A 41,853-nucleotide genomic window follows, 5' to 3' on the forward strand; every position below is an offset into this window, starting at 1 on the left:
GGGAACCGAAGGGAACCAATGGGAACCGCATCCGAAGAAAAAACACCACCGCAGCGCTTCGTTCGTCGCGAATTGGCGAGCCGTGTGGCCGCGACTCCCTCGCATGCGCAAGTACCGCGAAGTACCGTAGAAAACCAGGTTCTTAACTGCCGCATCGGTCCTCATTCTGGGAAACTGATACCAGGTCGGCCGTGGCCGACGAGGATGGAGGAGCAAGAAGCATGGCCCTGTCCCAGGCGGTCGCCGCCCCCATCGAGGAGATCCTCGGGTCGGTGGAATTGGCCCCCCACAACGGGTTTCATCTCGAACCGCGCTGCCGGGTGTGCCGCAACGACGAAATGCGCACCAAGGTCAACGAAATGCTGGCCGCAGGAGCCAGCTACGCCATGATCCAACGGGCTTTAGACGAAGACAACGCCAGGCTCGACAAGCGAGACCGGGTCACCATCGATTCGATCCGCAACCACACCGAACGGCACTTCTCGGTACAAAATGTCGCCAAGGCGACGTACCGCGCGATCCTTGAACGGCGTGCGAAGGAAAATGGCGTCGACTTCGTCAACGGCGTGGCCACAGCGATTACGCCGATGGCCCTGTACGAGACAATCATGGTTAGGGGCTACCAGAATCTGGTCGATCCCGACACGAAGATCGATGTGAACACGGCCATGACGGCGGCTGGTCGGCTCCAAGCACTCATCGATTCTCGTGCGGGGCAACCTGATTGGGCGGACATACGGGTCCAAGTGAACCGGATTATCGCGGCGATTAAATCCACAGTGCCCGAGGCGATGTGGGGCGAGATCGTGAGCAAGCTCGACGGAACCGTCGAGGCCGTCGAGCCACTGGAGGAAGACGGGGCCGACATCTTCGACCCGGACGACGATCCCTTCGACGACGACTTGGACGAGTTAGACCGTTAGACGACGGCGTTGTTCGGTTCGTTGATGTTGTCCTGGCTAGCGCGCGTGCCCTTAGAGCTTCACCTTGTCCAGCATCGCGCTGGCCATCCGTGCGGCGTTGTCCATGCACCACAGCACGTCCTCGGGCAGCCGGTTGGCCTGCTCGGGCGTGTCGATGCCAAAGCGCAACTCGACCTCACCCCGGTAAGCAGCCTGCATCAGCGGGATCGCCGTGGCGTGGTTGGTAGCGAAGTAGATGGTGGTCAAACTGCTTTGTCTCCTTCTTTAACTAGTTGGAACCAAGATTCAATTGCGGTGGGAGTTCGCCGCCATAGTTCTCAGCCATGCCAGCCAGGCAGCCCTGGTACCAATCCACCTGATCGATCACGGGATGGTCCGGGTGAACTACTTGAACAACATCCGGAAGCTGGTAAGCAACCAACTCTTCCTGGCAGAACGATGCCGACATATTTGGATGGGACTGGGCAATGTACTTGGCATTGTGTGAAATCGACTGCCCCATAGGTGTCGGATTTGCCCCGGTCACCCAGTCGTGTCCGGCCTGCCAAGACTGGGACATCGTCACTGGGGCGTCATTGGCGGTCGTCCCCGTCGGCTTCGATACGGCCAGTACAACGACCAATACGATCAGCCCGAACAGTGCGATGGTGGCCCCTACAAAGACCAGGAACGCCCGATTCGACCTGCGCCGGGGCGGCGGGATGTTCGGGGGCGGCGGCACCTGCGGGTAGGAGGCCCGAGGGGGGATGTACCCCGGGCCGTAGTTCACGGTGTGTCGGGCGCTTCCTTTTTGGAACTCACCCCACGAGGCTGATGGGTTCCCCGCCGGTGATCCGGGTGTGTGCTGTGTCGGCAGCGGCGGGGCTTGGGGGCGACGGTACTTCGTCCAGTGCTGCCCATCCTGGTACCGCTCATCGCCGCAGCCATCTAGGTCGGGATACCGGTCAGCCGGTGGCTGGGAGGCTACGAGTAGCGCTCCGCATTCGCCGCAAAAATGCTGATTTTCGGGGCTTTGGTGACCATTCGGGCAGGTCACCGTGGTTGTCGTCATCCGTCGCGCTCCTGCTAGTGACTGTGTCCGTTCTGGTCGGCCCCAAGATGGCTTTCACCGTCCTGTCTACGTTGCGCTGGTGCGCGATCGAGCGACAGAGCACTTCGGCCTTTCGCGAGAAGCCCCAGTGCTCGATGTGGTGGCCAAAGGTTCCCCCAGCCCTACTGGCGGGTTGGGCCCGTAGAACACGCCCACGCCGCGTTACGTCAGGCCGAAAGGCCCTTGTCCGCCCAGCGCGCAGGGGTGGAGCGTCTATTAGTCGACAACGACGACTTCCTTGTTAGGGATCGGCTGAGTAGGGGCGGTCAATGATGCTTTGCCCAAACGGCCACGAGAACATGAGCACTACCAATATTGCGGCGAGTGCGGAGTCTCGCTTGTCCTCCCATCTCCCCGGCCAGCCGCTGGCCGAATGGCGGAAGCGATCCAACTCCCTGCCGATGCACCGAACGGGAGGAAAGCGCCGGTAATGGCGGTTTGCCCGCGAGGTCATGCGAACCCTGAGCATTACCGATTCTGCGGCGAGTGCGGAGTGCCGCTTGCTGCAGCGAATCCCGGGGCACCAACCGAAGTTCTCGGTGAGCCACCTCCCCATGCCACAGATGCGACGACCGAGTTGCTCGGGGGGCAATTGGCCCCCGTAAGTCCAGGCCCTCCCGCCGCCAACTTAAACGCAGTTCCAGGGAACCAGGGCGTGGTCGATCGACTGGGCGGAAGCGCCCGGGTCGTGCTGGTTGCTTTGGCAACCCTGCTCGTGATCGGCGTCGTGGCCTTGGTGGCCTTTGTCATTGGACACGATTCGTCAGGCGGTGTCGCCGCATCATTAACATCGACCGCTGCATCGCCGACCACTGCGTCGACCACCGAATCGCACGGTGCGCATACGGTTAGCAGGAACTCGGTCGCAAGCCAAATCGCCTCGAAGATGACGGACGCCGCTGGGAACAAGCCCGATTCGGTGTCTTGCCCAGATGACCTGGAGGCACGCGTCGGGGCGCAGCTGAACTGCGACATGAAGATCAAGAACCAGACCTTCAACATCAACGTGACCGTCACCAGCGTCGACGGCGACAACGTCAAGTTCGACATGCTGGAGACCGTCGACAAGAACCAGGTCGCCCGCATTATCAGCGACAAACTGACTCAGCAGGTAGGACGCCGACCGGATTCCGTGAGCTGTCCCGACAACCTGAAAGGCGACGTGGGCGCGACGCTAAGGTGCCAGCTCACCGACGGCCGCGACAAATACGGGGTCAACGTCACCGTCATCGGCGTCGACGCCGGTGACGTGCACTTCGATTTCAAGGTCGATGACCAACCCGAGCCGCCCACCGCCTACATTCCGCCTCCCGGCACCGTGCCGCCGACTCCGGCCCACACGCAGCCCGTTCTGCCCGACGCCGACGGGCAAGGCTTCCTGAACTACCCGGGCGCGCGCTGCAACTACACCAACCCGGCAGTAGCGATTGGCCGCACGTCGCAGTCGCTTGTTGTGATCTGCCAGACCGGCGTCGGGCGGCTCTACTACAAGGGATTCGGCTTGCAGAACGGCCTGTCGGTCGAGATCGATGACCCGGTGCGAAACGGCGCCAACTTCATCGCAGCGAATAACGGGGTGCAGTACTCGGTCTCGCCTAACGCACTGATCATCACGCGAGGATCTACGGTGCTGAGCACCGAGCCCATGGTGGAGTACTGGTCGGGTTAGTCCGGAGCCCGGGAAGCGATGTGGGCCTCGTAATCGAAGATTGATGAGGAACCGACCATGAGTGCTTGCGAATCTGCCGTGGATCGTCGGCCGCTGTTCCTAGGATCCGACTTATGCCATTGAGTGCGGGCCAGACCTTCGCCGGGTACAGAATAATCCGACGGCTGGGGTCCGGGGGGATGGGTGAGGTCTACCTTGCCCAGCATCCGAGGCTGCCGCGCCGTGACGCTCTCAAGCTTTTGGGCACCGACGTATCGGCTGACAGCAACGCTGTGCTGGCTACCCTGAGACTTCGGGCCGGCCATGTCCCCAACGGCAGCTACCTTGCCTATCACCGCGAGCACTTCGCTGAGCAGGTCGCCGACGAGGCATTAATGTGATGACGTCCAACATGCGCGAGCAGCTGACAACGCTAGCGGCCCTCCTGCGCCGCTTCCTCGGCCGCGAACTTCCAACACTCGGCCCCGACTGGTGGAACCAAGGCGTGCTTGCGAAGCTCTCGTATCAGCAGCGAGCGCAGGCCGACGAGCAGCAGTGGTCGACCTTGGACCACCTTGACGTCGCTGCCACGCTCCGCGTGGTCGACCAGAACTGGGATCTGTTCAGGCGCCGCGGACTGGTCAAGTGGGACGATCGGAACTGGCTGAAAGAGGCGGCCAGTATCCGCAACCGCCACTCACACGATGCCCCCGGTCGAGAGCCGAGCCCGGAGCGCGTGTACAGGGACATCGACACGCTTGCGCTTCTCGCCGAAGCCCTTGACGCAGACAGTGACGAATCCCGTGAGCTTTCGGTGGCAAGGACCCACGCGCTGGGGGCGCTCGCGCCCCCGCCCAACGAAGGCGTTCCGTCAACGGCCCGGGCGGCCGCGGCCTCTGGGCCGTCTTCCAGCCCGTTCGTGCCTGGAGCAATGATCCGCTTGAAGGCGCGACCCGAACTCACCGGCGTGATTACCCAGGCGGATGATTCCGGGTCACAGACGCGCTTGACCGTGTTCCACGGAGGCGTTACGCAGACCTACTACGAGAGCCAAGTCGAGCTGGTCGAGTCGAAGTCCGTCGAACATCTCTCGGCGGATGAGATGAAGGCCCGGCTCACAGCGGCGCACGTCTTGCACCCGTCGGTCAGCCGCCTCTATTCCTTGAACAGCGGACGCATCGACTACGAGCCATACCAGTACCGCCCGGTCATGAAGCTGATCAACGCGGACCGGCCAAGGCTCCTGATCGCCGATGACGTCGGTGTCGGCAAGACCATTGAGGCCGGGCTGATCATCAAGGAACTGCAGGCGCGCCAGAAGCTCGACTCGATCCTCGTGATCTGCCCCAAACCGCTCGTTGTCGAGAACAAGTGGCGGTCGGAACTCAAGCGGTTTGACGAGGACTTCGCCCACCTCGACAGCGCCACCCTGCGGCACTGCATCGACGAGACGCGGGCCGAAGGTCGATGGCCCTCGCGGTATCAAAAGGCGATTCTTCCCTACTCCCTGCTCGATGAGCGGCTGCTCTTGGGAGAGACCTCGGGACGCCGGCCGAGGACGGGTCTTGCTTCGCTGATTCCGCCGGTCAAGTTCGACTTGGTGATCGTCGACGAGGCGCACCATGTTCGCAACAGTGACACTTGGAGCCATCGCGTCGTCAAACACTTGCTGGATTCAGCCGAGGCCGTCGTCTTGATCTCGGCGACGCCGATACAGACCGGCAGCGAGGATCTGCGCACGCTCTTGCGTCTTCTGCGTCCAGATACGTTCGTCGACAACCAAACCTTCGACCTGATGCGTGAGCCCAACGCTCATTTGGCAAACGTTGAAAGCGCGGCTCGAATCGCCAATGACGGTTGGCAAGCGGAGTCGGCTCGAGAGTTGGACGCCGCCCTCGCTACCTCATGGGGCAGCCGTGTCATTCGCGCGGACCCTCGCGCTCAGGAACTGCGCGATCTCCTCGATCAAGATTGCATGGACGACCGCAAGCGAGTCTGCGCCCTTCGGCTCACCCAGTCTCTTAATACATTCTCCGGGCTGCTCAACCGCACGAGGCGTCGGGACATCGGATCCTTTACAACGAGGAAGCCGGAAACTTTCGAGGTCGACTTCACTCCAGAACAGCAGGCGGTCCACGACCTGCTGCTTGACCTGGCTGGACGTATCTCCATGGCCAAGAGCCACGGCAGGTCGCTCGACTTTGTCCTCTCCACTCTCCAGCGTCAGGCGGCGAGTTGCCTCAATGGCCTGGCGCCGTTCGTGGAGGACGTGCTCAGGCGGAAGCTCAGCGCCGAGGAGTGGAGCGAGGCCGACGTCGAAGTGGATGAGCTCGACACCTCCGACCTGGACGGGTTCGTTGACGAGATCCGGGAGATTGCTCGGCAGGCCGCCGACTTGGCCGAGGATCCGAAGCTGGACCGGCTGCTTGCCTACGTCGATGAGAAGCAAGAACTCGACAACAACAAGCTGCTGGTGTTCAGCACCTTCAGGCACACGCTCAGGTACCTGATGGACCACCTGACGGCCACGGGCGTCCGAGTCGGCCTCGTGCATGGAGGGGTGCCAGACGACGAGAGGCGCGACCTTCGTGCGCGCTTCGCGAAGGCCCGGACCGACCCAGAGGCCCTCGATGTGCTGCTCTCGTCCGAGGTCGGTACAGAAGGTCTCGACTACCAGTTCTGTGACGCCTTGGTGAACTACGACCTCCCGTGGAATCCCATGCGCATCGAACAACGCATCGGACGTATCGACAGGCGCGGACAGGCGAGCGAAACCGTAGCCATCAAGAATCTGGTCGTCAGTGGCACGGTCGACGCCGTCATCTTCCAGCGATGCCTTGAGCGGATCGGAGTGTTCAAGCGAGCGCTGGGTGGAAGCGAGGCCATCCTGGGAGATCTCACCCGCGACATCCGGAAGATCGCAGAGGACCTCACGCTGACTGTCGCCGAGCGCGAAGCTCGGCTCCAGCAACTCGCGGACAACAGAATCGGTCGGATACAAGAGCAGGAAGAACTCGAAGAGCGAGAGAGCGCTCTGTTCGGGCTCCCGTTGAGGAAGCTCGACGAGGAGGGCGTCGAGCAGGCGGCAAGTCCCTGGCTTGCTCCCGAGCAGCTCGCGCGTCTCGTCCAGCGCTACCTGTCCAGCCGTGGCTACGAGCGGGCCGAGGCGCTGTTCGAGCGTCCTGTCGCCCTCTTCCGCCCCGGAAAGGAGATCCGGGCTTCGTTGCGGGAGGATCTGCTGGCCGCGGCACCCGACAGTACCTCCCAATGGCGGCGCTGGCTCGAATCCGGTTCGGATCAATCGCGACGGTTCACCTTTGACGCCGCCCTGGCTTCTAGTGGCGACATCGAGCTCCTCTCGCCCGTGCACGACCTTGTGCGGGTCGCAGCCGCACACGAGGAGACGTTCGCGCCACAGAGCACTGTTAGCCTCCGGGTGCGGTCGACCTCGGTACCGGAAGGCATCTATCCGGTGGCGGTTCATTCGTGGACCTATCTAGGTGCACGTGACGACTTTGAGGTCGTGGTGACCGCGGCTACCGGCGGCTTGGCGGACGAGGTCGAGCGCACCTTGGTGGACGCCGTCGACTCGGACGTGTCTCCTGCGGAGCTGATCGCCTCGCTGGATGACGAGCACTACGCGGCCTGGTCGGACGCGCGAGGGACACACATTGACCGGACACGCGTCCACGTCGACAGCCAGCTCGCCTCGCTAACCGCCACTCACCAAGCCCGCCAGCAGTTGCTCGAGGACCAGATTCTGTCGGCGACGCATGACAACATCCGGCGCATGCGGGAATCCGAACTGCGCTCACTCGAAGAGGACTTCGAGGCGCGTCGCAGGCGCCTCGAGGACAGCATCCGGCGCAGTGACATCACAACGTCGCTGCTGTGCAGGGGAACGGTCGAGATCGTCAATGGCTGAGAGCGCCGCCTTCGAGAACTTGCGTCAGAAGCGTCTCCGGTTAATCGATTCTGCACGCGAGAACAACTTCGAGGAGGGTCTCAAGAGCCTGCTGTCTGAGCTGTACCCAGACAATGCGCACTTCATCTATGAACTTCTCCAGAACGCGGAGGACGCCCTCGCAACAACGGTTGAGTTCACCCTGGAGGCGGACCGGCTCACGGTCAGCCACGACGGGAAGCGGCCATTCTCCATCGCCGATATCGAATCGATCACCGGCATCGGCCAGTCGACCAAGAAGGACGATCCCACGCAGATCGGCAAGTTCGGCGTGGGCTTCAAAGCCGTCTTCGCCTACACGACCCGCCCCGAGGTCCGGTCAGGCGCCCATTCGTTCGCGATCGATGATCTCTTCGTTCCCACAGCGATCGACGGGACGGCTCGGCCCACGCTGACGTCGTTCACCTTCCCCTTCGACCGCGAGGACAAGCCGGTTGAAACGGCTCGCTCAGAAGTCGAGCGGGGACTCTCGGACCTCGACGAGAAGACCCTGCTGTTCCTCAACCACATCAGCACTATCACCTACGAACTGCATGACGGGACTGTCGGGATCATCGAGCGGCGTCCCGTGGACTCGCGGGTCATTGCGATCAAGCGGTCCGAAGGCGACAACTTCGTCGATTCGCACTGGCTCAGACTGACGGGGAACGCCAGCGTCGATGGACCGACTGCCAGCCCATTGACGGTGGCGGCGGCTTTCAAGGTGGAGCCCGCAGATGGTCCGCGAAGCAAGAAGGCGAAGCAGGCCGAGGGTCAGGACGCCGCACCTCGGCGATCGATCGTCCCCGTCGATGACGGCGACGTGTCGATCTACTTCCCGGCAGTCAAGGAGTCGTCCGGCCTGCGCTTCCACATCCACGCTCCCTTTGCCTCCACGGTGGCTCGCGACAGCGTGCGGGACGACCCGGGCAACGTGCGCCTGGTGGGAGACATCGCGAGGCTGATCGCCGAGGCACTACCCGGCATGTGCACGGATGGCCTCATCGACGACAGCTTCCTTGCGGCTCTCCCAAACGAAGATGACCAGATCGGTCACCCGTACGACCAAATCCGAGATGGAATCAGGGAGGCGTTCAACGACCTAGAGATCACGCCCGTCTGGGGACCAGGAGCCGGCTTCGCGGCGGCCCGGACGCTCGTGGCGAGCCCGAGCGAGTTCCGCAACTGGTTGGACCCCGCTGACCTCCCAACGCTGTTTGACTTCGCCGGCATCGCGTCCGCTGTCACCCCACGCTGGATTCGGGACCGCGACGGGCGTGCTGGCAAGTTCCTTGCCGGTCTGGACACTATTGCGTTCGGCTGGCGGGAGCTGAACCAAGCACTGAGGGCGGCTAAGAGCGCGGACGAGATCCTCGCGGACGCTGACGAGGTGTACGACGACGATGACAAGGTCACGCCGAACGCGTGGTTCGCCTGGCTGGCCGCAAGAACCGACGACTCGCTTCTTCGTCTCTACCAACTGATCGGCTTCGGTAGGCGCCACTACCAGCTCTACTGCGGACTTGAGGACGTCCCAATCGTGCGCCTTAGGAAGCGCGATGTCGTTAGCCATGTGCGCGGTTCTGCCACGTTCCTCCCGTCCGGACGCAGCGACACGGCCCAGTCGCGGGTGCCCATCTACCTCGCCTACTTCGAAGACGACGAGGACGCCACGCGGTTAGCCAACCTGAAAGCGTTCTACCGTGCAGTCGAAACGAAGCGCTGGGACGAGTCGGCACGCGCCGAGCGGCGGCTCGAGGCGTATCGAGACCGGAACCGGGCAATCCCCGATGGCGACGAGCTAACCCAACACCTGGCAGACGTTCGAGCCTTCATTCGCCACGGGGCGAAGCTGGAAAACGCCGGTGGGAACCTCGCCGAGGTGCCCATGTTTTTGGCGGACCAGTCTCAGGGCGGTCAGCGGTGGGTGACGGCACTGGAGACGTTCGTCGACCTTCCATTCAAGGACACCGGTCTTAGTGGCTTGTATCCCCGAGTGCCATTGTTCTGGGAAGGTGGCAGTCGAGACGGCCAATACGCGTACGACTCGGAGCCCTATGCGCTGGCAGGCATCTACCTGGAGGTCGAGGGAGTCGTCGACTTCGTCGGCTCGCTTGGCGCGAAGACCGGCATCGAGATCACCGAGGCGGATGTCACGAGGAACGTGGACTTCTCATCGTCTTGGCGCTGGTACAACCGTGAGACTGCCCAGGGACAGCGGTTCGACTGGAGCATCGATCGCTTGGACGACATCATCGAGATGGGCGATCACGACCTTCTCCGCGCGTTGTGGAACACGGTTGTCGTGGCACCTGCAGCCAAGGCAGTTGCTGTCTATCAAGCCAACGCCAGCGTCCAGCGACACCAGATGGTGTCCCAGCTTGCTCGCACCTTGACCTCGACGCCGTGGGTCCTCAATCGCGATGGCGATCTCAAACTTCCACGGGAGGTCTCAGTCGAGGAGTTACCCGACGACTGGCAGGTACCGCAGCAGACGTCGCTCGTCTACAAGCTCGACTTTGGGGCTGACGCCGTGCGACGGCGACAGAAGCAAGAGGGTGTCACCGACTTCCTCCGCGAGGAGGGGCTGGACGAGGATTCGCTCGACATCCTGCGGCAGGTGAAGGAGGCGGGGCTGGACATAAGAGCGATCCTCCGCGAGCACGCGGCGATGTCGCAGTTTCCCGACGGCCCGTCTGAAAATCCCGACCGTCGAGCCGGAGTGGCAGCAGTCGATGCTGCGTTGGCGCCTGAATACAGCACTTCCATCCGCGAACGTAGTGTCGTCGATGGTCAAGCTCAGGCGTCTGCTGAGTCGAGGGCTTACCTCCGAGCGCAGTACACGACTTCCGCCGGTGAGATGCACTGTCAGGCATGCCGGAAGCCGCTGCCGTTCAAGATCAAGGACGGCTCCTGGTACTTCGAAGCGGTCAAGCTCGTAAACGCGCGCAAGCAGGTCCATACAGCTAACGCCATAGCCCTATGCCCGCTCTGCGCCGCCCTCTACAAGTACGCCCGAGGAACCAAGAACGAAGCGATCCTCGACGAGCTCGACAGCACGACCATCGACGCCGGCCAAGGGACGGTCGAGATCCCCGTTGTCCTCAACGGCAAGCGCGTCAAACTTGGCTTCACCGGCAAGCACGCGATCGACATCAAGACCGCGCTCGGCGTCGCCGGGGACGAGCGTTCGGAAGCTGATTAGTTGGAAGGCACGCGACCTTTATGGCTCGCGACGGCGTGCCGCTGCTCGTCGTCACCGAGGACGAGAGCGAGGGCGCCCCCCCCTGATCCGGCTTCGCGATCTAAAGCGGAGTCGGCAAGTGCTTTCCGCGCCAGCGTCGACCACCGCCCGGCATTGTGGCGGGCGTTTACGACCAAGTCGGTCATGCCCGAACAGAACTGAACGCCGTCTCGAAATTGACCACATACGAGACGTCCACTGAGGGCGATCCCGTGCCGGTGTTTCTCGACGTCGGGATGTCTCAATTGTTCGTCTCAGAAATAAATGTCTCATAAAAAGCGTTGAAGTAGTTGTGGGACGGGGAAATTCACTGGAAATGGATCAGCGCGTTGGTGGCGCGCGTGTGGGCTACACCAGGGTAAGTACCGTCGCCCAGACCTTGGATCAGCAGAGCGCCGCACTGGAGGCGGCCGGGGTCACCAAGATGTTCTCCGACACCATGTCCGGCGCTCGCGATGATCGTCCCGGCCTGGCTGCCCTGCTGGACTACGTCCGCTCCGGCGACACCGTGGTGGTCTGGAAGCTAGACCGGCTCGGACGCAACATGATCCACATCCTGCAGACCGTCAAGGAACTGACCGACCAGGGCATCACCCTGGTGTCGACCACCGACGGCATCGACTCCTCGACCGCTGCGGGCCGGATGATGATCGGTGTTCTCGGTTCCCTGGCCGAGTACGAACGCGAGCTGATCAAGGAGCGCACTGCGCTTAAACGGGCGGCCTCGCGGGCGAACGGCGCCACATTCGGGCGGCCCCGCAAGGTCTCCGATGCCGAGCACATCACCACCGCGAAGCGGATGAAGACTGACGGCCACACCGCCAAGGACATCGCCAAATACCTTGGCGTCAGCCGGGCCACGCTCTACCGCTACCTCGCCGCCTAACGCCACAAGCGTCTGGTCCTCTCCTCCCGACCCTGCCGCCCACCGGCGTCCTCGATCCACCCCAGCAGCGGCCACCCGGCCCTGCGTGACGAGAGGAGACAACAGATGACCCATTGGAGCCAGAGTGGCATCGCGTTCACCGAGGGCCACGACGGCACCGAGATCCTCTGGGGCTATCCCCCGGCCGACAAGATCGACGAGGGAATACAGCGCCTCATCGCCCGCTTGTACGCCGAGTTGCGCCGGTACCCGACCGTGGCCGAAATCGATGAGCAAACCTACGGCCCCAATGCAGCACCGGAGGTCGTCGAGGGTATTGCCAAGGCGGCCAGGGTCTTTCGCGAGGACGTAGGGCGCGACCCAACCCCCGCTGAGGTGCAGGCCGGACTGCTGATGGCCGACACCGACGCCGCCCTGTTCACCTACCTCGAACTCGACATCCAGGTAGGAGACCGGGTGACGTGGGCCGAACGCGACGACAATGGCGAGTTCCTGCACCAGACCCTCGATGGCCGCGACGACATGATCGTGCCCGCCTACGGCACCGTCACTGCCCAACCCGAGGGCTGGCACGGCGACAACACCATCACCCGCGACGATGGCCGCACCATCGGCCTCGGCCGCAAGTGGCTCATCAAAGTGCCCGGTTAAGTACGCCGTTGAGACCCATCTACTTGACGGATGTTTGACAGTTGCTGGGCTGCATAGCCACACCGGGCGGCCGATCTCCCCCTGGTGGCCGAGCTTCTGGTCCAGTGCAGCATCTAGGGTGTCTTAGCGCTCAAGCGGAGGGGATAACACCGATGACTGACATCCACAACGCGGACGTCGAACCAGAGCCCGGCGATAGCGACCGTGGGGAAGACCCCACAATTTCAGACGGCCCGGAAGCCGATGGCCTCACCCTCACTCCTATGCCTGACGGACTAGCTGAGTCAGCGCAGGCAAAAGTGTGGCAGGTACTTAACGCCGACACGGCGGCTGAAGACCTGAAGCGGTATTACAGAACCAATGGCAACTACGCGGGGGCCACATTCCTCGATGCACCGCCCGTCGTGGCGAACGAGTTCACCGCCGCTGATCTATTCGCGGTCTCCTTGCTTCAGGTCTCGGTGCGACCTAGCGCCGCGCGTCGCTTCCTAGACCCTGGACCCCAACGCGACATGCTTCTCACCCTGCTCAACGCGATCCCACCTGATGTCGAACTGGCTGACGCGAATTGGCCGACGTACGCGGCGATGGCCCAGCTGTACACAGTGGTCAAAAGGACGCTGGGGAAGAACCCGTGGGTGAGCGCCAGCAAGCTCTGTGCTCGAAAACGGCCTCGGCTGTTCCCCGTTCGGGACAAGCGGGTGCGGATGTTGCTCGGGTTGTACGAGCACCGCGATTACACGATCGACTGGCAGGCGTTCAGCCATGTCATGAGGGATCCGGAGGTCTCGGACCGGCTCATCAAGCTGAGGAGGGACGCAGAAGGCGAGCGCGACGACAATGTTTCGCTGGATCCGAACCCGCTAAGGCACCTCGACGTCCTGCTGTGGATGGAGGCGCGCAGACGAGGGATCGGGGGCGCGGTCCGCTGAGCGCCGAGCGCATCGCCTCGGCCCAGCGGATGAAGGCCGACGGCCACACCGGTAAAGACATCGCCAGGTACCTCGGGGTGAGCCGGGCGACCTTGTATCGGCGCCTCAGCGCAGACAGTGCAGCCTGATCGATCGCCGGCTCCGGGCATCCCAGAGTCGGCCTCATACCAGCTCATACAGCGACCCGTGCTTGCCCGCCATCGTAGATTCGATCGACGTCGCCAGGCCGTTGTCGCGGATTGAGAGCCCGAACTCGATGTTTCGGTTCTCCGCGTTGTAGGAGAAGTTCGCGCTCGTGAGTAGCACGATTTCGTGGTCGATGATAATGAACTTGGTATGGCTAACGATCGGCTGGCCATCGGGAAGTTGGGCTGACCGGTACACCGTGGCTCGCGACAGCTTTGCCTTGACGCTTGCTGGGTCGCCTTTGTCGGCGTCGACGTACACGACGACGGTCACGCCGGGCTGCTCGGAGGCGGTGCGCAATGCGGTCCACATGTTCGAGCTCGGCGAGAAGTTGTAGGTCGCGCAGGTCACCGAGATGCGCGCGCCGGTGACGATCCGGTGGAACTCGCTGGTGAGGTGACCTACGGTGGCCTCGTTTCCCGGCATGGTCCACACCGGAACCAGTTCCCGGTGAACGGATTTCGCCCCGGCGATTGCGCGCAGAACCGCTGCCGACAACTCGGGCTGCTTGTGCCCAAGCCCGCCACGCTCTAACAGGGCGGCTGCCTCGCCGCGGCGGGCGGGGCTGATTTGTTCCAATGCGTGCACGGTGTGCTCGCCGACGTCCAGCACGGCCGCGAGCCCTTCAGCCTCGCCGGCGGTCAGGTACTCTCCCAGCGCGGCAAACGGCTCACAGACCATCAGGGCTCCCGAAGAACCCCGGTACTGGCATGCCGTCAGCGGTCGGCAGCGTCAGCAGGAACCGACGGTCCAGGAACCGATTCGCCTTCTCGCACGAGGTTTCCGAGGCGAAGGAGCAGCAGTGGCAGGCGGCTCCGTGTAGGAAGTCCTCCGGGTCGGCCGGAGTGCGCATCGCGCACACCGGGTCTGAGGAGCAGCGCGCCGCGCGCCGCAGCGCCGAGGCCACCAGCGCCTGGAACCGGGTCGGCTCGGCCAGGGCGACCAGCCCGCCGAGGGTGCCTTCGCTGTCGGAGGCGGTGGTGCAGATCAGGACTCCGGCTGCGCCTTCCCATTTCGGGGTGGTCGGCCACGCGTAGAGGCGTTCGGTCAGGCTGGCTGCGCCGTACCCGCAGGACATCGCCATCTCACGGATCAGGATGTGCGACAGGGTGTGCAGCAGCCAATACCGCGGCGGCTGCAGGCGGGTGTCGGGGTCGACGCTGGAGGTCGAGGCGGTCTCAGAGAGCCGGTTGCGGAAGTTGCGCTGGTGGGCTGCCCGGTGAGCCGCCCACAGCGGTGTTTGGTAGATGTCGGCTTCCCACTGATCCACATCGGAGAGGTTGAGTTGCAAGAAGATTCCCTCACCGCGATCTTCAGTCGCGGGCACCCAGGTCGGCCGGCCGTTGCGGGTCAGCTTCACCAGCCGGGTGGCGACGTCGCTGATGCGGTCTAGCGCGTCGAGGCGGGTGAATCCCAGCAGCACGTTGACTTTCTTCATCTTGTTCACCGCGATCACCCGCTCGATGCGCGGGTCAAGCTGTGAGCCGCGCGGCATTTCGGTGACCATCAGGCCGCTGTCATTGGGCTGCTGGGGAAACAGTGCGGGCTTTTGCAAGTAGCGCCATTCGGGGATGAGCAGTTCGATCGGATCCCAGCTCTTCTGCCGCTCGCTGCGCTGCTCCTCGGTCTCCGGCGGGGTCAGCGCCTCGGCGACCGCGGCGGCCAGATCGGCGTCGCTGAGGCCGGTGACGTCGAGGTTCTTAGCACCCGCCAGGGCGCGGATGAACTCGATCTGCTGACCGAACTGAGTGATTTGGGCCAGGCCGAGCTCCGCGCGGAGCCGATCGGCGAGCAGTTCGGTCTTCTCGTCGTCGGTGCGCGGCATCACGATGATCGACTGGGTGGCGCCGAACCACAGGTTCGATGCGCCCATCATGATCAGAGCCGGCCGCGCGTCGCATTTGGGGTCGAAGGCATTCAGGTGCGGATGCCGACCCCGGCACTGGTGCGGCAACTTCTCCCGACCCACCGCGCCCTGGGCTTCGGCCATGCCCCTGGTGGCACCGCAGGCCATGCAGATGATGGTGGAGCCGACGCTCTTGCCGACGTTGGCGTCGCGCATCTTCAGATCCGGTGACTCGGCCTTGGGGCACGGGCCGCCGCGGTGCACCCATAAGGTGTAAGGGAACTCGTCGAGATGACCGTGAGTACAGGTCAGCAGGTGCTGGGCGGGAACCGCGGGGCTTTCCCGTTTCCGGCGTGTCGAGCCTGTCGTTGGCCGTCCGCGGCCGGGGCAGGCGCGGTGGGTGAACTGCGCGAGGTCGGGGCGGTAGGGATGGGTGTTGGTGTAGCTGAACCGCGGAAGCGGGCCCAGGTAGTCACATCCGGTGCAGCGCAACCACTGCGGAAACACCCGCGCCGGGATACCTAGGTCGACACCTTCTTTGGAGAACGCTGCCCGCTTGGGTTGCCAGGGAAACGGCCGCAACGCGTCGACCTGCTCTCCCAGATGCATGCGCACCACCCGTAGCAGGCGCGGCTCGACGATCACCGGAATGTGTTCGCGGCGTTTCCAGATCGGGTCCCAGTCGTCCAGACCGGCGGGCATCACCGAGAACCCGGGCAGGTCCATGATCGACCCCGGCCCGTAGGTGTAGAGCAACGACGAGGGACGCGCCGAGCCGACCTTCGCCCGGTTCTTGGCGGTATCGGTTTCCACATCGCCGAGCGGGTCGAGGGTTTCGCCGGGCTCGTGCAGCATTTCGGCGTCGGGGATCGTCTCGGTCATCAGGACTCCTCAGCGGCCACGGGGAGGACCCAGTCCGGCACTGCCTCAGGCTTGCGCGCGAACAGCCGCTCGGGAATCGGGCTGACCAGGACGTTGATATCGGGTTGGACTTCCCGCATGGAGTTGGCGACGACGAACGGCGCCTGGGTGGAATCGCCCACCGCCGCCCGGGCGTTCTCCGGGCTCATGATCAGCGGCAGATACTTGTCGTCCTCACCGGTGCGCTCGTAGACCAGTGTCTTGCTCATCTGCGCGGCGCGCTGGGCGCGTTCGACCCAGCGGTCGAGCCGATTGACGAGCAGATCGCTGGCCTGTTTGACTGGCTCGTCGCGCTGCGCGGCGGCCTGGATGCGTTTCTTGAGCCGCTCGAAGACCGCCTCGACCGCACTGCGCTGGTCTTTGATCCGCCAGGCGCTGCGCTCCTGGGACAGCCCGTCGGCCAGATTGCCCTGCATGACCCGTGCGGTGCTGATCAACAAGCCGTCAATACCGCGTTCCAGGGAGGTTGGCGAGTACGGGGTGACCGAGAGTGCCTCCACCTGGGCGTAGAAGGTTTCGTGGTAGTGGCGGAACTGCTCGAAGTGCGCCAGGTCGCGTGGACGAGCCCAGTTACCCAGTGCCACAACCAGTCCCGGCCGCGTCGGGTCCCGGCCGACCCGGGAAGAGGCCTGGATGTATTCGGCGGTGTTCTTCGGCTGCCCGACGACCAGCATCAAACCCAGGCGCTGCACGTCGACACCGACCTGCAGCATCGAGGTTGCCAGCACCACGTCGAACGGCATCTCCTTGCGGGTGTCGACCTTCTTGCCTGCGTTCTTCTCCGCCAGACGCGCGGTGAACGCCTCGGTGGTGTCGTAGCCGGGGTCGAACTCCAGCCCGAGGCGGTCCAGCGTCTCGCCAATCTCTGAGGAGGCAATGCGGGCAGTCAACTCGCCTTTGTTGAGCAGTCCGAACGCTGCCCCGAGACGCGCTGAGAAGCCGGAGTCCTTGCGGGGCCGCTTGACCCGGCTCTGCACGTCGTCATCCATGTAGCGGGACATACCCGCCAGCTCCCGGGTCGCGCTGAAATAGCCCACCAGCGTCATGTACGGGTCGGCGGCCGCCCCGCAGCGGTCGAACAGCAGCTGCCCGGCTGACAGCAGCACTTCGGATACTCGGATCTCGGCGCTGGACAGCCGCACGCCTTGAGCGCTGATGCCGAGATAGCGCCGGCCCGGGGTCGACGGGGTGATCGGCAGTTCGCGGGAGAAGTAGGTGTCGGCGACGTCGAGCACCTGGGGCGGGAACATCTCCACTCGCCGCCCGTACAGTCCGCGGATCTGCTGTTCGGCGTTGCGGACCGTCGCCGTAGAGGCCACGATCAGAGGCCGCACCGCCCTGCCGTCCTCAAACTCCCAAGAAGCAAGGGTGTCCACCGCGACCTCGAACAGCCCGACGGCAGTACCCAACGCCCCGGTGATCAAATGCAACTCGTCCTGGATGATGAGGTCCGGGGGGCGGAGCCGGTCGACGGGACGCACCGTGGCCGCCGGGTGGTTGTCGGTGGCCGGGTGGGTGGTGGTGATGCTGCAGCCGGCGTAGTCGGGGTGCACGTAGCCGTGGCGGCCGCAGCGCCGACCGACATACCCGAACAGCGCGGCGGCTTCGCCCTCGCGGGCCAGCCGGGCGAACTTATCGACGGTGGCGATGACGAACACCGGTGTGAGGCGGTAGATCTCCTCATCCACCGTCAGCACCGGCAGACCCTCAGCGACCGCACCACCCTTGGCGAACGGGCAGCGCGCGAGCTCGTCCCCGCAGAACACCAACACCCGTCGCGATGCGGCATCGGCCTTCACCTGGGCGGCGGTGATCGGGGTACCGCACCACGGGCATCGCTGAATCTGCAACACCGTCAGCCGATACGCGCCGAACTCGAAGGCTTTGCGCAGCTGCTCGTCGGCTTCCTCGAAGCGCTTCGGACTGACATCGGTGCCCACCCACAGCCCGATGCGAAACGGCTCAACCCCCCAGGTCTGCTCATCGGCGCGACGAGCCAGTTCCGCAGCGCACACCAGCGCGGTGGCACGCTGAAACTGCTGGGCGGTCAGCAGCCGCAGCGTGTAGCGCATCAACACTGCGACCCCGTCGCGGCCATGCAGCGGACCGTCGGGCGACTCCACCACGCCCTGTCTGCGCCGGATCGCGAAGGTGTAGGCAGCCAGACCCAGATACGCCTCGGTCTTGCCGCCGCCGGTGGGAAAAAACAGCAACTCCACCCGCGCCTGGTGATCGTCGCTGCGCAGCGGTGAGGTCGGGTCGGTCAGCGCGCCGAGCTGCATGAAGATGAACGCCAGCTGGAACGGCCGCCAAGACGCGGCCCCCTCGCCCAGCGCGGCAATCTTGTCGCGGGCCGCTTCCACCGTTAGTGACGGGTCTGATGCCCGTTCGGCGGCGACCTGCGAGGCGATGCGCTGATCGCGCATCACCTTATTCATGAACCGGAAGCAACGTAGCGCCTCAGGGTCGGCGGTGAGGTGATCCAAGCCGGCCAGCAGCCGCTGCTGGGTTTTGCGGGCATCCCACAACACCAACTCCGCCGTCGAGCGCAGATGCTCGGGCAACTCCGCGGCGATCGTCTCCTGACCGTCAAGCCAGTCGCCGTACCCGGAAATCAACGGCTCCAACCCGTTTCGCAGCTGCTCGGGCGAAGCGGTCGCCAACCCGTCCATGGACAGCAGCGCGTCCTCCACCGAACGGGCTTGGGTCTGCGGGGTCTCGGCGATCGGCAGCCACGTGGTCCACACCGCGCTGGCCCGACGGGCACCGGGCTCCACCTGCCAGTGCACCGAGCAGGTCCGCCCGACCGCATACTCCAAACGGTTGCGGTACTGAAGGTTCAGCCGCTGGACTTCTGGGTCAGGGTCAGACCAGTCCTGTTCCAACGGGTCGTGCACCGGCAGCAAGACGGCCTCGCCCCCGGCGGACACATGCAGCTTGGTTTGGAACATCCACATGCCGATCGGGATCGGCGCCGGGGTCTCCCGGTCATTACACAACGCGATCTCAACCAGCACCCGATCCGAGACCGGATCGGTATAGCGATCCAGGCGCAGACAGATCGCCTCACGCAGCGGCACCGTCACGGTCTGACCCGCCGGCAGATCCGCCAGCGCGATGGTGCGGGTCTCCTCCACAGGCGTGCGCTGGTAATGGCTAATCGGGCGACCAGCTTTGGTGACCTGGTCGGTCTGCACCGTCTCATAGGCACCCCAGGAGGCGGTCACCGTGAACGAGTCCAGATCGGTCGGCACCTGGAAACGCAGACCCATCGACGCCGGAATGATCAACCCCTGCTTCGGAGCCCGATCCTCACCATCATCGTCCTCAGCCTCGGCCTCCGTCTCATCGGCAGCCGCCGCGGGCACACCCCGGACCCCCGCGCCCGCCTCCCCACTCGCCTGGGTGTCGACGAGATGGCCACGTTCACTGTCGGTCTCGTCGTCATGATTGGTCGCTGACGTGCCACTGGTGAGCTTGACCGGGGCGATCAACCCCACCAGGTACTGCGACCGCGGACTGAACGGGAGCACCTCCTCGGGACCGTGGATGGGACCGAGCAGCTCACGCTCCAAGATGTCAACCAGGTTTTCTCGGACAGTGAATGACGTGCCGTCGGGCTCGTACGTCAGCTGATACGACTCCTCAGGGCCTTTCGTCCGCTCGCTGGTGTCGGTCATGAGAACAGCGTCTCCTCATCATCCGACGCTGGCTTACCTTGGCGGCCTTTCCGATTCGGCTTCGCGGCAGCAGCCTCCTTAGCGGCCCGAAGTTGATTCTCCTCCAACAGCCGGTCCAGAATCTCCACCTGCGCCGCCGGGCTGACCGTCCAGCGCCCCATCTGCCGATAAGTATGAAAGCCGTGATCTAGCGGGACATCCGACCAGCCGTAGGCGTTCAGCACCGCCTCATCCAGTTCCACGTGGATCGCCCGCAGCCGCGCCACATCTGGGTCGGAGGCATCGGTAATCTCTGGGTCGTTGACAAGGTTGTAGAGCTTGGTCAGGGCCAAGTTCCGGCGCAACATCATGTCGCGGCGTTCTCGGTCAAGCGAGGCGCCGATGTCATTGAGCCAGTCGGTATTGGGACATCGCGGAAATGTCAGAAGTGCGTCACTGGGGGCGTAGCTGACCCGTGTCTCCAACGTGGACGAATATTTGATTCCCCAGGATTGGTGGATGCTCGAAGAAAGCAGTGCCAGATCGCCGTACCTGTCGGTTGCGAAGACAACAAGTTTGTGATTGAAAATCTGACCAGTCGGTACTCGCAGCGGCATTACTGCCTTGCTGACCTGCGCCATGACCAGTACGTGGTCGAAATCAGCGATCGCTTCCCGCATGGCCAATGCGTTCTCCGCGAACAACCACCAATTTTCGCGGTACGCTTGGCGACGCTTCCTATCGCGCTCAGGTTTCACGCTGGAGCGCACCCGACTCATTGGTTGCGCGTACCTGGCAGCCTGCTCGATCGTTTGCCCAAAAAAGTCGATGACCCAGCGCGAAGCCGAGCCGTCGGAACGCTGGTTCAGATCTTCGCCACTCAGATACGGAAATAGGATCTCGGCATTGCGCGGATCCTCGGCGATCCATGCCTGTGCCTCGGCGGGTTCGATCACAAATCCCATACCAAGCACAACGCACCCCTGGAAGGCAATGTTCGCATTCTCCACGAGCCGCTCGGGGTTGCCCTCGACTCGTCTGCCAGGTTCAAGAAGTGTGGTGATGCGCTTTACTGGCTCGTCATCGCTGATGCGCGGCACGTCGTCCGCTACATGCCCGAGGCTTCCCCATACTGCTGCGAACTCTAGGTTGACAGTTGACGCAGGCCACGACCGACTCTGGATGGCGCGCGTGATCGTGAACCCCGCCTCGACCATCTGGTCGAGCCCGACCTCGCGGGTATCACCTTGGGCGATGGTGTTGGTAGCAATCAGCCCCAGCGTTCCGCGGGATGACAACAGGGACTGCGCACGGAGAAAGAAGTAGGCCACCTGGTCAGCGCTTCCTTTAGTCCCTCCGGCAAGGACATTGACCAGCCAGTCGCGAATGTTCGTCCCGAACGCACCCGTGAGCTTCTTCCCTCCGAGGAATGGCGGGTTTCCAATGATCGCGTCGAAACCGCCCCGCTCGACGATCACGTCTGGAGCCTCGATGACCCAGTGGTTTGGCCGCCATCGCCTGTAGTCGGTGGGAACCTCTGGGGTAAGCCCACGGTCAATGATTGACTTGAGATGGGAAGCGTCCGGTTGGCCGAAGTTAGGATGTGCGGCTTTGACTGCGCTGCGTAGGTTCTCGTATGCGTGGTCGAGCGTGCGGCCGGGGTTCCCGCCCACTTGAAGGCCGGCAGCGACGACGCCGTAGGCGATCTGGCGGAGGTCGTTGGTGACGCGGTGGAGTTCGGCGAGTCGGCGGTGTTTGGCGGCGCTGTTGCGGGCGGGGTCGAGTTCTTTGATCTCGCTGGCCAAGTCGCGTCGCAAGTCGGCGGCTTTGGCGATGATGGGGTCGATATCGACGTCGAAGATGTCGAACATGTCCGCGGCGGGCACTCGGCTGGGGTCGATGTGCAGCTTGCGCAGCTGATCGAGGCTGGTCAGGCCGATTAAGGAGTTGCCGAGGAAGATCTTGTCGTCGACGAAGGAGAACGGCAGGTCGCGGTCGAGGGAGACCAGCCACAGTGAGAGTTTGCACATCTCGACGGCCATGTCGTTGATGTCGGCGCCGTAGAGGCAGCGAGCGACAACTTCGCGGATGGCGCGCATGTGCAGATCCCGGCGTTGAGCGTTGGCGAGGTCTTCGGCCATCCAGGCTTCGACCACCCGGTCGGCGAGATACCGGGCGGCAGAAACCAGGAATGCTCCGGAGCCGCAGGCAATGTCGGCCACCTTTAAGCTCAGGATGTCGTAGGAGGACTTGAGCTTCCACTGGGCCTCGTCAGCGGTCTGGTATGAGCCCGGTTCGTAACAGAGGGGCTGCAGGGCGTGTAGCACCACTTCCTCGGCGAGGGACTTCGGAGTGTAGTGGGTTCCGGAGTTCCGTCGGGACGGCGTCTCTTTGACCATCAGGCCGCCGTCAAGCACGACCATGGGGCGGCCGCGCAGGTCCAGGCGCACCAAGCCCAGCCAGGGCAGCACCCGCTTCAGCAGATCGTCGTCGTGGCCGAGGATCTGGGTCACCGCGCTGACGACATTCGGCGCGGGCTGGGCGCCAATGGCTTTGGCGATCGCCGCCGCGGACTGAGGCTTGGCGGCGGGCTGGTCGCGTTCCACCCAGGCGAGGATGCCGGTGGCCAGTGATTTGGGGTCGCGGTGCTTGATCGCGAGGGCTTCCAGGGTCGACAGGGGTATCTCGGGTTCCTCGCCGGCGGTGCCGCGCAGGCCGAGGTAGGTCTCGGCGGCGGTGATGGCGGTGTAGCCCAGCAGGCCTTCGTAGATGTAGCCGATCTGTTCGACGTCGATGTCGCGGAAGGAGATTCGTCGCGCCTCCCCACCTCGCAGCATCGCGAGCTGCACGGAGCGTAAGACGTGCAGCATCACCCGGTCGGAGACGGTCAGTGCGAGTGTGCGGTGTTCGGTGGTGTCGGTGAGGAACGGGAAGCGGGCCGGATCGAACAGGGAGCCGCCGTAGGCTGGCATCCGCATGCTTTCGAAGGAAGCGCCGCGGTAGAGGGCCTGGCTGGTGGCCAGCAGCCGATGCCATGTTAGGAACGTCGAATCGAGGGCTTCTTCGCTTTCCTGGGTTTCGCGGTTTTGCAGGCGGTCCAGTTCGCGGGAGATTCCGTAGGCCTGGTCGAACAGTTGCCCGGAGGGCAGCAGGCCGCGTTCCTCGGCAAAGAGCAGGAACACCACCCGCATCATGATCGTGACGGCGGCCTCATAGGTTTGGTGGGTGTCGGCGGGCAGCGGATCGGGCTGGCCGCGCCGGCGGGCTTCGGCCGCGGATTCGGAGAACGACTGGATCAGCAGTTCAACGGCGCGGCGCACCTGCGCGCCGAGGGCTTCGGTGATTTCCTCGGCGGCGGCGACGGATTCGGCGAACAGCACCGGGAGACGTTCGGCGGGGTCACCGCCGATAATGTACTGCCGGCCGATGACGGTCAGGAAGGCGTCGCGGGTACGCGGCTCCTCAACCCAGGTCAGGGCGTCGACGATCCCGGAGGCGGCCATGCTGCCCGGGCGCGCACAAACCAGTCCCCACCAGCGGCCGTCGGTGACAATGCCGATCTCGACGCTGTTGTCGCGCAGCAGAGCTTCCATCCGGTCGACCGGTGTGGCCGCCCACAGATCGTTGGGGGTGTCGCGCAGCGAGTCGACCGGATCAACCAGGTACACGAGCGCGCCAACGCCGTCGGGGCCGGTCAGCGCAGCCTGGGCGGTGACCGTGACGAGCCGGTTGGGTGACTGCGCCTGCACGCCGGGCACCTGGCCCCAGGTCAGCGACTCCGACCATCCGGCCACGTCGCGCAGGACAGTTTCGACGAACTTGTCGCGGGCCACCCGGTAGCCGTCGACGGCTGCGGCGGTCTCGCCGCCGCCAGCACGGTCGAAGGCCTCCCACGCGGCCTCGAAGTCCTTGCGCGCGTATGTCAACGCGTCCTTGCGCTCCTCGGGCAGCGCGGGCATGCCCTGCGGCCACACCCGCTTGAGCGGTGGGACGGCCAGGAACGGCCCGTCGGTGTCGACCAACTCCAGCCACTGGCGGTGCAGATCTGAGGCACTGGCCAGCGGCGGGCGACGCGGTGGGCGGGCCATCACCGCAAACCTCCCTTGGCGTCCTCGGCCGTCAACGCGAATACCACAGCCGCCGCGGTGGTGTGCGGTTTCACCTCGGCGTAGCGCTCGGAGATGGCCGCGATTTCCCGGGCTTCCTCGTCATCGAGATCCCCGAGGCGGTGCTGCATCGCCTCGATGTCGCGGCGCCACTGCAGCTGCTGGTCATCAGCCCACAGCATGGCATCGGCTTCGGCGTCCTTGGTGCGCAGCCGGGCCAGCGAGTCGCGCAGATTCGCACGAAACGCAGCGAAGATGTCATGTGCGCGTTGGGTATCGGCGCTCTGCCGCTTGTCGAGCTGTTCGAGCACCAGTTCGTGGCGGCGAGCCGCCCGGGCCTCCATCGACTCCAGCAGACGGACGCGCAGCGGGACGCCCGGTGCGTTCCACAGCTCACACAGGTCGGTGCGCAGGCGTTTGTCCGCGGGCTTGAGGCGCCCGGCGTCGAGGGCGTGGTCGAGGGCGGCTTCGGCTTTCTCCTCGGCCATTGCGCGGCGGCCCTTCAACCGGACACCCACCAGGAACACGTCCTCATGCAGCCGCAGTCCACCTCGGCCGACAAGCACCATGCGGGTGACCGCGGCGACGAACGAGTCCGGCAGGTCGGCGACGACGACCGCGCTCACCCGGTTCAGCGGGGCATCAACGCTCCACAGCGAACGACGAAGCAACCGTTGGGCTTTCTGGACGATCGGATGGCCGAGGTGCACATACACCAGATCACTGCGGCCCTCAGCGGCCCCGGGATCGAACGTGATCGGCCGCAGCACACCAGGATTCAGCCGGGTATCCAAACCCTTGAGGGCGTCCTGCCAACCGACCGTCAAGCTCGGCAGCTGGAACACCTCGGCGTCGGTGCGCTCGTCACCCACCGGTATCAGCGCCGGCTGGCGGTTGATCCGCAGCGCGGTGTCGACGACGCGACGCAGATTGGCAGGCTGCAGATGCAACTCGGCACGCGAGGAATCGAACTCCTTCTCCAGTTGGGTGAGTCGGGCGTTGAGTTCCATGCCGCCGGCCAACGCCGCGTTGATCACCTCGTTGGCGTCCACACCCTTGGCTTTGCGCTTGGCCGGGGCGCGGCCAGCGAAATGCTGCTGGATATCGGCGCCAATGACCTGATTGACCTTGCCGAGGTCGTGCTCGACCTGGGCGACCTTCTTGGCGATGCGCCCCATGAAGTCGGCGTCGGCGGCATACGTAGACGCCGAACTATCCGGCAGGAAATGGTAGACCTCAGGCTCCTGGGTCTGCCCGTAGCGGTCGATACGGCCGATGCGCTGTTCGATCCGCGATGGGTTGAATGGGATATCAAAGTTGACCAGGCGGTGGCAATAGGTTTGCAGGTCGATGCCTTCCCCGGCAGCATCGGTGGCCAGCAGCACCCGCACCGGCTCCTTGGACGGGTCCGCGGTGAACTGGGACCGGATGTACTCCCGATCCTCCGGCGGTGTCGATCCCTGGATCACGGCCAGCCGGTCGGCATAGCCCCGCTGGGCCAGAACCCGCTGCAACCAGTCCGCGGTATGGGCGTATTCGGTGAACACCACGACCCGTTCGTTTGTCCAATGCTTGCCGTCCGGTCGGCATACCGCGTCGAGGAACTTGATGAGTGCCTCCAAACGGGAGTCTGGGCGGGCCTCGTAGTCCAATCCCCAGTGCGCGAGCTTTTCGAGGTGCCCGGGCGCGGCGGCGCTGAGCGGGTCGGACTGCTTGGACTCACGGAGCCGTTCGGCTTCGTCGTGCTCCCACAGACCTTCCTCTTCGTCGGACTGACCCTCCCCGAAGATGTCGTCGTAGTCGTCGTCGGTCAGACCACGGCGGGCCTTGGAACTCAGGTAGTGACTCAGCGTCATCCCAAACGCGAACGGGCTGGACAGGAACCGCTTCTTGAACAGCATCGCCACAATGTCGCCACCGGGCTTGGTGCCGTTGAGTTTGGCGCTGCGGGTGACGATGTCATCGAGCGAGGAGAACATCTCCTGCTCGCTGTCATCGGGCGTGAAAATCATGGTCTTCACCTGGCGGTCCTTGAATCCCTTGCCGGTTAAGTCGCTCTTAAGCCGGCGCACCGCCACGTCTTTGAGCGCCTGGGAATCCAGCATCGCGCCGCGGGAGAACCGGCGCGGGTCGATCATCTCCATCAGCGCGGTGAACGACTCGGGGTAGCCGTTGTGTGGAGTCGCGCTCAAAAACAGGCGGTGCTCGCACTTGTCGGCCAGTTGGCGCACCGCCACCGTGCGCTGGGTGTCGACCGCGTAGCCCCGGCCGCTGGCCACCGTCGAAGGGCTTGCAGGCGCCACGTGGTGAGCCTCGTCAACAATCAGAACATCGAAGGCGAACCGCTTGCCGGAGTTGGGGTTCGCCGTCTGGGCGTAGACGCCGCGCAACAGCCGTTGGGCGCGGACTTTCGGCAGCCACGCCATGCTGACGATCACCCGCGGGTAGAGCAGGAACGGGTTGGCCTGCAGGCCGTGGCTGCGGCGCACGTCGGCCATGAGTTGGCTGTTGACGATGGTGAAATCGAGCCCGAACTTCTCGCGCATCTCGTCCTGCCACTTCAGCGCAAGACTGGGCGGGCAGACGATGACCGCAGTCCGCGCCCGGTGCCGGAGGAACAGCTCTTGCAGAACGAGACCAGCCTCGATGGTCTTACCCAAACCGACGTCGTCGGCTAGCAGCAGGTTGGCGCGTGGGCTGGCCAGGGCGCGACGCAGCGGCTCGAGCTGGTAGGCCTCCACGGCCGCGCCTGACCAGAACGGAGCCTGGTAGCGGTTCGGGTCGGCCGACGTGACGGCTCCCCACCGCATGGCGTCGACGAAACCCGCCAACGCAACGGGGTCGTCAAACGCCTCGGGGTTGATGTGCTCCGGAAGTCCCTGCGCCGGGGTGACGGTTTGTCCGACTTCCAACTCCCAGATGACCGCCAGCTGCTCACCAAGTCGGTCCTCATCGAGCGACTGCAGGTCTACGACATGGTTCAGTTGAGCGGTCGCTTCATCGGCAGGGCTACGCGGCAATCCTTGCGCCTGGACGTTCGCAACCGCCCATGTGGACCCTCGAACTTCGACTACTTGGCCTGGTTCTGGCGGAGAGGTCACGACAGGCACGGGGGGCTTCACTCCAACTGGTTTGGCATCTCGGCGGACACTATCGCACTCCAGGCCGACAATCGCCTGAAACGTCGCTCGCGAAACGCCGTACAAGGCCTCGCATCGTCGACAAAGTGCTTCAATTGCCTGATCCCGCGCTGAACGCTCAGTGATTGCTTTCGCGCTGCGAAAGTCCCTCCGCAACCTCGACTTCTGGCTGGTGGTGAGATGTTCAGGTGCGAGCAATGCCAACTGACCGTCCATGAGGTGTTGAAGGGCTTTGTGGGATAGTCCGTATTTCTGCTGGTAGGAGTCACATACCTTGCGCAGTATCGGGCCGGCCGGTTGGTGCGCGAGAGCGTCACGAATGCCCCTTCGGATCGCGGATCGTTGCGATGCGGTCAGTTGGCGAACCTCTGTCTCGGCAGAGGGTGCTCTCATGGAGCAACGGTATCCCTACGAGCGACCCGAGATCGCGGATCGTCCCATGCCCGTCGTCTATGTGAGGCACACTCTGCGTAACCGATCCTGGGGGTTATCGGTGAGCAGTGACGAGTGTGTCAATCCTCCGATGCCAGGCCCAAAAAAGCGGGGTAGAGGTCTCGGTGCAATCGGAGGGACTTCTCGTCAGAGATGACCCGACGTACGACCTCACAGGCGGGAGTGGCAACCGATGACCACCCGGGATCACCCAGACGAACCACCGCCGGGCGGTCCGGTTCTTCTGGTGGTTCCTGATCGGCGCGACCACAGTCAGCCTCGCAGGCAACGTCGCGCACGCGGTGCTGCCCCACATCCCACACATCGTCGTCCAGCTCGTCGCCGCGGCGGTGCCGCCCATCGCACTGCTTGGTGCCGTGCACGGCATTGCGCTTGCCGTTCGGGGTGGGGCTTCCGGCACGGTCTACTGCTGGGTGGTCGGTGCCGTTGCAGCCATCGGCGTTGGTGCGTTCGCTCTGAGTTTCCTGGCGCTGCAAGATCTGATGCAAGCCATTGGATACAGCCCTGCAACAGCATGGGTCTTCCCTGCAATCGTCGATACAACGGTGGCGGTCAGCACCTTGATGCTTGTTGCGCTCGGGGACAAGCCGGCGCGCCGCTCCCGCGCAGCGGCCATATCGGCCTGTGCAGAAAAACGCCCGATGCGAGGGTTGGCGCAGACACCGACTCAGAGTGCAAAGGCCCAGTTAAAGGGGTCTGCGCTGACGAATACACGATCACAGAGGCAGGCCTGCACCGGAACAGCTCCGGACCGCACCCACAACGCAGGACTCGGCGCAAATCGAGGCGATAGAGGGCGATGCAGAACTTGCATCGGAGCTGATTGCATCCGGAGTGACTACACAGCCCGTCGAGAAGGTGATTGCGGTACTGGCTGCAACGCGCGACGGGGCGTCGATCAACGGTGCCGCCAAAGCAGCAGGCATCAACTACCGGACTGCGCAACGCATCGTGAAGGCCGCAACTGAACGCCGGCAACCGGAGTTCGAGGCAGTCGGCTGACTGACCCGCGACCGCGAAATGATGATGCGCGATTTCGCACCCCACCACTCCAAGATGGTGGCGCCTGGACATCGGTTGAGGAACTCCAGGGTCGTCCGCCAACCCACTGCGACAACGGTTCGCGCACTACTCAGTCCCACGTGCTCGCTTTGCTGCCAACGCACTCGGGTGCACTGACTTATTAATCGCCGTTCGTACAGCGAACCCGTGATGATGATGTTGACCGCTATTTCCCCTGCTGGCGGCCAACCCCCGTGTCGCCCAACTGCTGGTCGGCGCCCCACCAGGATTCGCTTCCCGCGATCACCGCGGTCCGCCGCGGGTTGGTGGAGCGACGCCGAGTCCGGGCATGGCGGCTAGAGCGATCGGAGATGCTCGCGCACGTCGTCGAGGTCCAGAGGTGTCGATGTCATGAGTTCACGGATCCGTTCGACGTCGAGGTCGATCCCGCGTGCTGCAGCGGCCGTTACGACGTCGCCGATCAAGTCCGTCGGCTGGGTGATGTGCACGGCGAAGGTGACGATGTCATAGGCGGTGAGGTAGGGGATGCCCTGATCGGACAGCACCACCACGGCGCGGTTAGTTTGTGACGCGGTCCGTGCGCTCGACAGGTTGAGCGCCATGCGGGCGGCGTCGACGGTGAGGCCGGCCACCAGATTCGCTGTCTGGTGAACGATGTGTTCGACGGCGGCGCCCGCGTCGGGCAGGCAGATTCTCTCCACCGACGAGTGTGAGATGTCGCGTTGCTGCCAGGACACCACGTCCTCGAGAACCGGGATCAGGTAGCCGCGCACGACCCTGGCGAGCCCGCAGATTTTCTCGGCTCTGATGGGGTTGCGTTTGTGCGGCATGGCCGAGGACCCGACCTGTGCGGGTCCCGCTGGCTCGAACACTTCGGCGATCTCGCTCAGCTGACCGAGACGCACCTCGGTGGCGATCGCCTCGCAGAGCGTGGCGACTTCGGCGACCTCGCACATCCAGGATCCGATCCGGTCGCGTAGCACGATCTGGCTGGACACTTCGGAACGACGCAACCCCAGCGCCAACAACGCTCGGTGCTCCACCGCTCGCGGCACGCTCTCGTGGGTTCCGGTCGGGCCGGAGATCTTGCCGGCGGCGACCTCGTCGGCCGCTGCGTTGAACCGCGTCCGGGCGCGCGCGGCCGCGGCGGCGAACTCGGCGATACGGTGCCCCCAAGTGTCCTCAGTCGCGTGTTGCCCATGGGTGCGGCCGATCCGCGCGACGTCGAGATGGGTCAATGCGTGATCCCGCAGCACGGACACCAGGGAGTCCAGCTGCTCGCCTAGGATCGTGGAGGTTTCGGCGAGTTGCATCGCCAGCGCAGTGTCGACGACGTCGGAGCTGGTGAGTCCGCGGTGGATGCGCGAACCCAGGATGTCGGGCACATCGGCTGCCCACGCGCGCAGGAACGCCGCGACGTCGTGGCCGGTCGCGGCTTCGCATTCAAGCACCTGCTGCCAGGACGGTGGCGGGACCTCCGCGGCTAGCGCAGCGATCTCGGCGGGAAAGACGCCCTCGTCGCAATACGCCTCGATGACGGCCAACTCGACGCGATGCCACAGTTCAATCTTGTGCTGATCAGACCAGATGGCAGCCATCGCTTCGGAGGTGTAGCGCGCCAGCATTGGACATCTCCCGCGGTCGGTGTGACATACGATTCTTCCAGGCCCAGGGTGCCCCGCGACTGGTCCTCGATATGCGAGAGTATGTGCATGGCACGCACTGCGGAACGTGTTTTGACCGCCGCGTCACCGGGTTTGGGTACATCGCAGTTCGACCGGTACAGATACACCGCGGGTGAGGCCCCGGGCCCGCAACCGCTCAGCGAGCCGATGCAATGCGTCTTGGAGTTCCACCGGGCGTTCGGTCTTCCCGGTGCGGCCAGACCCCTGGCGCCCGCTGCAGTCCCCGCTGCGCTGGCCGAACTTCGCATCGCCTTGCTCGTCGAAGAGGTACAGGAGTTCGCCGACGCCGCCCGCAGCGGTGACCTCGTGGCGTTGGCCGATGCCCTCGCCGACATCGCCTACGTGACCTACGGTGCGGCGCTGACCTACGGTATCGACCTCGATGCGGTGCTGCGCGAAATCCACCGCTCCAATATGACCAAACTCGGTCCAGACGGGCGACCGGTGCTGCGCGGCGACGGTAAGGTTCTCAAACCCGCCAGCTACCGGCCGCCCGACGTGCAAGCGCTGCTGGCAGTACAACTTCCGCTGCCGTTCGATGACACATTCTGATCACCCGGTTCGACACCTCCCAGGGCGTCGGGGGGTTGATCTAGTCTGGCCGACATGGTCGACCGATCCCTGGCGTGGTCCAACCCGTCCGTACTCGCGTTCGCGGGCGGCGCCGACCCGCTGCTCAAGGCACGTGAGGTAGCCGCGCAGCTCGCCACTGTCGCGCGTGCACGCAACCTCCACGGGCCACCGGTGGACGTGCTGGCGCTCGCACGCGCGGCCGGTATCCATGTCCGAGCAGTCAACGAGGTCGCCGACGCACGCATCGTCGCCGAGTCGCTCGGCACCAAGACGCCCGAAACCCACCGGACCGGAAGGGACTTCGCTCCCTTCCCAGACGGCACCACGGGTCTGACGATTGACTACAATCCGAGCCGCCCGCGCGGGCGGCTGCGTTTCAGCATCGCCCACGAACTCGCCCACGCGTGTTTTCCCGGCGTCGGCGACCAGGTTCGCCACCGGACTGGCAGCAGGGCGGTCCCCGATCCCGACCACGGCGATAGCTGGGAACTCGAACTACTTTGCAACGTCATCGCCTCAGAGCTGCTGTTGCCCGACGACGCGGTGGCCGGGCTGCTCGACATCGCCACCGACATCGACTTCATCATGGAGACGCGCCGACGCTGGGATGTCTCTATCGAGGCGCTGTTGAGGCGCCTGACCCGCGCCACGCCCCGCGCGCTAACGATGGCCGCGCTCAGCCGGGTCAGCAGCAACGGAGAGAAGGTATCCCGACTGGACTATGCCGATCACTCCGAGGCGACACCCACCGGCAGCGCGCTACGGTCACTGACTCACGGTCAGCTGCTTCCCGGGGCCTCGTTGTTCCTCGACTGCGTCGCCGTCGGACAAACCGTGTGCGGAGAGATCCAGATCGGTGGCGAGCTGTTCGCCGCGCAAGGCGTGGGCGCCCCGCCCTACCCGGGTGGGCGCTTCTCGCGGGTGCTGGCACTGCTCGAGGAACCCGACCAACCCGACGCCCACCCCGAGATCAACTACGTCACAGGGGATCTACTCGAACTCGACGCCGGCACCCAACCCATCGTGATCGCCCACGTCGTTTCCGACGCAAGCCACGCCTGGGGACGTATCAGCGTCGCGGCTGCTCTATCGAGAGCTTTTCCGGATGCCGCTCGTGCATTCCGGGCATGGACCATCGCCGATGGCGAGAACTTGAAACTGGGCAGCGTGCACTTCCTCGACCAGGCGATGGGTGATCGGGCGGTGACCGTCGCGAGCATGGTCGCCCAGAATGGCTTCGGTGCAGGCGCCACCGTTCGGCTCCGGTATGACGCGCTAGCAGAATGCCTCAGCAAAATCGCTGACCTGGCTTCTCAACGGGGCGCCCACGTCCACGTCCCACGCATTGGTGCGGGACAAGCGGGGGGCCGCTGGGACGCCATCGCCGACCTGATCCACACTCGTCTGATCACTCGCGGTGTACCCGTGACGGTGCACACCAATCCCAACTCTCGCGCTCGGTCGGACCGGGCAGGATGAGCGACCCCGGCGGCGACGGAGACAGGGCGGCGTCCGCGGTGCCGAGGATCGTCGTCGTCAGTGGACAGGTCGGCGCAGGCAAGAGCACCCTCGCTGATCGCCTTCAACGTCGATACGGCGCCGTGCACGTACGCACGCCCGACATCATGCGTGACTACGCCATCAGCCGCGGAGTCAACCTGGCCGACGAGCGGCGCGAGATGCAGGACTTCGGTGATCAACTCGACCGCGACACCGGCGGCAGCTGGGTATCCGACTGGCTCTCGGAGAAGATCGCCGACGGCCAGATCATCGGCGAACTGATCGTCGTCGACGCCGGCCGCCGAGCCGAGCAGATCGAGCGGCTGCGCGAAGCATTCCCCGCTCGGGTGAGCCACATCCACGTGCATGCCCCTGAGGCCGAATTGTCTCTGCGATACAGCGAGCGCGACAGCGGGCTAAAGGAACTGGCCAGCTACGCCGACGTTCGAGCGAACGAGACCGAAAGTCAAGTCATCAACCTGGCCGCCGAAGCCGACGTGTCCATCGACACACAGCGATGCACCATCGGCGACGTCGAGATCCGGGCTGCGGCAGCACTGCGCCTGACGTCGCCTCACAGCGGTCAGTTCGTCGATGTGCTCGTCGGGGGGCAGTACGGAAGCGAAGGAAAGGGCAACATCGCCTACTACCTTGCTCCCGAATACGACGTCCTGATGAGAGTCGGCGGGCCCAACGCTGGCCACAAGGTCCCGACCGACCCGCCGTACACGCACCGCTTGCTGCCGTCCGGAACCCTGGCGAACCCGCAGGCACTACTGATCATCGGTCCCGGCGCGACGCTGGATCTCGACGTGCTTTCCAATGAGATCGCCGACTGCCAGGTCGAAATCGGACGGCTGTTCATCGACCCCCAGGCGATGATCATCGAGGCCGCCGACCTTCAAGCCGAGCAGACCTTGAAGGACGAGATCAGCTCGACCGGCAAAGGCGGCGGCGCTGCGGCAGCTCGCCGCATCGTGGGCCGGCGTCGCTGCGACCCGCCAGTGCGCCTCGCTCGCGACGTCGAAGAACTCAACCCGTTCACGCAGAAGCGGACCGGGGAGCTGCTCGAAGATGCTTTCCGCGCCGGCAAGAGCCTGCTCCTCGAAGGGACTCAGGGCACCGCTCTGAGCCTGTTCCACGGCGACTACCCGCATGTCACCAGCCGTGACACGACCACCGCCGCGTGCCTGGCCGAAGCTGGGATCGGGCCGCACCGGCTGCGGCGAGTCGTCATGGTGACGAGGACCTATCCGATCCGCGTCGGCAACTCATCGACCGGAGCGACGTCGGGCCCGATGTCCCAGGAGATCGACTGGGACGTGATCGCTGAGCGGTCGGGCATACCCGAAGACGAGTTGAGAAAGGCCGAACGCGGATCGGTCAGCGACAACAAGCGCCGCGTCGCCGAGTTCGACTGGCAACTTCTTAAACGCGCCGCGGAGCTGAACGGCGCGACCGACATCGCGTTGACCTTCGCGGACTACTTGCACGCCCAGAACAAGAACGCCCGCCGCTACGACCAACTCGACACCGACACGATCCACTTCATCGAAGAGGTCGAGCGGGTATCCGGTGCGGCGGTGTCGCTAATCGGGACCCGCTTCCACCCCCGCAGCGTCATCGACCGCCGCGAATGGTGATGTCACACAAGGAGACTGATGCACCGAGACGAACTCGCAGAGCGTTACCCAATGCTGTTCCATATGGCGTCGGCCGGGAGTTGGCCGACTATAAGAAACCATGGTCTATGGACCACACAACAAATCGTGGGTACGTCCGCGGGTGCGTTCGAGGACTCTGCGCTGATAGCGCGGCGACCGCACTCCATAATTGCCGACCACCCGACACTCGAGCGCGTCACGATTCGGGACCAGGCGCCGCTACGCCTGCAGTTCCTCGAAGGCTGCCTGACCGACATGTCAGTCGAGCAGTGGCTGGGCTTGCTTAACGACCGAGTGTTCTTCTGGCTGCACCCCGTCAAGTTGGACAAGCTTCTCGGAGCCCGGCGCTACCGGAAGTCCGACCAAGACGTGTTGGTGATCGACACGCAGAGCCTGTTGAGTGCGCATGAAGCTCGTGTGCGGCTGTCGCCGATCAACTCCGGTGCGACGCTCTACCCGAACGCGACGGCTCGCGGGTCGGGCACATTCACAACCATCGAGGACTACCCGTACGCGGAGCGTCGCCGGAAGCGGACGGTGCCCGAAGCCGTGACGGAGCTGGCAGTCATCGACGGCGTCCACGACATCCGCGACCACGTGATCCGGGTCGAGCGGCGCCGCGGACAGGAGATCGTCGAGAGGTACCCAGTCTAAGCGGTAGTCCGATGCGCGACGACAGGTCCGGAGTCAAAGTGGATTAGAAGGCACTCCTGCCTTGCGTTTACAGTTTCGATCGGCCTTGACGACTATGCCGTTCGTCTGGGGCAGAGGCCGGTACTCTGGCTCTTGACGCCGTCAAGACCCGAAAACGAAACCGCAGGTAACGAGCGGGACTGAATCGGAACGAACCGTAGTGAACCTGCAGGGAAACCGGCATTTTGCCTGGTCAAAGCAGGGGTTCGAATCCCCTTAGCTCCACCCTTAGCTCCACGACAGAAAAGATGACCCACTCCGATGTCTGCGCGGCGCTGGGCCTGACCGACGTCGCCGGGCAGCACTCAGGTCGCCAACCTGCGCGCACGGCCGCGGGACGTGCCACCCATCGTCGCCGCCTCACCGAACACCCGTTCGGCGTGACCCCCCGCTGTGCCGCGAGTGTGCCAAGACTCGCAACCACGCTGCACATACAGTAGACAAACCCGGCCCTTAAACCCGGTGGCGCGCTGCGGGTTATCGAGACCGGCTGAGACAGCACGACACGGTGTAGACGCCCCGATCGGACTTACACACCAGCGGTCGGCGGTTCGATACCGTCCGCGCCCACCAGCGTTTGCGCAGGTCAGTGTCCTACCGCGATCGAATTGCGCACGATGGACGAATCCCCATTGTGCCAAGAGTGTGCCAGCAAGGTTCGCAAAACACTGGAAACCCTGTCCCTGTTGACCCGAAATTCCCAAGCTTGGCTAGAGGCCGTGGGCATGCCCGTCCATGTCGCCGAAACCCGCTCGCGGATCGCGCTCGCCGCGTTTCAGGGCTTCATCGCTTCATCATCGAATATTTCACCGCCGACGACCCCGACCACGTCGATGACACGTTCACGCGATTCCTCGACGAGTTCCTACTGGCCCCATTCGAGCCCGCAGACTCGTCACGATGACTCAGCGCGGTGGCGTGGACCCCACACGGCATTCACGAACAAACCTGCTAGTACCACACCGAAAAGCGCTTCGCTGGCTATGAGAGCGCGGGCTCTCGTTGTCACCGGCACAACGTCACCGAACCCTAATGTTGTGATGGTCACCGCACTTAGATAGAAGGCGCGAACGTGCCGGCCCGGCGGCAAGTCGGCTGATCCGGTTTTTGCGCGCAATAGCGAATCGATGTCATCCGCTATCACCGGATCTACTACAACTCGGGCGGAAGTGGATTGCTGGTGATCATCGCCAGCCAAGGTCCCGATGTCAAAGCCGCAGAGTGGGTCATTAGCCGTCTGAGTCAGTGGGAAGAACACCATGCGTCCCGTTGGCCGATACTCAATTCCGCGCGGGTGTGCTTCCAATGTGACCTCTAAGCCCGCCACACTCATTGAATGTGTTGTGGTGCACGTGTACCTGACTTGAAAAGTCAAGGTCCCGCAAGCGCCGACCGACAATTCGGATACTCTCAACGAATCGGGTTGTAATTCATAGTGTTCCGCGCCGACCGCCTTGCCAGGCGGGGTGTCTCTAGCGGCGAGGTTGAGTGCTTTCGTCAAACCGGAAACCACAGCTAACTGTGTCTGGTTGAACCCAGGCTCATATGCTGATGTCGTCTGGTAGAAGTCTCCGAGATAGCCGTCGTAGACGATGGCGTAGATGATGAGAACCCCCAAGTAGAACAGCGCGATTGTCACAGGCGATCGGGCTGCCGGGAGAACTGCACGAAGCCGAGGGCGCATTAACAAGCCCTCCTCACTAGGAGAGCCACTTCTATAAGAATCATTCATCAGTCCTACTCGGAAGGGTGCGGCCTCCGTTGACTGGCGCTAAATGTACAACCGGAATGTATAGGTTGGAACCGCAGCGCGACGTGCTGGTGGACGTCTGCGGGGTATTCCCGGGCCTTTGGACGTCGCGACAATACGAGCAGGCCAGTCAGAACTCTCTGGAGACGCAGATTCGATGACCTCAATCACGTCATCCGGGTGCGGCCTCGATTTTCACCTCGGGGGCGTGGCCCTGAATCTTCAACTCCGCCGGTTGGGGTCCAATCACCACCGAACTTGTCTGGTTGATGACGGTGGTGGTGTGGTTGAAGATTTCGACGGGAATATGGATATGGATTTCTTGTGTCGGCGGCCTCTCACGTACCTTCGTCTCCTTGCGGATCTGGCGTGAGCCAAGGAGCAGAGAGAATCCGAACTTGAATGATCGAACGAACCGGGTGACGGGATATTTCGCGGTCTCGTCGTTGAACGCGGCCAGCAGGTTGCCTTCCCAGTCGGGCTTGTAGTAGGCGCGCATGTCCTCGGGAAGCAATCGGAGCGCGAGCCGAACGAACAGGACAGGCAGATCGTCGACGCGTGCCCGCAATTCGTCGCCAATCATCTTGCCCGGCAGAGCGACGAGGGCGGCGATCACCAACGCCGCCACCACGCTGACACCCACTAGCAGCATCAGATCCACCCCAGCGCGTGGGCGGTCCCGCGCACCCAACGGCGTGCAGGTACTGGCGCCAATTCCTCCTGCGCCTCGGCAACGAGGCGCCGGGCCCTGGGCACCGCGTCCCCGCGCAGGCGGTACGTGATCCGCGGCGGGCCGCCGCTTTGCGGTGAGGCATCGGGATCGTCGAGACGGTCCAACCAGCCGGCGCCAGTCAGCCGCGCGAGGACTTGATAGGTCTTCGCCGAGCTGAAGCCGGTTTCCGTGATCAGCTGGTAACCGTAAATATCCCGGTCCGGGTCATCGACGAATGCCTTCAGTATCCGCACCACTGCGCGGGTAGGACGCACGTCTTCCATACCAAGAATCTTACATAGTTCGGCCGATGGTTGCCGCAGCCGTTTCGGAGGCTCACCGTTGTCAGGGGAGGCTGTGGTGGACGTGTCAGGGAGAGGCTGTGGTGGACGGCAACGCGAGGATGATGAGCTATAGCGACTATGCCTGCGGTTACCAGGGTTACCGCAGCGTCGCGGGTGGTCGCCCGGAAACGAGTGCCCGCAAGAGCGCCAGAATGCGGCTCTGGTAGGAGAACCTACCCGGCAGGCTGGCGTCAATCCTGGGGGGCAAATGAGAGTGGCCCTAGCTGGCTCGGTAGCGCGGGCAGCGCTATTTGCTGACAGGCTGGGCGTGATGTGCCCGTGGGCACATTTTGGGCACACTTGGGCACAAACCAGGGCAATCTCAGCGAATCCCACGCAATGCTAATTGGCAGGTCACAGCCCAATTCGACGCCCCGACTGGGGGCACGCCGAGGGTTCGAGTCCCTCCGCCCGCACACGAGTCCCCACTTGCGCACAAACGGTTGTCAGCTGAACATGTCGCGGTGTTGTTCGACGTATTGCCGCACGGTTTGTGCGGGGTGGCCGGTGATGTCTTCAACGTCGTGGGTTGAGCGGTCGTACCGGTCCTCGCGGTGCAGCCTGGCCATGGTCGCGATGTGTTGTTGCACATGCGCGGGCAGCCCCACCTCGCCTAGAACCTCCAGCCACTCCTCATGGGGCGGCCTAACGCCGGTGATGGGTCTGCCCAGGGCTTGTGCGTATTGTTCGGCGAGCTCGTCGATGTCCAGCGTTGCCGGGCCGGTCAATTCATAGACCGCGCCGAGGTGGTCTTGGGGTGCGCACAGTACCGCGGTGACGACTTCGGCGACGTCGCTGGATGCGACGGGCGAAGTGCGGCCGGTTCCGTGGTCGCCGTGCCGCCCGCTCCCGGGGGCCGTTACGGTCATCACCGTGGCTGTGATCGAGTTCGACGAACGGGACCTGGAAGCACGAGTGCCCGACCTGGCCGCGGGGGGCGCCTGGACCCGGGTGCGGCTGCGCTGGCGGCAGGACCCGCTGACCGGGGCGAGCGCCCGGATCCTCACCGGGGTGAAGCTGCAGCCCCCGGACCGGCCGGACCTGACCGAGCTCACGGCCCCGCCCGCGTTCTGCCCCTTCGACAGCGACCGCCTCGAGACGGCCACGTTCTCGTTCCCGCCCGAGCTCACCGCCGAGGGCCGGATCCGCTGCGGCCGGGCGGTGGTCGTGCCGAACATCATGGCCTACGCGACCCACAGCGCGGTCGGCATCTACGACCCCGGGTCGCACTTCCTCGACCTCGACGAGCTCACGCCCGCCCTGGTCGGGGACGCCCTGGCCGCCATGGTCCGGCACGCTCACGCGGTGCGGCGCTTGGACCCGACGGCCGCGTGGAGCTCGGTCAACGCCAACTACCTGCCACCCTCGGGCGCCTCGCTGGTGCATCCGCACCTGCAGTCGGCGCACGACGCCCACGGCCTTACCGGCCAGCGCCAGCTCGCCGAGCGGTCAGCGGCCTGGCAGGAGCGGAACGGGAATTACTGGGCGGCCCTGATCGACCAGGAGGCCGGCGGCCCCAGGTGGGTCGGGCAGACCGGCCGGGTCGCCTGGCTCACGCCGTTCGCGCCGGCCGGGTTCCATGAGGTGTGGGCCGTGGTCATCGGGGCCGCCGACATCACCGACCTGACCGAGGATGACAGCCGGGCGCTGGGGCAGGGGCTGTCCCGGTGCCTGGCCGCGTACAAGGACTGGAACCTGACCTCGTTCAACTTCGGCCTGATCGGCGGCGGCCCGCTTTCACGCGAGAACGGGTACCAGGTCGTGCTCAAGCTGGTCAGCCGCTCCAACCCGGAGCCGTTCTACCGCAGCGATGCCACGTACTTCGAGCGGCTCTGGGCGGAGGCGCTGATCGACATGAGCCCCGAGGAAGTGGCCGAGGGCCTGCGGACCAGGTTCTGAGATCAGGCGCTTCCTGCGGAGGATCGGCCGCGGGCCGCGGGCCGCGATCGGATCACCCGCTATGACCGCCGTATTGGCCTGCCAGGCAAGGATCCGGCTGAGCCGCCACCGATCGTCCAAGTCCCGGGCGAGGCCGATCGCCTCGGCGAAGTACGGCCCGGGCCTACCGCTGACCCTGGGAGGCGCGCAGAATCGGAACAGCAGTGCAGGAAGGAAGTCGGCGATGAAAGCCAACGTAGGCGACTGGTTGGTGATCAAGGGCACGACAACCGAGCGCTCGGACCGGCGGGGGCTTATTACGGAGGTGCACTCGGCGGACGGCTCGCCTCCCTACGTGGTGCGGTGGCTGGCCACCGGCCATGTGGCGACGGTGGTTCCGGGCCCTGATGCCATGGTGGTGACACCAGAGGAGCAGGAAGCAGCGGACGAGCGGGCACAGGAACGGGGCGCACACCGCGGCACCAACGAGTAGGTGCTGCGGCTCGCCGTTATCGCCCCGCAGGCTTGCTGGTGGCCTGGTTGGGCCATCACGTGATGGGCTCTCGCGCGCATGCGGGCGGACAGGACTGGGTTGGATGCCGGTCGGTCTAACCTGACATCGCCATGTCCCAGAAGCCTCGCTCGTAGTGGGTCACCCAGAAGAAGGCGTCTTCAGCTTCTCGGGCCTGTTCGCCGATGGAGGCCTCGAGCTGGCGATCGACGGAACTCTGGAGGTCGCCGACGTAGGACCGGAAGCCGTCGGTGGTCCACCTGTTCACGAACTCCCGGTAGGGGTGAGCACCGGGGCGGGCGCTGTCCCAGCTTTCCAGGTAGCTGCGTTCGAGCGCCCAGATGGCGGTGATCTGGGCCGGGTAGCCGGAGTAGGTCACGGCCAGCAGGAAGTCGCAGTAGGCCCGAGTCGTCGGATGCTTGGCGGCGTCGAGGGCCAGGCCGCGTCGCGCCGCCATCTCCTCAAACCAGCCGAGTTCCCCCACGGTGGCGACCACGCCGCCCGCGAGGAGGGCGACGTCGGCGAGGGGGGCCGTGGCCGCGATGCGGGACTGGGCGCGCACCAGGGCCTGCCCGAAGAGGTGGTCCTGGGCCAGCCACCGGTCGAAGGAGTGCTCGGGCAGCGATCCGTCCCGCACGCCCGCGAGGAAGGGGTGAACAGTGGCCGCCTGCCACGCGGCGGTGTGACGGCTCATCAACGCATCGGCAGTCATGGTCTCTCGCATCGGTCGGCAGCGTCGAAGAACCGCAGTTCGAGTTCCATCGCCTGGTGATACAGGTCGGCCAGGCGGTCGTGATCACCGCCGTAGCGGTCGAGCAGGCCCTCTACACGTCGGGCCAGGGCCTGGAACTGCGGGCTGGAGTAGGTCATCACCCACTCGCGATAGGGACTGTCGGGTGTTGTCTGGGCGGCCAGCTGCTGGCCGAGGTAGGCGTACAGCCGCAGGCACGGCGTCATCGCCGCCGCGATGTGGCCCACCGGCTCCAGCGCAGCGACCGCCAACAAGAAGTTGGTATACGCCGCGGTGGCGGGGTCTGCCGCTTGGTGAAGGTCGACGTTCCAGCGGGCCGCGTAGCCCTGGTGAAGGCGAAGCTCGTCGGCGGTGGCGTCGAGTAGCTCCCTAAACGCGATCAGCCCGTCTTGGTCCGGGCTCTTGGCCAGAGCCAAGGCGTAGGCGCGGCAGAATGCGTCGAGGAAGGCGGCGTCCTGTCCCACGTAGTAGGCGAACGTAGCTGGGGCCAACTCTCCCGACGCGATGCCCTGGACGAACGGGTGCTCCAGCGCCGCCTCCGCCAAGACCCGGTTCCGGTGCCATAACGAGTCGGCAAGCGAGACCACGAACCAAGCCTAAGGCTCGGCATGGCCTGGCCACCGAGGGCGTCGACGACCCGAATCGCAGCCCCCGCTTCGACCCATCGATTGAGTCCGGATCGTCAATCCGTGGGCCGGGGCGATGACATGACGGCAGTGGTTGTGCGCTGGTATTGACACCTGGCCTCGATCATCATCCCGTTTCCGACGATCATCGCGGCGTAGCCGTCCCCGACAGCGAGGTCACCGGGCTTCGGCTAGCCACTGCGATGGCGATCGGGGCGGGGGTCTAGCCCCGCGTCGGAGATCTGACCCGTGACACGTTTACGACACGCTTTGAACGACATCAGCCGGAATCTTGGTGAATCTCGGTGAAGCTACGTTGGTCCATATGCCCAGCTCAACAACTCAAATTCATGTTCCGATGCTGAACAACGGGAAATAGCTTCGCTAACAGAAGGTTGGGGGTTCGAATCCCTTCGGGCGCGCTTCGGGCGCGCTTCGGGCGCGCTCACTACCGGCAACAATGCTGGCGTCGACGCCGGTGACGCGAAATCCGCTACTTCCTGATACTTTCAACC

General features: G+C 64.4%; 30 protein-coding genes and 4 pseudogenes. 18 read left to right on the forward strand and 16 right to left on the reverse strand.

The annotated features are described in order from the left end of the window. Positions 1–191: 191 nt before the first annotated feature. Positions 192–923 carry a hypothetical protein gene (locus ACLP4W_RS03480; protein ID WP_442384158.1) on the forward strand — a complete coding sequence of 244 codons (732 nt, stop codon included), beginning with the start codon at positions 192–194 and terminating at the stop codon, positions 921–923. 51 nt (positions 924–974) lie between these two features. Here ACLP4W_RS03480 and ACLP4W_RS03485 read toward each other — a convergent pair whose 3' ends face one another. Together ACLP4W_RS03485 and ACLP4W_RS03490 are read right to left on the reverse strand one after the other, a co-directional pair. Next, the gene (locus ACLP4W_RS03485) at positions 975–1,169 is read right to left on the reverse strand and encodes a hypothetical protein (protein ID WP_442384159.1); all 195 of its coding nucleotides are present in this window, start codon (positions 1,167–1,169) and stop codon (positions 975–977) included. 22 nt (positions 1,170–1,191) lie between these two features. Continuing rightward, the gene (locus ACLP4W_RS03490) at positions 1,192–1,488 is read right to left on the reverse strand and encodes a hypothetical protein (protein WP_442384161.1); all 297 of its coding nucleotides are present in this window, start codon (positions 1,486–1,488) and stop codon (positions 1,192–1,194) included. Positions 1,489–2,761: 1,273 nt separating this feature from the next. On the opposite strand from ACLP4W_RS03490, the pseudogene ACLP4W_RS03495 reads away from it, so the two are divergent. The 8 genes and pseudogenes from ACLP4W_RS03495 to ACLP4W_RS03530 all read left to right on the forward strand — a co-directional run. After that, positions 2,762–3,298: pseudogene (locus tag ACLP4W_RS03495) on the forward strand (DUF4333 domain-containing protein); the annotation flags it as partial. Between the two features lie 497 nt (positions 3,299–3,795). Then, positions 3,796–3,945 (forward strand): annotated as a pseudogene (locus ACLP4W_RS03500) (serine/threonine protein kinase); the annotation flags it as partial. Positions 3,946–4,061: 116 nt separating this feature from the next. Then, a complete protein-coding gene (locus ACLP4W_RS03505) occupies positions 4,062–7,586 on the forward strand; it encodes a DEAD/DEAH box helicase (RefSeq protein ID WP_442384163.1) in 3,525 nt (1,174 codons plus the stop codon). Further along, complete coding sequence (locus ACLP4W_RS03510; protein WP_442384165.1) at positions 7,579–10,809, forward strand: sacsin N-terminal ATP-binding-like domain-containing protein; 3,231 nt, start codon at positions 7,579–7,581, stop codon at positions 10,807–10,809. Before ACLP4W_RS03505 ends, ACLP4W_RS03510 begins: the two co-directional genes overlap by 8 nt. A 355-nt stretch (positions 10,810–11,164) precedes the next feature. After that, complete coding sequence (locus tag ACLP4W_RS03515) at positions 11,165–11,734, forward strand: recombinase family protein (RefSeq protein WP_442384167.1); 570 nt, start codon at positions 11,165–11,167, stop codon at positions 11,732–11,734. A gap of 105 nt (positions 11,735–11,839) precedes the next feature. Further along, the gene (locus tag ACLP4W_RS03520) at positions 11,840–12,385 is read left to right on the forward strand and encodes a hypothetical protein (RefSeq protein ID WP_442384169.1); all 546 of its coding nucleotides are present in this window, start codon (positions 11,840–11,842) and stop codon (positions 12,383–12,385) included. Between the two features lie 152 nt (positions 12,386–12,537). After that, on the forward strand, positions 12,538–13,317 hold the full coding sequence (locus tag ACLP4W_RS03525; RefSeq protein WP_442384171.1) for a DUF6308 family protein: 780 nt from the start codon (positions 12,538–12,540) through the stop codon (positions 13,315–13,317). Beyond that, on the forward strand, positions 13,272–13,445 hold the full coding sequence (locus tag ACLP4W_RS03530; RefSeq protein WP_442384173.1) for a helix-turn-helix domain-containing protein: 174 nt from the start codon (positions 13,272–13,274) through the stop codon (positions 13,443–13,445). The genes ACLP4W_RS03525 and ACLP4W_RS03530 overlap by 46 nt, the downstream gene beginning before the upstream one ends. A 34-nt stretch (positions 13,446–13,479) precedes the next feature. Here ACLP4W_RS03530 and drmC read toward each other — a convergent pair whose 3' ends face one another. The 6 genes from drmC to ACLP4W_RS03560 form a co-directional block, all read right to left on the reverse strand. Beyond that, positions 13,480–14,184: a DISARM system phospholipase D-like protein DrmC gene (gene drmC / locus ACLP4W_RS03535; protein ID WP_442384175.1), complete on the reverse strand. Its 705-nt coding sequence runs from the start codon at positions 14,182–14,184 to the stop codon at positions 13,480–13,482. Then, positions 14,174–16,231 carry a DrmB family protein gene (gene drmB / locus ACLP4W_RS03540; protein ID WP_442384177.1) on the reverse strand — a complete coding sequence of 686 codons (2,058 nt, stop codon included), beginning with the start codon at positions 16,229–16,231 and terminating at the stop codon, positions 14,174–14,176. The genes drmC and drmB overlap by 11 nt, the downstream gene beginning before the upstream one ends. Further along, positions 16,231–19,950: a DISARM system helicase DrmA gene (gene drmA, locus ACLP4W_RS03545; RefSeq protein WP_442384179.1), complete on the reverse strand. Its 3,720-nt coding sequence runs from the start codon at positions 19,948–19,950 to the stop codon at positions 16,231–16,233. Before drmA ends, drmB begins: the two co-directional genes overlap by 1 nt. Then, positions 19,947–24,017 carry a DNA methyltransferase gene (locus ACLP4W_RS03550; RefSeq protein WP_442384181.1) on the reverse strand — a complete coding sequence of 1,357 codons (4,071 nt, stop codon included), beginning with the start codon at positions 24,015–24,017 and terminating at the stop codon, positions 19,947–19,949. Before ACLP4W_RS03550 ends, drmA begins: the two co-directional genes overlap by 4 nt. Next, positions 24,017–27,157 (reverse strand): DISARM system SNF2-like helicase DrmD, encoded by a 3,141-nt coding sequence (gene drmD / locus ACLP4W_RS03555; protein ID WP_442384183.1) that lies wholly within the window; start codon positions 27,155–27,157, stop codon positions 24,017–24,019. Before drmD ends, ACLP4W_RS03550 begins: the two co-directional genes overlap by 1 nt. Positions 27,158–27,687: 530 nt before the next feature. Further along, complete coding sequence (locus ACLP4W_RS03560; RefSeq protein WP_442384211.1) at positions 27,688–28,104, reverse strand: hypothetical protein; 417 nt, start codon at positions 28,102–28,104, stop codon at positions 27,688–27,690. Here ACLP4W_RS03560 and ACLP4W_RS03565 point away from each other — a divergent pair. Beyond that, positions 28,042–28,191, forward strand: a pseudogene (locus tag ACLP4W_RS03565) (DUF2637 domain-containing protein); the annotation flags it as partial. The gene ACLP4W_RS03560 and the pseudogene ACLP4W_RS03565 overlap by 63 nt on opposite strands. Positions 28,192–28,462: 271 nt before the next feature. Further along, the gene (locus ACLP4W_RS03570) at positions 28,463–28,630 is read left to right on the forward strand and encodes a hypothetical protein (protein WP_442384213.1); all 168 of its coding nucleotides are present in this window, start codon (positions 28,463–28,465) and stop codon (positions 28,628–28,630) included. Positions 28,631–28,986: 356 nt separating this feature from the next. On the opposite strand, the gene purB is transcribed toward ACLP4W_RS03570, so the two are convergent. Then, positions 28,987–30,276: an adenylosuccinate lyase gene (gene purB, locus ACLP4W_RS03575; RefSeq protein WP_442384185.1), complete on the reverse strand. Its 1,290-nt coding sequence runs from the start codon at positions 30,274–30,276 to the stop codon at positions 28,987–28,989. 87 nt (positions 30,277–30,363) lie between these two features. Between purB and ACLP4W_RS03580 the strand changes: the two genes are divergently transcribed. The 5 genes from ACLP4W_RS03580 to ACLP4W_RS03600 all read left to right on the forward strand — a co-directional run bounded on the left by ACLP4W_RS03580 (position 30,364) and on the right by ACLP4W_RS03600 (position 35,206). Then, complete coding sequence (locus tag ACLP4W_RS03580; protein ID WP_442384187.1) at positions 30,364–30,888, forward strand: hypothetical protein; 525 nt, start codon at positions 30,364–30,366, stop codon at positions 30,886–30,888. Positions 30,889–30,942: 54 nt separating this feature from the next. Further along, a complete protein-coding gene (locus ACLP4W_RS03585) occupies positions 30,943–32,388 on the forward strand; it encodes an ImmA/IrrE family metallo-endopeptidase (protein WP_442384189.1) in 1,446 nt (481 codons plus the stop codon). Beyond that, entirely contained in the window at positions 32,385–34,052 is a 1,668-nt protein-coding gene (locus ACLP4W_RS03590; RefSeq protein ID WP_442384191.1) for an adenylosuccinate synthetase, read from the forward strand. The genes ACLP4W_RS03585 and ACLP4W_RS03590 overlap by 4 nt, the downstream gene beginning before the upstream one ends. A 51-nt stretch (positions 34,053–34,103) precedes the next feature. After that, complete coding sequence (locus tag ACLP4W_RS03595) at positions 34,104–34,727, forward strand: DUF7002 family protein (RefSeq protein ID WP_442384209.1); 624 nt, start codon at positions 34,104–34,106, stop codon at positions 34,725–34,727. Between the two features lie 287 nt (positions 34,728–35,014). Then, a complete protein-coding gene (locus ACLP4W_RS03600) occupies positions 35,015–35,206 on the forward strand; it encodes a hypothetical protein (RefSeq protein WP_442384193.1) in 192 nt (63 codons plus the stop codon). Positions 35,207–35,661: 455 nt separating this feature from the next. On the opposite strand, the gene ACLP4W_RS03605 is transcribed toward ACLP4W_RS03600, so the two are convergent. The 4 genes from ACLP4W_RS03605 to ACLP4W_RS03620 all read right to left on the reverse strand — a co-directional run bounded on the left by ACLP4W_RS03605 (position 35,662) and on the right by ACLP4W_RS03620 (position 38,441). Then, positions 35,662–36,405 (reverse strand): potassium channel family protein, encoded by a 744-nt coding sequence (locus ACLP4W_RS03605; RefSeq protein WP_442384195.1) that lies wholly within the window; start codon positions 36,403–36,405, stop codon positions 35,662–35,664. Between the two features lie 283 nt (positions 36,406–36,688). Then, positions 36,689–37,168 carry a hypothetical protein gene (locus tag ACLP4W_RS03610; protein WP_442384197.1) on the reverse strand — a complete coding sequence of 160 codons (480 nt, stop codon included), beginning with the start codon at positions 37,166–37,168 and terminating at the stop codon, positions 36,689–36,691. Then, entirely contained in the window at positions 37,168–37,512 is a 345-nt protein-coding gene (locus tag ACLP4W_RS03615; RefSeq protein ID WP_442384198.1) for a hypothetical protein, read from the reverse strand. Before ACLP4W_RS03615 ends, ACLP4W_RS03610 begins: the two co-directional genes overlap by 1 nt. 506 nt (positions 37,513–38,018) lie before the next feature. After that, positions 38,019–38,441: a hypothetical protein gene (locus ACLP4W_RS03620; protein WP_442384201.1), complete on the reverse strand. Its 423-nt coding sequence runs from the start codon at positions 38,439–38,441 to the stop codon at positions 38,019–38,021. A gap of 4 nt (positions 38,442–38,445) precedes the next feature. On the opposite strand from ACLP4W_RS03620, the gene ACLP4W_RS03625 reads away from it, so the two are divergent. After that, positions 38,446–39,471: a hypothetical protein gene (locus ACLP4W_RS03625; RefSeq protein WP_442384203.1), complete on the forward strand. Its 1,026-nt coding sequence runs from the start codon at positions 38,446–38,448 to the stop codon at positions 39,469–39,471. A gap of 36 nt (positions 39,472–39,507) precedes the next feature. Here the strand turns inward: ACLP4W_RS03625 and ACLP4W_RS03630 are convergent. Next, positions 39,508–39,624, reverse strand: a pseudogene (locus ACLP4W_RS03630) (hypothetical protein); the annotation flags it as partial. Positions 39,625–39,694: 70 nt separating this feature from the next. Here ACLP4W_RS03630 and ACLP4W_RS03635 point away from each other — a divergent pair. Next, positions 39,695–39,943 (forward strand): DUF1918 domain-containing protein, encoded by a 249-nt coding sequence (locus ACLP4W_RS03635; RefSeq protein WP_442384204.1) that lies wholly within the window; start codon positions 39,695–39,697, stop codon positions 39,941–39,943. A 115-nt stretch (positions 39,944–40,058) separates the two neighbouring features. On the opposite strand, the gene ACLP4W_RS03640 is transcribed toward ACLP4W_RS03635, so the two are convergent. Continuing rightward, the gene (locus ACLP4W_RS03640; protein ID WP_442384206.1) at positions 40,059–40,685 is read right to left on the reverse strand and encodes a TenA family transcriptional regulator; all 627 of its coding nucleotides are present in this window, start codon (positions 40,683–40,685) and stop codon (positions 40,059–40,061) included. Further along, entirely contained in the window at positions 40,670–41,299 is a 630-nt protein-coding gene (locus tag ACLP4W_RS03645; protein WP_442381201.1) for a TenA family protein, read from the reverse strand. The genes ACLP4W_RS03640 and ACLP4W_RS03645 overlap by 16 nt, the downstream gene beginning before the upstream one ends. Positions 41,300–41,853: the final 554 nt, after the last annotated feature.

Source organism: Mycobacterium sp., assembly GCF_052145595.1.
GTDB lineage: Bacteria > Actinomycetota > Actinomycetes > Mycobacteriales > Mycobacteriaceae > Mycobacterium.

Coding starts and splice junctions, on each gene's coding strand:
- ACLP4W_RS03620 (WP_442384201.1), bottom strand. CDS start 38,441: ATGACCGTAACGGCCCCCGGGAGCGGGCGGCACGGCGACCACGGAACC.
- ACLP4W_RS03595 (WP_442384209.1), top strand. CDS start 34,104: ATGCTGTTCCATATGGCGTCGGCCGGGAGTTGGCCGACTATAAGAAAC.
- drmA (WP_442384179.1), bottom strand. CDS start 19,950: ATGACCGACACCAGCGAGCGGACGAAAGGCCCTGAGGAGTCGTATCAG.
- ACLP4W_RS03515 (WP_442384167.1), top strand. CDS start 11,165: ATGGATCAGCGCGTTGGTGGCGCGCGTGTGGGCTACACCAGGGTAAGT.
- ACLP4W_RS03580 (WP_442384187.1), top strand. CDS start 30,364: ATGGCACGCACTGCGGAACGTGTTTTGACCGCCGCGTCACCGGGTTTG.
- purB (WP_442384185.1), bottom strand. CDS start 30,276: ATGCTGGCGCGCTACACCTCCGAAGCGATGGCTGCCATCTGGTCTGAT.
- ACLP4W_RS03520 (WP_442384169.1), top strand. CDS start 11,840: ATGACCCATTGGAGCCAGAGTGGCATCGCGTTCACCGAGGGCCACGAC.
- drmB (WP_442384177.1), bottom strand. CDS start 16,231: ATGACCGAGACGATCCCCGACGCCGAAATGCTGCACGAGCCCGGCGAA.
- ACLP4W_RS03615 (WP_442384198.1), bottom strand. CDS start 37,512: ATGGAAGACGTGCGTCCTACCCGCGCAGTGGTGCGGATACTGAAGGCA.
- ACLP4W_RS03600 (WP_442384193.1), top strand. CDS start 35,015: ATGACCCACTCCGATGTCTGCGCGGCGCTGGGCCTGACCGACGTCGCC.
- ACLP4W_RS03590 (WP_442384191.1), top strand. CDS start 32,385: ATGAGCGACCCCGGCGGCGACGGAGACAGGGCGGCGTCCGCGGTGCCG.
- ACLP4W_RS03635 (WP_442384204.1), top strand. CDS start 39,695: ATGAAAGCCAACGTAGGCGACTGGTTGGTGATCAAGGGCACGACAACC.
- ACLP4W_RS03505 (WP_442384163.1), top strand. CDS start 4,062: ATGACGTCCAACATGCGCGAGCAGCTGACAACGCTAGCGGCCCTCCTG.
- ACLP4W_RS03610 (WP_442384197.1), bottom strand. CDS start 37,168: ATGCTGCTAGTGGGTGTCAGCGTGGTGGCGGCGTTGGTGATCGCCGCC.
- ACLP4W_RS03640 (WP_442384206.1), bottom strand. CDS start 40,685: ATGCGAGAGACCATGACTGCCGATGCGTTGATGAGCCGTCACACCGCC.
- ACLP4W_RS03585 (WP_442384189.1), top strand. CDS start 30,943: ATGGTCGACCGATCCCTGGCGTGGTCCAACCCGTCCGTACTCGCGTTC.
- ACLP4W_RS03525 (WP_442384171.1), top strand. CDS start 12,538: ATGACTGACATCCACAACGCGGACGTCGAACCAGAGCCCGGCGATAGC.
- drmC (WP_442384175.1), bottom strand. CDS start 14,184: ATGGTCTGTGAGCCGTTTGCCGCGCTGGGAGAGTACCTGACCGCCGGC.
- ACLP4W_RS03510 (WP_442384165.1), top strand. CDS start 7,579: ATGGCTGAGAGCGCCGCCTTCGAGAACTTGCGTCAGAAGCGTCTCCGG.
- ACLP4W_RS03550 (WP_442384181.1), bottom strand. CDS start 24,017: ATGGCCCGCCCACCGCGTCGCCCGCCGCTGGCCAGTGCCTCAGATCTG.